Origin of the sequence: Cellulomonas sp. C5510, from assembly GCF_019797765.1 — a bacterium.
In the GTDB taxonomy this organism is placed as follows: domain Bacteria; phylum Actinomycetota; class Actinomycetes; order Actinomycetales; family Cellulomonadaceae; genus Cellulomonas.
In genome coordinates this window covers 3,887,941-3,945,611 of the sequence record NZ_CP081862.1, presented here as the reverse complement: position 1 = coordinate 3,945,611, position 57,671 = coordinate 3,887,941, and the positions used below count along the sequence as shown (strand labels likewise).

The following is a 57,671-nucleotide window of genomic DNA, read 5'->3' as shown; positions in this document are numbered from 1 at the left end:
CGGTCTGGGCCCGCGGTGGCTCGACGCCGCGATCGGCCGGGTGCTCGAGGTGCTGTTCGCGCTGCCGACGCTGGTGCTCGCGCTCCTGCTCGTCGCGGTGCTGGGCGCCGGCGTCGAGGCGTCGGTGCTCGCGGTCGGCGCCGCGACCGCCCCGGGGTACGCACGCATGCTCCGGGGCCGCGTGCGCGCCGTGACGGCGAGCGGCTACGTCGAGGCGGCCCGGCTCGAGGGGCACGGGCCGCTGCGGGTGCTGACGCGCCACGTGCTGCCCAACACGCTCTGGCCGCTGGTGTCGGTGGCCACGCTCGGGATCGGGCAGGCCGTGGTCTGGGTGTGCGCGCTGAGCTTCCTGGGTCTCGGCACGCTGCCGCCGTCGCCGGAGTGGGGGGCGATGCTCAACGCCGGGCGGGTCTACATCGGCACGGCGTGGTGGCTGACGGTGTTCCCGGGCCTCGCGATCACGGTGACGGCGGCGGCGCTGACGGCGCTGGGCCGGCGCCTCGGGACGGTGGGGGCGTGAGCGCGCCGGAGGTCCCGCGGGGCGCCGGCGCCGTGGTGCTCGACGTCGCCGGGCTGCGGGTCGGCTTCGGCGCGACCGACGTGCTGCACGGCGTCGACCTGCGGGTGGCGGCCGGCGAGTGCGTCGCCGTGGTCGGCGGCTCCGGCGCGGGCAAGTCCGTGCTGGCGCGCACCCTCGTCGGGCTGGCGGGGGAGGGCGGCCGGGCGCGCGTGCGGTCCGACCGCTTCGCGCTGCTCGGCCGGGAGGCCCCGGCGCCCGGGTCCCGTGCCTGGCGGGCCGTCCGGGGGCGGGACGTGGGCCTGGTGCTCCAGGACGCGCTGGGCTCGCTCGACCCTCTGCGGACGGTCGGGGCCGAGGTCGGGGAGGCGCTCGCGGTGCGCCGCCCCCGTCCACCGCGGGCGGAGCGGACCCGGCGCGTGCTGGCGGCGCTGGCGGAGGTCGGTCTGCCGCAGCCGGAGGTGCGTGTCCGGCAGCGCCCGCCGGAGCTCTCGGGCGGCATGCGGCAGCGCGCGCTGATCGCCTCCGCGCTGGTCGCCCGGCCGCCGCTGCTGGTCGCGGACGAGCCGACCACCGCCCTCGACGCGACGGTCGCGGCGCGGGTGCTCGCCCTGCTGGGGGAGCTGCGGGACCGCGGCACGGCGGTCGTCCTCGTGACGCACGACCTCGGGGCGGTCGCGCGGGTGGCCGACCGCGTCGTCGTGCTGCACGAGGGCCGCGTCGTCGAGTCCGGCCCCGTCGCGCGCGTGCTGGCGGAGCCGCGCGAGCCGTACACCCGGGAGCTGCTCGCCGCGGCGCGGCTGGGCGACGGACCGGGGTCGGTGCCGCCGCCCGGGCCGGTGCTGCTCCGCGGCCGGTCGCTGCGCCGGTCCTTCCCGCTGCCGGGCGGCGGGCGCCTGGATGCGGTGGCGGACGTCGACGTCGAGGTGCGGGCCGGGGAGGCCGTCGGGCTGGTGGGCGAGTCGGGCTCGGGCAAGACGACGCTCGCACGGCTGCTGCTCGCGGCCGACCGCCCCGACGGCGGGGAGGTGGTGCTCGACGGGCGGCCGTGGTCGGCGCTGCCCGAGCGGGAGCGCCGACCACGGCGCCCGGGCGTCCGGCTGGTCCCCCAGGACCCGCTGGGTGCGGTCGACCCGCGGCTCACGGTCCGGGCGGTGCTGCGGGACGCGCTCGCGACGGCCCCGGCCCCGCGCGACGACGACGACGCGGAGTGCGCGCGGCTGCTCGCCGCCGTGCGGCTGCCGGGGGACGTGCTCGACCGGCGGCCCCGCACGCTGTCGGGCGGGCAGCGGCAGCGGGTCGCGATCGCCCGGGCGCTGGCCTCGCGCCCGCGGGTGCTGCTGCTGGACGAGCCGGTCTCGGCGCTCGACGTCCAGGTCCAGGCGGCGGTCCTCGACCTGCTGGTGGATCTGCGGCGCGAGTCCGGCGTCGCGATGGTGCTGGTGTCGCACGACCTCGCGGTGGTGCGCCGGGTCTGCGACCGGGTGCTCGTGATGAGCGGGGGCCGGGTCGTGGAGGAGGGTGCCGTCGCCGACGTGTTCGACGCCCCGCGGCACCCGGTGACCCGCGACCTGCTGGCGGCCCGGGCGGTCTGACGCCGCCCGGGCCGGGTGCCGTCAGACCGTGACGACGATCTTGCCGCGGGTGTGCCCGGTCTCGAGCGCGCGGTACGCGTCGGCGGCGTGCTCCAGGTCGAACGTCTGCGAGATCTCGACCGTCACCACGCCGCGGGCCGCCAGGTCCGCGAGGTCGGCGAGGTCGGTCGTGTCCGGCCGCACCCACACGTACTGGCCGCCGAGCTCGTCGCGCGCCCGCGCGTCGGTGACGGACACGACCGTGCCGCCCGGGGCGAGCAGCTCCGGCGCCGTGTCGATGGCCGCGCCGCCCACGTAGTCGAGGACCACGTCGAAGCCCGCGGGAGCGAGCTCGAGGGCGGCGGCGACCAGGCCGTCGCCGTACGCGACCGGCTCGGCCCCGAGGCCGCGCAGGTAGTCGTGGTTGCCGGGCGAGGCGGTGCCGACCACGCGGGCGCCGGCGTGCACCGCGAGCTGCGTCGCGATCGACCCGACGCCACCGGCCGCGGCGTGCACCAGGACGGTCGATCCGGCCCCGAGCCCCGAGCGGCGCACCGTCTGCAGCGCGGTGAGGCCGGCCAGGGGCAGCGCCGCGGCCTGCTCGAACGAGAGCCCGGCCGGCTTCTTCGCCGCCGTGCGCACCGGGACGGAGACGTACTCGGCGAGCGTGCCGTCGGACACGACGTCCTTGCGCGCGTAGGCCAGCACCTCGTCGCCCGCGACCAGCTCCGGGGTGTCCAGCCCGGGCTTCACGACCACGCCCGCCACGTCCCACGCGGGGACGGCGGGCAGGTGCGTGTCGATCAGCCCCTGCAGGTACCCCTCGCGGATCTTGTAGTCGACGGGGTTCAGCCCCACGGCGACGACCTTGACCAGGACCGAGTCGGGGCCGACGTGCGGCTCCGGGCGGTCCACCACCCGCAGCACCTCGGCACCACCGAACGTCTCGTACGCGACAGCCTTCATACCCGGTGCGAACGACGGTCCGGCCGGGGGCATTCCATCCGCGGGGCCGTCATCGCGGCCGAGGTCAGGCCGGCCGGAGCCCCATCGGGACGATCGGGGTCTCGAACCACACCGTCTTGCCGGCGCCCGGGTGGAGGTCGATGCCCCACCTGCTCGCGAGCTGCGCGACGATCCGCATCCCGTTCCCTCCGGGGCGGTCGGCCCGCCGTGGGCGCACCAGCGGCAGCGTCGGGTCGGGGTCGGTCACCGCGACCCGGACGCAGCCGTCGCGGCACTCGGCGGTGACCGCGATCCGGCGGAGCGGGCGCGAGTGCACCACCGCGTTGGTGAGGATCTCGCTGGTGAGCAGCTCGACCGTGCGGGCGGCCTCCGGTGTCGCGTGGGCGAGGGCGGCCTCCCGGACCGCCCAGTGCCGACCGGTCGCGACGGAGCGGGGGGCGGGGTCCAGCAGCAGGCGGTGCGCGTCGGTCACCGTGCCCTCCTCCCGCTCCCGTGCCCCGTCCGCCCGGTCCTCCGGGCGTCGCGTGGGCTCCAGGGTGCGCCACGTCGCCCGGGCCCGCATCCGGGGTGCACGCGAGCCCGGGCGGGGGGGTCACCCGGCCGCGTCGCCTCGGGACGGCCGGTGGTCGGCGTCGTGGCCCTCGCCGCCGCCGGGCTCCTCGTCGGGGGCGCCCCCGACGGACGCCGCGGCTCCGGCCGCGGGCTCCTCCGGGGGAGGCACCACCCGGATCCGGGCGATGCGCCGGCCGTCGACCGCCGTGACCTCGAGGCGGTGGCCGTCCACCTCGACGGAGTCACCCACGGCGCCGAGCCGCCCGAGGCGCGCGACGACGAAGCCCGCGACCGTCTCGTACGGGCCGTCGGCCAGGACGACACCGGTCAGCTCGGTGAACTCCTCGATGGTGATGCCGGCGTCGTACGAGCCGGGGGACCCGCCCTCGCGGGCCTCGGGGCCGGAGGACCCGGGCATGTCGTACTCGTCGCGGATGTCCCCGACGAGCTCCTCGACGAGGTCCTCCAGCGTGACGATGCCGTCGGTCCCGCCGTACTCGTCGACGACCACGGCGATGTGCACGCCCTCACGCCGCATCCGGGACAGGGACGGCAGCAGCTTGTTGGTCCCCGGCAGCACGACGATCTCCCGCATCACGTCGCGCACCCGCACGTCCGGCCGCGCCGGGGTGTCGAGCAGCTCGCGGATGTGGAGGAACCCCAGGACGTCGTCGAAGTCCTCGCCCGTGACCGGGTAGCGGGACCACGGCTGGTCGCGGACGCGGTCGAGCGCCTCGGTCAGCAGCAGGTCGGCCTCGAGGAAGCGCACCTCGCCGCGGGGGCGCATCACCTCGGCGACGGACCGGTCGGTGGCCTCGAAGACGTCGCCGAGGATGCGCCGCTCGTCCTCCGGGAGCCCCTGGTGCGCGATGACCAGGTCCCGGAGCTCGGCCTCCGACATCTCCTCGCCGGCGGCGTGCGGGTCGCCGCCGAACAGCCGGACGAGCAGGTTCGTCGACGCCGACAGCAGCCAGATCGCCGGGCGCATGAGCGTGGCGAACCGGTCGAGCGGCGGGGCGACCAGCAGGGCGACCTTCGCCGAGCGCTGCAGGGCGATGCGCTTGGGCACCAGCTCGCCGAGCACCAGCGACAGGTACGCGATGACGAGCGTCAGCACGACGAGCGCGATCGAGCCCGCGAGGGCGTCGGAGAGCCCGAGCGCCTCGAGTGCCGGGGCGAAGGACGGGGCGATGGTCGACGCCCCGTACGCGGCCGAGAAGAACCCGGCGACGGTGACGCCGATCTGCACGGCGGCGAGGAACCGGTTCGGGTCGCGGGCCACGGACGCCACGCGCGCCCCGCGCGCGCTCTGGCGCTCGAGGCGGTTGATCTGGCTCTCGCGCAGGGAGACCAGTGCGATCTCCGTGCCGGCGAAGACGCCGCCGAGCAGGATGAAGAGCAGGACGAGGCCGATGCTGCCCCAGGTCGCGGAGTCCATCAGCGGCGAGCCCCCTCACCGGTCGTGCGCGGGCCGGTGGTGCGCGGGGTGCGGGCTCGCCGCACGGGACTGCAGGGCTGGTCGGGAGGTGACATGCACCCATTCCAGACAGCGCGGGTCCCGCCGTCAACCGGGGACGGCGCTGCGCGGCGTCGTGCACAGGATCGGCACAGCACCCCCGCGAACGCGGGTCCGGAACCGCCTGTCGGCGCTGGTCAGGCTGCCTAGGCTGGCGGTGCCCCACGGCGGGGCGGCGACGGAGGGACGAGCGTGGGACCGGTGCGGCGCAGGGGAGCGGTGGCAGGGGCGACGGGACGGGCGGACGTCCGGACGGGGCGCGGTGAGGTGCCGGGGCGCGGTGAGGTGCCGGGGCGGCGCACGTCCGGCGCGCGCCGCCGGTCGCGCACCGGCGCCGTCGTGGCCGTGGCGGGCCTGGTGGTGACGCTCGGGGCGTGCTCCGGCGGGTCGGACGACGGCCAGGACACCGCCGACGCCCTCGCCGCCGCGATCGCCTCCGGTGACTTCGCGGACGTGCCGCTGGACGGCGCGACCGCCGCGGAGGCCGGCGAGCAGCGCGCGACCGCGTACGAGGGGCTCGACCCGTGGGTGCCGGCCGTCACCGCGGGCGACGTCCGGCCGGCGGCCGACGACGAGGACGCGGCGACGGTCGAGCTCGCGTTCGCCTGGGACGTCGACAGCAGCGACGACGACTGGACGTACTCGACGCACGCGTCCCTGGTCCGCGTCGACGACGAGTGGCGCGCCCGGTGGAGCACGATGACGCTCGCGCCGGACCTCACCACGGCCGAGGTGCTGGCGGTGCACCGGGAGCAGGCGGAGCGGGCCGACGTGCTGGGTGTCGGCGACGCGGTGCTCGTGGAGGCCCGCCCGGTGTACCGGATCGGCATCGACAAGACGCGGGTGACCGCGCAGGAGGCCGACGGCGCGGCGCGCGGGCTGGCGGCGGCGCTGGGCATGGATGCGGAGGCGTACGCCGCGCAGGTGGCCGCCGCCGGGGAGAAGGCCTACGTCGAGGCCATCGTGGTCCGGGCGGACGACCCGGCGTACGACGTCGCGGCGCTCTCCGGGCTGCCCGGCGTCAACGCGATCAGCACGACCCTGCCGCTCGCCCCGACCCGCGCGTTCGCCCGGCCGGTGCTCGGCACCGTCGGCGACGCGACCGCCGAGGTCGTCGAGGAGTCCGACGGCGCGGTGCGGCCCGGCGACCTCGCCGGGCTCAGCGGGGTGCAGAAGCAGTTCGACGCGCAGCTGCGGGGCCTGCCCGGTCTCACGGTGGTCGCGACGTCGGGCGGCGCGCAGGAGCGGCAGCTGTTCCACGTGGAACCGCAGCCGGGGGAGCCCCTGCGCCTGACGCTGGACCCGGCCGTGCAGCAGGCGGCGGAGGACGTGGTCGCCCGCGTCACCGACAGCGCGTCCGCGGTGGTCGCGATCCGGCCCTCGACCGGCGAGCTGCTCGCGGCCGCGAGCGGGCCGGGCGGCGACGGGACCTCGACCGCGACGCTCGGCCTCTACGCGCCGGGGTCCACGTTCAAGGTGGTCAGCTCGCTGGCGCTGCTCCGGGCGGGGCTCACGCCCGACAGCACGGTGACGTGCCCGGCGACCGCGTCCGTGGGCGGCCGCGAGTTCCAGAACTACCCGGGCTACCCGGCGGACGCCCTCGGTGACATCCCGCTGCGCACCGCCGTCGCCGAGTCGTGCAACACGGCGTTCCTGACGGCCGCCGGCGCCGCCCCCCAGCAGGCGCTCGCGGACGCCGCGTCGACCCTGGGCCTGGTCGACGGGGCCGAGCTGGGCTTCGCGGCCGCGCTCGGCTCCGTCCCCGCGGACGACGCCGGCGTCACCGACCACGCCGCGTCGATGATCGGGCAGGCGCGGGTGCAGGCCACCCCGCTGGGGATGGCGACGGTCGCCGCGTCGGTGGTCGCGGGGCACCGGGTCACGCCGCGGCTGGTGCGGGAGGACGGCACGCCGGCGCCGGCCGCGGAGCCGGACCAGCCGCTGACGTCCGGCGAGGCGGACGCGCTGCGCGCCATGATGCGCGCGGTCGTCACGGAGGGCGGTGGGGACTTCCTGCAGGACGTGCCCGGGGCCGAGGTGATCGCGAAGTCGGGCACCGCGCAGTACGGCGCCGACGACGCGCTGCAGAACCACGCCTGGATGATCGCGGGCTACGGCGACCTCGCGGTGGCGGTGTTCGTGGAGACGGGGGACTACGGCTCCACCACCTCCGGTCCCCTGCTGGAGGACTTCCTCCGCGCCGTGCCGCAGAGCTGACGGCCCCGTCCTCCTGCCCGAGGGGGAATTGCCCGTTTTGACCCGAGTGGGTGAAATGTGGGACCTCACCCGGGAGTTCACCCGAGGGGCCTTCCCCCGTGCGGGCGGGCGTCCTACAGTCGACGACGTCAGCGACAAGGGCAAACCCTCCGCGAGGAGGGGACGCAAAGCCACGGGACCCCCGCAGGTCAGCCGGGCTGCCGAACGAAGGACTTCACCATGGACCAGCGCGGCTTCTACGAGCCGGCCGAGCGCGACCGCAGCGGTGCCGACCTCCTCGCGGACGGGACGCGCACCGCGTCCCGCCTCTCCGCCTGGACCCGTCTCGCCGCGACGCTCGCCGCCGCCGGGGACCGGGTCCCCGCCCAGCGGGAGTGCACCTCCGCCTCCTGAGCGGGACTACAGCTCGCCGACCCGCTGCAGGTAGCGCATCGACGCCCAGCCGACGGGGATGCGCAGCCAGTACGTCAGCACCCGGAACAGCACGGCCACGGACGTCGCCACACCCGGGTTGACCCCGACGACCGTCAGCGAGGCGGCGAGCGCGATCTCGGTCGTGCCGATGCCCCCCGGCGTGGGGGCGACCGACCCGGCGGTGTTGCCGGCGAGGAACACGATGGCGGCCTGGACCAGCGAGAGCTCCTGGCCGAACGCGCGCAGGCAGACCTCGAACGCCAGGACGTAGCCGAACGTCGTCAGGACGTTGCCGGCCAGCCCGAGGGCGAGGCGGGACGGCTGCCCGAGCACCTCGATCAGCCGCGGCCACGTCTGCCGGAGCGTCGGCAGCGTCTTGGCCGCGACCCACTGGCGGACCCTCGGCACGAGCAGGGTGCTGGCCACCAGGGCTGCCAGCACGCCGATCGCGATGATGACGGTCGGCGACACGGTGAACCGCTCGAGCTGGTTGGTGCCCGACGCGACCGACAGGCCGAGCAGCAGCAGCATCGTCACGAGGAACTGCGCGACCTGCACCAGCGCGACCGTCGCGGTCGCGAGCGACGCCGACGTCCCCCGCCGGGTCAGCAGCCGCAGGTTCAGCGCCGCCGGCCCGATGCCCGCGGGCGCCGCCAGCGCGACGAACGTCGCCGCCGACTGCGCGACGGACGCGCGCCAGAGCGACAGCTTGACGGGGGAGAACGCCACGAGGCTCAGCGCGGCCCCGAACAGCGTCGTCATGCCGAGCGCGAACGCCAGCACGCTGAGCCGCCAGTCGGTCGTCCGCAGCGCGTCGAGGATCGTCTGCAGGTTGATCGACGTCAGGACGATGATGACCGCGGCGGTGGTCAGCAGGATCGTGAGGACGGTGCGCGCGCCGAACCGGATGAGCTGCACGGGCTCGACGTCGGCCTCGGGGAGCCACGCGACCAGTGCCGACCGCAGCTCGGCCAGCACCTCCTTGTGGGCGCGCAGCTCCTCACGGGTCCGGCGCGGAAGGGCGACGGTCTGCAGCAGCGGACCGATCGCGGCGATGTCGGCCTCGGGCAGCACCGCCACCGCCGACCCCAGCGCACGCGCCGGACCGACCCGCAGCGCCAGGAGGGCGACCATCTGCGTGCGGTCCATGCGCTGCGCGAGCTCGGACGACGCGACGTCGCCCAGCTCCCAGCCGACCAGCCACACGCGGGGCCCGTCACCGCGGTCGTCGACGAGCACCACGTCGCTCGTCAGGGCGCGGTGCGCGAGACCCGCCTCGTGGGCGGTGCCGAGCTGCGCCCAGATCTCCTCCAGGACCTCGTCCGTGATGCGCTCGGGGTCGAGGTCCGCGAGCGGCGTCGCCTCGGACACGCGGTCCTGCACCAGGATCATCGACGACTCGGCCTCGGCGACCCCCCGGAGCTGCGGTGCCCGCACCCCGGCGGCCGTCGCGCTGTAGGACAGCAGCGCCGCGCGCTCCGCGGCCTGCCGCAGCGAGACCACGGAACGCCCGTCGATGCCGCGCAGCCGCAGCGAGCGCCACAGCCGGCTGAGGAAGCCCACGACCTGCCGGTCGCCGTCGAGCACCACGACGTCGAGCAGCCGTCCGTCGGTGGTCGTCATCTCGTACACGCGGTGGTCGGCGGACCGGACGAGCGCGCGCGCCGCCGGGGTCCCGGGCCGGAGCCCGTCGCCTGCGGTCGCGTCGTCCTCGGCGGTCACCCGGACGAGCTGCCGCGGCTGCCAGCCCGCCCGCCGGACGCCCGCGACCAGGCTCGCGCCGTACGCGCGCTCGGACCGGGCGCCGGACACGTACCGCACCGCGAGCCCGCTGGCCCGGCCGATGAGCAGGGCGACCGCGACGCCCGGCAGCGACACCCCCGCCGTGACGACCATGATCCCGACGGCGACCCACACGAGGTTCCACGACCACGCGACCGTGCGGCGCCGGGTGCGGGGGCCCGTGGCCGTCAGCAGGCCCGCGATCAGCGCGATGTAGCCCGGGACGGTCAGGGTCAGCTCGCCCCGCAGCCGCACCGACAGCCCGTTCACGAGCTGGTCCGAGCCGAGGTTCTCGATCAGCCACGCGCTCGCGGACGTCACCAGCACCGCGAGGATCGCCGCGACGGACGCCTCGATCATCTGCCGGCCGAGCCGGCGCGCCGCGAGCTCGGCGAGCACCGCGACCGGGACGACGAACGTCACCACGGTCTCCAGCAGCGCGACCGGCACGATGAGGATCTGCCGCAGCAGCGCGGAGAAGCCCTGCACGTCCTCGGCGACGCCGGACGTGGTGTTGTGGGCGTAGGTCGCGAGCACCATGACAGCGACCGCGCCCAGCACGCTGGCCACGACGCCGAGCAGGTCGCCCGGGTGGTGGACGCGCACCTCGGGGCTGTCGACCACGAGGGGTCGCTCGAGCCCGCGGCCCGGCGTGGCTGCGGGCGCAGGCCCGGCGGCGGGTCCGTCGGGCCGACCGGGCGCCGCCGGCGCGCTGGTCGAGGCGTCGGACATGCTCTGGAGTGTAGGCAGCGGCCACCCGCCGCACCGGGCACTCCGGGGGCTCGCGGTGCGATTCCGTCCTCGAGGATGAGTGCCGCGGGACCGCGTCTCCGTCGCGGGGATGACTCCCGGGGTCTAGCGTGACCGGCAGGCGCCTGGCGACCGCCGGCGCGCCGGGGACCCGAGCTCGGGAGGCGCACGTGGCGGACGACCTGGAGGGCAGGCTCGCGGCGGTGCTGCGGTCCGTGTGGTGGTTGCCCGTGCTGCGCGGTGTGCTGCTCGTGGTGCTCGGGCTGCTGCTGCTCGTCGAACCGCTGGGCACGCTGGTCGCGCTGATCTGGGTCTTCGGCGTGTTCGCGGTCGTGGACGGGGCCGTGGTGCTGCTCCAGGCGCTGCTCGCGCGGGGCCGGCCCGGGTTCGGCTGGCTCGTCGCCGAAGGGGTCGTCGGGATCGGCTTCGGCGCGCTCATCATGCTGTGGCCCGGTGCGACCGCCCTCGTGCTGTTCTACCTGCTCGCGCTCTGGCTGCTCGTGCTGGGCGTGACCGCGGTGGTCGTGGCCGTCTCCCAGTTCCGGGCGCGCGACCTGGCGTGGGCCGGGACGCTCGTGTTCGGTCTGATCGCGTTCCTGTTCGGCCTGCTGCTGGCGATCCGCCCGCAGGGGACCGCCGACGTGATCGTCACCGTCTACGGGCTGTTCGCGTTCGTCGCCGGCGTCGTCATGGTGGTCGCGGGACTGGCGACGCGGTCGTTCGGGCGGCAGCTCGCCGCCGCGGGCCGGGGCGGGTCCGCCGCGTCCGGGCCGTCGACGCCGGCCTGAGCGCGCCGGGCCAGCCCGGTCAGCGGATCCCGAGCGCCTCGCGCCACTCCGCGGGGATCAGGGCGTACCCGACGAACGCCACCACGTCGAGCACCGTGTGCGCCACGACGAGCGGGAACGTCCGTTGTCGCCGCCGGTAGTACTCCGCGAACACCAGGCCCATGACGACGTTGCCGACGAACGGCCCGATGCCCTGGTACAGGTGGTACGAGCCGCGCAGCAGGGCGCTCGCCACCAGGATCGCCGGCGTGCGCCAGCGCAGCTCGCGCAGGCGCTCCATGAGGTAGCCGACCACGACGACCTCCTCCAGCAGCGCGTTCTGCAGGGCCGCCAGGATCAGCACCGGGACCGTCCACCAGGCGGCGTTCAGGGCCGCCGCCTGCACCTCGACCGTGATCCCGATCGCCCGCCCCGCCACGTACAGCCCCAGGCCGGGCAGCCCGATCAGCGCCGCGAGGCCCACGCCGACCGCGACGTCCCGGCCGGGCCGCGCGCGGTCCAGGCCGATCCGCCGCACCGCGCTGCGGCCGTTCGCCGACAGCAGGTACAGCGCGAGCGCGACGGGGACCAGGGCGAACCCGATGGACAGCAGCTGGTAGACGAGGTCGAGGTACGGCCGCTCCGACCGGCTCGCGTTCAGCGTCGCCTGCTGCTGCGCCAGCGGCGTGTCGGCCGTGAGCCGCGCCACGATGTTCACCAGGGCGTACACCCCGGACTTGCCGAGCGACAGGCCCAGGACGATCCAGACCTCGGCCGTGAGGCGGCGGCGCCACGCGCGGTCGGACACCGGGGGCGTGCCGGGCACGGCCGGTGCGGGCAGCCGGGGCGACTGGTCGGAGGTCACCCGGGCAGGGTAGGGGGCGCGGCTGGACGTCCGCCGGGGGGACGCTGGGCGAGGTCGGTCCGGTTCCGGTCCGGGCCTCGCGGAGTGGCGGGCCAGCCCGGGCCGAGCGGGTTGTGCCGCCGCCGTCGAGGTCCGTAGGTTCGCGGTCGTGACAGCCGTGATCGAGGTCGACCACGTCACCCGCCGCTACGGCACGGTGACCGCGCTGGACGACGTGTCCCTGACCGTCGGCGAGGGGGAGCTCGTCGGGCTGCTCGGCCCGAACGGTGCCGGCAAGTCGACTCTCCTGTCGCTGCTGGGCGGGCTGCGCCGACCGGACTCCGGCACGGTGCGGCTGTTCGGCGGCGACCCGCGGGACCCCGCGTCGCGCACCGGCCTCGGGACCACGCCGCAGGAGACGGGCCTGCCGTCGACGCTGCGCGTGGGTGAGGTCGTGGACCTGGTGGCCGGGCACTACCCGGACCCGATGCCGCGGGACGAGGTGCTGGAGAGGTTCGACCTGACGGGCCTCGCGCGCCGGCAGACCGGTGGCCTGTCGGGCGGGCAGCGGCGGAGGCTCGCGGTCGCGCTCTCCCTCGTGGGGCGCCCGCGGGTGGTGCTGCTGGACGAGCCGACGACCGGCCTGGACGTCGAGGCGCGGCACGTGCTGTGGCAGGCGCTGCGCGACTACCAGGCGGGCGGCGCCACGGTGGTCGTGACCAGCCACTACCTGGAGGAGATCGAGGCGCTCGCGCGGCGGGTGGTCGTCATCGGGTCCGGGCGGGTGCTGGTGGACGACACGCTGCCGGCGGTGCTGGCGATGGCGGCGGCGCGCCGGGTGCTCATCGAGCTGCCGCCCGCCGACGAGGCGCGGGTCGCCGCGCTGCCGGGCGTGCTGGACGTCCGTCACGAGGGCCGGCGGACCGTGCTGCTCGCGTCCGACGCGGACGCCGTCGTGCGAGACCTCGTGCGCGCCGACGTGCCGTTCCGCGACCTGGAGGTGCGCGGTGCGTCCCTCGAGGAGGCGTTCCTCGCGCTCACCGCCGACGGGCCGGACCGCCCACGGACGACCCCGGAGGAGGCGCGATGACCCCGCCCGCCGCCACGACCCGCCCGTGGCTCCGGCTCGCCTGGCTGCACACCCGGTTCCAGGTGCTGGAGACAGTGCGCGTCCCGATCGCCCTGATCGGCAACCTGCTGTTCCCGGGGCTGGCTCTGCTGTTCTTCGTGGTGCCGCAGCGGGCTGTCGCGGACGACCCGCTCGCGTCGGTCGGCGCGGTGGCCCAGCTCGGGACGTTCGCGGTGATGTCCGCGTGCCTGTTCACGCTCGGCGCCGGCGTGGCCGAGGACCGGCAGCTCGCGTTCGACCCGTACGTGCGGACGCTGCCGGCCGGTGCCGGGCCGCGGCTCGCGGGCCGGATCGCGAACGCCGTCCTGTTCTGCCTGCTGGCGCAGGTGCCGGTGGTGCTCATCGCGGTGCTGCTGACGTCGGCGTCGACCTCGCCCGGGCGCGCGCTCGGCGGGCTCGCCATGGTGCCCGTCGTCGCGGTGCCGTTCACGCTGCTCGGGCTGGCGATCGGGTACGCGCTGTCGTCGAAGGCGGCGATCGCCGTCGTGCAGGCGGTGCTGTTCCCGCTCGCGTTCGCCGGCGGCCTCTTCATGCCGCCGGAGATCTTCCCGCGGTGGCTCGACCTGATCTCGCAGGGCCTGCCCTCGAGGGCCGCGCGCGACCTGGTGGTGCAGGTGACCACCGGCGCGGAGGGCTCGCCCGCGGCGCTGCCGGTGCTCCTGGCGTGGACCGCGGTGTTCGGGGTGCTCGCGGTGGGCGCCTACCGCCGCGACGAGGGCCGCCGGTTCCGCTGACCGACGCCGCGACCCCGCGCGAGGGTCCTGTCTGCACGTCCCGCGTGGACTGCGATCGGTTCGCGTTCCCGGGGGGTCAGAACGAGGTGCGCCCTCAGGCGCGGGCGAGCGCCGCGACGGCCTCCGCGACCACGTCCGGGTCCGTGACCGTGTGGCCCGCCGCGCCGCCGCCGCCCGGCCCGCCGTCCCCCGCGACGGGGCGGCTCGCGGACAGGTGCACGGCGTCGACCCCGGCGGCGACGAGCGCCCCGATGTCGGCCGGCCGCACCCCGCCGCCGGCCATGACCTGCACGGCGCCCCGGGCGTGGTCGACCATCGCGGCGAGCCGCCGGACGCCGTCGATGCTGCGGGCCGCGCCGCCGGACGTCAGCACGCGCGTCACGCCGGCCGCCGCGAGCGCGTCGAGCACCGGCACCGGGTCCGCGACGGCGTCGACCGCCCGGTGGAACGTCACCTCGCGGCCGGCGGCCGCCTCCACGAGCGCGGCCAGCGCCCCGGCGTCCACCCGGTCGTCGTGCGTGAGGACGCCGACGACGACGCCGTCCGCCCCCGCGGCCACCGCGGCCCGGACGTCCCGCACCTGCACGTCGACCTCGGCCGCGTCGTAGACGAAGGACCCGGGCCGGGGCCGGACCAGCACGTGGACGCCGGTCGCGTGCGCGCCCCGGGCGGCGCGGGCGTCCCGCTCGGCGACGACCGCGGCGAGCAGGCCCGCGCTGGGCGTCAGCCCGCCGGTCGCGGCGAGCGCGACGCAGAGCTCGGCGCGCGCGGCACCCGCCCCGGCGGCGACGCGGTAGCCGGCGAGGTCCTGCACGGCGATCTCGAGCGCGGTGCGGCGGGCGGTGGGCGCGGGGTCCGGGGCCATGCCGCGAACGGTAGCGGCCCCACGCCCCGGTCCGGGCCCGACCGGACCCGGACCGGGGCGGCGTGTCAGGCGAAGCGGCGCAGGCGGAGCGAGTTGCCCACGACCAGCACCGAGGAGAACGCCATCGCGGCGCCCGCGATCATCGGGTTCAGGAGACCGAGCGCCGCGAGCGGGATGGCCGCGACGTTGTAGGCGAACGCCCAGAACAGGTTCTGCTTGATGATGCGCAGCGTGCTCCGCGACAGCCGGACGGCCTGCGGGGCGGACCGCAGGTCACCGCGGACGAGCGTCACGTCGGCGGCCTCGATGGCCACGTCCGTGCCGGTGCCCATCGCGAGCCCGAGGTCGGCGGTGGCGAGGGCGGCCGCGTCGTTGACGCCGTCGCCGACCATCGCGACCCGGCGCCCCTCGGACTGGAGCCGCGCGACGACGTCGACCTTGTCGGCCGGCAGCACCTCGGCGACCACGTCGGTCTCCGCGATGCCGACCTCCCGGGCGACCGCCCGGGCCGCGCCCGCGTTGTCGCCGGTCAGCAGGACGGGCCGCAGGCCGAGGTCCCGCAGCTCGGCGACGGCCTGCCGCGAGGTGGCCTTGACCGGGTCCCGCAGCACCAGCACGCCGCGCGCGGCACCGTCCCAGGCGGCGACCACGGCGGTCGCGCCGTCGGCCTCCGCGGCGTCGAACCGGGACGCGAGGTCCTGGTCCAGGGTGACGCCCTGCGCGGCGAGCCAGCGCGGCCGCCCGACGAGCACCCGGCGGGACAGGCCCACGCCGGCGTGCGCCGCACGGACGACGCCGCTGACGCCGTGGCCGGCCTCGGCCCGGAACTCGTGCACCTGGTCCGACCCGATGCCGACGCCGTCGGCGCCCACGGCAGCCGGCGCGGCGCCGGTGTCGTCGTCCGTCCCGTCGGCGGTCCGCGTCGCGGCGGTCCCCGTGGCGGCGGCCTCCGCCACGGCCCGGGCGATCGGGTGCTCGGCGAGCGCCTCGACCGCGCCGGCGAGCCGGAGCACCTCCGCGCGGTCCTCGCCCGCGGCCGGGAGCACGTCGACCAGCGCCATGCGCCCCTCGGTCACGGTGCCGGTCTTGTCGAGCACCACCGTGTCGACCGTGCGGGTCTGCTCGAGCGTCTCGGGGCCCTTGATGAGGACGCCGAGCTGCGCGCCGCGACCGGTGCCGACCAGCAGGGCGGTCGGCGTCGCGAGGCCCAGGGCGCAGGGGCAGGCGATGATCAGCACGGCCACGGCCGCGGTGAAGGCGGCCTGCGCGGACGCCCCCGTCGCCAGCCACACGCCGAGCGTCACGACGGCGAGCACCAGCACGACCGGCACGAACACCGCCGAGATCCGGTCCGCCAGCCGCTGCACCGGTGCCTTGCCCGTCTGGGCGGCCGCGACCAGGCGGCCGATCTGCGCCAGGCGGGTCTCGTCCCCGACGCGCGTCGCGCGGACCACGAGGTGGCCGCCCGTGTTGATGGTCGCGCCGACCACCTCGTCGCCCGGGCCGACGTCGACGGGCACGGGCTCGCCGGTCAGCAGGCTGGTGTCGACGGCGCTGGTGCCGGAGACGACGACGCCGTCCGTGGCGAGCTTCTCCCCGGGGCGGACGGCGAACTCGTCGCCGGCCCGCAGCCGGTCGACGGGCACGCGCTGCTCCGTGCGCCGGCCGTCGGGGCCGGTGACCAGCAGTGCGACGTCCTTCGCGCCGAGGTCGAGCAGGGCCCGCAGGGCGTCGCCCGCGCGGCGGCGGGAGCGGTGCTCGGCGTACCGGCCGGCCAGCAGGAACGTGGTGACGACGGCCGCGACCTCGAAGTACAGCTCGGGCATGTGCGCGCCCGTGCCGTCGTCGGCGGCCGGCCAGAGGGTCGGCGTCATGGTCATGCCGAGCGTCCCGGCCCCGCCGAGCAGCAGCGCCCACAGCGACCACCCGGTCGCCGCGACGATGCCGATCGACACCAGCGTGTCCATCGTGGACGCGCCGTGGCGGGCCGCGCGCACGGCGGCGCGGTGGAACGGCCAGGCCGCCCAGGTCGCGACGGGCAGGGCGAGCGCCGCGACGAGCCACTGCCAGCCGCGGAACTGCCAGGCGGGGACCATCGAGAGCAGCAGCACGGGCACCGTCAGGACGGTCGCGACCCGCAGCCGGCGGCGCAGGTCCGTGCCGCGGGCGTCGGTCGGGGCGGAGGTGTCCTCGTCCGGGTCCATGTCGTGCCCCGGCGCCATGGTGTGCCCGGAGAGGGCGTGCTCGCGCGGGTCCATGCCGGCGTGGTCGGCCGGCGCAGCGTGGGCGTGCGCGGCGTCGTGCCCGGCGCTGTGCCCGGCGTCGTGCGAGGTGTCGTGCGCGGGGCGGTGCGACGTCACGCGCGCGTCGTACCCCGCGGCGCGGACCGCCGCGACGAGCGCGTCGGTGTCCGGCACCGTGCCGTCCTCGGCGGGCGCGAGCTCCACGTGCGCGGACTCGAGCGCGAGGTTGACGGTGGCGCGGGCGCCCGGGACGCGGTTGAGCCGCTTCTCGACGCGGGCGACGCAGGACGCGCAGGTCATGCCCTCGACCGCGAGGTCGACGGTGCCGGCGGGCGCGACGGGCAGGCCGGCGCTGACGCCGGCGGTGGGGCGGGTGCCGTCGGCTGTCACAGCAGCGACCCCCGCGGGGTGACGGCGTAGCCGGCCTCGTCGACGGCGGCGGCGACCGCGGCGTCGGACAGCGGGGCGTCGGAGGTCACGGTCACGGGCGACGAGCCGCCGGCGACGAGCTGCACCTGCACGTCCGTGACGCCCGGGATCGCGGTGAGCTCCTCGGTGACGTGCCGCACGCAGTTGCCGCAGGTCATGCCGTCGACGGAGAACGTGGTGGTCTGGCTCATGGGGGTGTTCCTCTCGGTGTGCGGGTGTCAGGACCGGACGAGCCGGGCGATCGCCTCGGAGGCCTCGCGGACCTTCTCGGCCCCGGCCTCGGGCGACTGGCGGGCGGCGTCCACGACGCAGTGGCCCAGGTGGTCCTCGACCAACCCGATGCTCACCGCCTGGAGCGCCTTGGTGACGGCGGCGACCTGGGTGAGGACGTCGATGCAGTACACGTCCTCGTCGACCATGCGGGCGATGCCGCGCACCTGGCCCTCGATGCGCTTGAGGCGCTTGAGGTAGTCGTCCTTGTCGCTGGTGTAGCCGTGCATCGCGCTGCTCCCTGTCGTCGCGGGGGGTCGCGTGCGGGCCCCTCCGTCAGCACCCAACCGTATACCCCCCTGGGGTATTCCCGCACCGCCCGGCGCGGGTCCCCCGGACGCAGCGAGCGCGCCCTCCCGGCGGGGGAGGACGCGCTCGCTCGGCGGTCGGCCGCTGCGGGTCAGGCCAGGGCGCGCCAGGCCTCGCGCCGTGCGGCCTGCTCGTCCGGGTCCGGCACCGGCAGGGACGCCAGCAGCCGCCGGGTGTACTCCTCGCGCGGGCTGCCCAGCACCTGCTCGCCGGTGCCCTCCTCGACCAGCCGGCCGCGGTGCAGCACCGCGATCCGGTCGGCGAGCAGGTCGACCACGGCGAGGTCGTGGCTGATGAACAGGCAGGCGAACCCGAGGCTCTCCTGCAGCTCCGCGAACAGCTCCAGCACCCGCGCCTGCACCGACACGTCCAGGGCGGACGTCGGCTCGTCGGCGATGAGCAGCTCCGGGTCCAGCGCGAGCGCCCGGGCGAGCGACGCGCGCTGCCGCTGCCCGCCGGACAGCTCGTGCGGGAACCGGTCGCCGTACGCGCGGGGCAGCTGCACGGACTCCAGCAGCTCGTCCACGCGCGGGCGCGCCGCGCGGGCGTCGTCCGCCCGGCCGTGCACCACCAGCGGCTCGGCCACGCACTCCGCGATGGTGAGCAGCGGGTTGAACGACGTCGCCGGGTCCTGGAACACGAACCCGATGCGCGGCCGGATCGGGCGCAGCGCGCGCTCCTTGACGCCGTTCATCTCGACGCCCAGCACCTGCAGCGACCCGCCGGTGACCCGCGTCAGCCCGGCGATGGCCCGGCCGATCGTGGTCTTGCCGGAGCCCGACTCGCCGACCAGGCCGACCACCTCGCCCGGGCGGATCGCCAGCGAGACGCCGTCGACGGCCCGGAACCCGGGCTGCCGGAGCCGGCCCGGGTAGGTGATCTCCAGGTCGCGCGCCTCGACCACCGGCGTCGCCGAGGCCCAGCCCTCGGGGCGCGCCTCGGCGCGGGCCCGGGCGTGCGCGCCGCCCTGCCCGATCCGCGGCACCGCGTCCAGCAGCGCCCGCGTGTACGGGTGCGCCGGTGCGGAGAAGAGCTGCCGCACGGGCGCCTGCTCGACGATCTCGCCCTGGTACATCACGGCGACCGTGTCGGCGAGGTCGGCGACGACACCCATGTTGTGCGTGATGAGCACGACGGCGGCGCCGAACTCGTCCCGGCAGCGCCGGATGAGGTCGAGGATCTCGGCCTGCACCGTCACGTCGAGGGCCGTGGTCGGCTCGTCGGCGATGATCACGCCGGGGTCGAGCACGAGCGCCTGCGCGATGACGATGCGCTGCTTCTGCCCGCCGGAGAACTGGTGCGGGTAGTGGTCGACCCGGTGCTCCGGGTCGGGGATGCCGACCTTGCGCAGGATCTCGACGGCCTTCGCCCGGGCGTCGGCCCGGCTGATCCGCCCGTGGGCGCGCAGACCCTCGATGATCTGCCAGCCCACCGGGTACACCGGGTTCAGGGCGGTCGACGGCTCCTGGAACACCATGGCGGCGTCCCGGCCGCGGACCTGCCGCAGCGCCGCGCCGCCCAGCGAGGTGACGTCCGAGCGGGTCGTGCCGTCCCGGGACGACAGGACGACGGCACCGCGGGCGGTGGCGGTCGACGGCAGCAGGCCCAGGATCGTCTTCGCGGTGACCGACTTGCCGCTGCCGGACTCGCCGACCACGGCCAGCACCTCGCCGGCGTGGACGGTCAGCGACACCCCGTCGACCGCGCGGACGTCGCCCGCGTCGGTCGCGAAGGACACGGACAGGTCGGTGATCTCGACGACCGGCGCGGCGTCGCCGCGGGGTGCGCCGGTCTGCGGTTCCGCGGTCATCGGGCGTCCTCCGTCCCGGGCTCGAGGCCCGTCACCCCGCCCGGTGCGGTCAGCGCGCCGCCGGGGACGACCGAGGTCGCCGCCACGTCGCCGCCGACGTCGGCCGCGGCGCGGCGGGTGCGCAGCCGCGGGTCGGCCAGGTCGTTGAGGGACTCGCCGACCAGGGTGATGCCCAGCACGGACAGCACGATCGCGACGCCCGGGAACACGGAGGTCCACCAGATGCCGGACGTGACGTCCGCGATCGCGCGGTTCAGGTCGTAGCCCCACTCCGCGGCCTGCGTCGGCTCGATGCCGAAGCCCAGGAACCCGAGCCCGGCGAGCGTGAGGATGGCCTCCGACGCGTTCAGCGTGATGATGAGCGGCAGCGTGCGGGTCGCGTTGCGCAGCACGTGCACGAACATGATCCGGCCGTTGCCCGCCCCGATGACGCGCGCGGACTCGACGAACGCCTCGGACTTGATGCGGATCGTCTCGGCGCGCACCACCCGCAGGTACTGGGGCGTGAAGACCACCATGATCGACAACGCCGCCGCCAGCACGCCGCCGATCATGTCGGCCTGGCCGCCGCTGATGACGATGGCCAGCACGATCGCGAGCAGCAGGGACGGGAACGCGTAGATCGCGTCCGCGACCACGACGAGCACCCGGTCGAGCCAGCCGCCGAAGTAGCCGGACACCAGGCCGAGCAGCACGCCGAGGAACAGCGAGGCCGCGATGGCGATGACGATGACGAGCACCGCGGTGCGCGAGCCCCAGATGACGCGGGAGAGCACGTCGTAGCCGCCGACGGTGGTGCCGAGCAGGTGCTCGGCGGACGGCGGCTGCTGCGCGCCGAACGGCCCGTCGGCGCCGCGGAGCTGCGCGAAGCCGTAGGGCGCCAGGAGCGGCGCGAGGAGAGCGGTGAGCAGCAGCAGCCCGGTCAGCACGAGGCCCGTGACGAGCATCCCGCGCTGCAGTCCGACGCTCTGGCGCAGCTGGTGGACGACGGGCAGCGAGCGCCAGGTGCGCCGGGCCCGCCCGCCCTCGGTGGTGGCGGTCGCCATGTCAGTACCTCACCCTCGGGTCGATCAGCGCGGCGATCACGTCGACCAGGAAGTTCGTCACGGCGACGATCACGGCGAGCATGACGACGATGCCCTGCACGGCCACGAAGTCGCGGGCCTGGAGGTACTCCGAGATCTGGAAGCCGAGGCCGCGCCACTCGAACGTCGTCTCCGTGAGCACCGCGCCCACCAGCAGCATCGCGATCTGCATGCCGATGACGGTGACGATCGGGATCAGCGCGGGGCGGTAGGCGTGCTTGCGCAGCAGCCGCGACTCCCGCACGCCGCGCGACCGCGCGGCGTCCACGTAGCCCGAGCCGAGCGTGCCGATGACGTTGGTGCGCACCAGGCGCAGGAACACCCCGGCGGTCAGCAGGCCGAGCGTGACCGCCGGCAGGATCGCGTGCTGCAGGACGTCGACGACGACGTCCGGGTTGCCGGTGCGGATCGCGTCGATCAGGTAGATGCCCGTCGGGTCGTCGAGGCGCCGCATCGCGATCTCCGAGCGGGTCGAGGCCCGCCCCGCGACGGGCAGCCAGTCGAGCTGCACGGAGAAGATCAGCTTGAGCAGCAGGCCGGCGAAGAACACCGGCGTGGCGTAGCAGGCGATCGCGAACACCCGCAGCAGCGCGTCCGGCACCCGGTCGCGGAAGTACGCGGCGGCCAGGCCCAGCGGGATGCCGACGACGAACGCGACGATCAGGGCGTAGAACGCGAGCTCGAGGGTCGCGGTGCCGAACGTCGTCAGCACCTCGGTGACCGGGCGCGTGTCGCTCAGCGTGGTGCCGAAGTCGCCGCGCAGCAGGTCGCCGAGGTACTCGACGTACTGCACGAGCACGGGCCGGTCGTAGCCGGCCTGGTGGATCCGCTCGGCGAGCTGGGCCGCCGGCAGCCGGCCGCCCTGCGCCGCGGTGATCGGGTCGCCGGTGGCCCGCATCAGCAGGAAGACGACGGTCACGAGGATGAAGACCGTCGGGATGATGAGCAGGAAGCGGACCAGGAGGTAGCGGCCGAGGCCGCCCCCGCCCGAGCGCCGCCGCGCCCGCTGGGTGGACGGCGTGTCGCCGTCGGCGGACGGCAGGCCGGTGGGCTGCTGCGGTCCGGTCACGGAGGTGGAGGTCATGTCTCTCGCTCTGATCGCCCGTGACGCCCGGCGCGGGCCGCTCGCGTGGAGCGACCCGCGCCGGGGGCCGGGTGGGGGCGGTGCGTCAGCCGATGGCCAGCGCGCCGTAGCGGAACTTGAAGGACGCGTCGAGGGTGTCCTCGGCGCCGGTCACGTCGGTGCCGACCACGGCCACCTGCGCGCCCTGGAGGTACGGGACCGTCGACAGGTCCTGGGCCACCGCGTCCTGGATCTGCTCGATGAGCGCGGTGCGCTCGCCGGCGTCGGCGGTGACGGCCTGCTGCAGGATCAGGTCGTTCACCTCCTGGTTGTCGTAGTGGTTGCCCAGGAAGTTGTCCGTGAGGAAGAACGGCGTCAGGTAGTTGTCCGCGTCGGAGTAGTCCGGGAACCAGCCGAGCTGGTAGGCCGGGTAGACGTCGGTCGTGCGGTCCTTGGCGTACTGCACCCACTCGGTGGTCTGCAGGTCGACCGAGAACAGCCCGGTGGCCTCGAGCTGGTCCTTGATCAGCGCGTACTCCTCGCCGGAGGACGGGCCGTAGTGGTCGTTGCTGTACTGCAGCGACAGCTGGACCGGGGTCTCGACGCCCGCGGCCTCGAGGCGCTCGGCCGCCTTGTCGGCGTCCGGGCCGCCGTCGCCGTCGCCGTACAGCGGCTTGAGCGACTCGGTGGCACCCGTGAGGCCCTCGGGGACGAACGAGTACAGCGGCGTGTAGGTGCCCTTGTAGACCTGGTCGGCGATCTCGTCGCGGTCGATCAGGTCGGCGACCGCCTGGCGGACGGCCAGCGCCTTGGCCTCGTCGGCCTCCGGCGTGGTGGCGCCGTACGGCTGGGTGTCGAAGTTGAAGACGATGTAGCGGATCTCGCCGCCCGGGCCGTCGACGACCTTGACGTTGTCGTCACCGCGCAGGTCCTCGACGTCGGTGGCCGACAGGCTGCGGAACGCGACGTCCACGTTGCCCTGCTGCACGTCGAGCTTCAGGTTCGAGGCGTCGGTGTAGTACTGGACCGTCACCTCCTCGTTCTTCGGCGCGCCGAGCAGGCCCTGGTAGTCCGGGTTGGCCTGGTACACCACCAGGTCGTTCTGGCTGAAGTCCGTGATCGTGTACGGGCCGGCGAACGCCTCGCCCGCGACGATGTCGTCGTCCGGCGTCAGTGCGTCGGCGGCGAACACGTCCTCGTCCACGATCGGGCCCGCGGGGCTCGACAGGATCTGCGGGAACACCTGGTCGTCCTCGGACTTCAGGTGGAAGACGACGGTGGTGTCGTCCGGCGCGTCGACGCTGTCGAGGTTGTACAGCAGCGAGCCGGGGCCGTTGCCGCCGTCCGCGCCGGACTCGAAGATCGCGAGCTGCCGGTCGAAGGTGAACTTCACGTCGGACGAGGTCAGCTCGTTGCCGTTCGCGAAGGTCAGGCCCTCCTTGAGGGTGACGGTGTACTCGGTCGGGGAGGTGAACTCGGCCGACTCGGCGATGTCCGGCTCGACGTCCGGGCTGCCGAACGGCGTGTTCATGAGGAACGGGTAGACCTGGTTCATCACCGCGAACGACCCGTTGTCGTACGAGCCGGCCGGGTCGATCGTCGTGATCTTGTCCGTCGTGCCGATGAGCAGCGCGCCGCCCGCGCTGTCGCCGCCGCCGTCGGTCTCGTCGTCGCCGCCCGAGCCGCCGCTGCACGCGGCGAGGACGAGTGCGGTGGCGACCAGACCGGCGCCGGCTGCCAGGCCGCGTCGGCGGCCGTGGGGAACCGCAGTCATGCGTGTACCTCTTCCCTGAGTGGAGCCCCTGCCCGCCGTCACGGCGGCGGTGTCTGTCTCGCGTGCCGAGCACATGTGCCCGCAACGTGGGACATAGGACTAGCACAGTGTGTGCGTTCACAGGACATCCGCGTGTAACGGGCGGATTGCGGTCCGGTCACGGTGCAGGTCAGCGCTCTGAACCCGTTCCGGGGCCGTCCGGCCTGCGACCCGCCCCGCCGCGCGTCCGCCCGCGCGCGCCCGCCTCGCCCCGTCCGCCCACGCCCGCCCCGACCAGCCGTCGAGATTGCAGCAGATGCGGGGTTCAGGCGCGCGAAGCCGGCATCTGCTGCAACCTCGACCAGGCGAGGCGCGGGTCGGGTGAGCGGGCGCGGGTCGGGTGAGCGCGGGCGGGTCGGGTGAGCGCGGGTCGGTCAGGCGGTGGGCGGGGTGGCCTGCGCGGCGGCGCGGGCCGCCGCGGGGAGCGCGGACACGACGCGGTCGAGCGCCGCGTCGTCGTGGGCGGCGGACACGAACCACGCCTCGAACGCCGACGGCGGCGCGTACACCCCGTCACGCAGCAGGCTGTGGAAGAACGCCGGGTAGCGCCACGCCTCGGAGGCGAGCACCTGCGCGTAGTCCCGCGCGCCCGCGTCCGTGCCGAGCACCGTGGAGAACAGGTTGCTCGCGTGCTGCACCGCGTGCGCGACCCCCGCGGCCTGGAACGCCTCGTCGACGGCCTCGCGCAGCACGGCGGCGGCCCGGTCCACGCGGGCGTACACGGCGTCGTCCGCCAGCCGCAGCGTGGCCAGGCCCGCCGCGGTGGCGACGGGGTTCCCGGACAGCGTGCCCGCCTGGTAGACGGGTCCGGTCGGCGCCAGCGCGTCCATGACGGCCGCCGGGCCCCCGAGCGCCGCGACGGGCATGCCGCCGCCGACGACCTTGCCGAACGTCAGCAGGTCCGGGCTCCAGCCCTCGCGCTGCGCCTCCAGGCCCCACCAGCCGGCCGGGCCGACGCGGAAGCCGGTCAGCACCTCGTCCTGGATGAGCAGGGCGCCGTGCGCGTGGGCGATCCGGGCGAGCGCGGCGTTGAAGCCGGGCTCCGGCGGGACGACGCCCATGTTCGCGGGCGCCGCCTCGGTGATGATCGCCGCGATGGTCGGGCCGTGCTCCGCGAACGCCGCCTCGACGGCCGGCAGGTCGTGGTACGGCAGCACGATCGTCTCGGCGGCGACGGACGCGGGCACCCCGGCCGAGCCGGGCAGGGCCAGCGTGGCGACGCCCGACCCCGCTGCCGCCAGCAGGCCGTCCGAGTGGCCGTGGTAGCAGCCGGCGAACTTCACGACGCGGTCCCGGCCGGTCACCCCGCGGGCGAGCCGGATCGCGGTCATCGTCGCCTCGGTGCCGGTGGACACCAGCCGCAGCCGCTCGACGACGGGCACGCGCGCCCGCACGGCCTCCGCGAGCTCGACCTCCGCGAGGGTGGGCGCGCCGAACGACAGCCCGCGCCCGGCCGCCTCCCGCACGGCCTCGACGACCTCCGGGTGCGCGTGGCCGAGGATCGCCGGCCCCCACGACCCGACGAGGTCGACGTACTCACGGCCGTCCACGTCGGTGACGTAGGCGCCGCGCGCCGAGGCCACGAACCGGGGCGCCCCGCCGACCGAGCCGAACGCCCGCACCGGCGAGCTCACCCCGCCCGGGATGACGCCCTGCGCCCGCTCGAACAGCTCCTCCGACGAGGTCATCGCCACTCCTCCCGGAGCCAGTGGGCCAGCTCCACGGCCCAGTACGTCAGGACCTGGTCCGCGCCGGCGCGGCGGATGCCCAGCACCGACTCGGTGATCGCCCGCCGGCGGTCCAGCCAGCCCTGCGCGGCGGCCGCCTCGACCATCGCGTACTCGCCGGACACCTGGTACGCCGCCACGGGCACCGTGCTCGCGGCGGCCACGTCGGCGAGCACGTCGAGGTACGCCCCGGCGGGCTTCACCATGACGACGTCGGCGCCCTCCGCGATGTCGAGCGCCACCTCGTGCAGCGCCTCGCGGCGGTTGCCGGGGTCCATCTGGTAGGTCCGGCGGTCGCCGTCGAGCGTCGACTCCACGGCGTCCCGGAACGGCCCGTACAGCACGCTCGCGTACTTCGCGGCGTAGGCCAGCACGGCGACGTCGGTCCGCCCGGCGGAGTCGAGGACGTCCCGGATCACGCCGACCTGGCCGTCCATCATGCCGCTGGGCGCGACCATGTGGGCGCCCGCGTCCGCCTGCGCGAGGGCCATCTCGGCGTACCGCACCAGCGTGGCGTCGTTGTCGACCACGCCGTCGGCCGTCAGCACGCCGCAGTGCCCGTGGTCGGTGAACTCGTCGAGGCACAGGTCGGCCTGGATCACCAGGGCGTCCCCCACCTCGGCGCGGACGTCCGCGAGCGCCACGTTGAGGATGCCGTCGGGGTCGGTGGCGCCCGACCCGACGGCATCACGGGCCAGCGGCACGCCGAACAGGTTCACACCGCCGACGCCCGCGGCCGCGGCCTCGACCACCGCGCGGCGCAGGGAGTCGCGCGTGTGCTGGACGACGCCCGGCATCGACGCGATCGGCTGCGGCTCGGCGAGGCCCTCCTTGACGAAGAGCGGCAGGACCAGCTCGGCGGGGTGCAGGCGGGTCTGGGAGACCGAGCGGCGCATCGCCGCCGTCGCGCGCAGGCGACGGGGCCTGACGCGGCCGGGCCGCGATGCCGCGACGGCGGCCTCGGCGGCACCCGCCGGGACGGTGCCGGTCGTCGTGCCGGTGGTGCCGGACGTGCCGGCGGCGCCGGACGTGCCGGCGGCGCCGGTGCTGCCGGGCGTGCTGCCGCCGTGGTCGTCGAGGCTCGTCATGCGTGCCCTCCGTCGGGGTCGGCCGCCCGGGGTGCGGCGGCGGTGCGGGGCTCCGGGGACGGACCCGCCGGGTGGACGGGGCCCGTCGGCGGGGCGGGGATCGGGGGTGGGGTGGGCGACGTGGCCGCGGCGGGCGGAGCGGCCCGCGCGACCACCGCGGCCGCCAGCGCCGCGACGAGGTCGCCCGGCGTCTGGTGCTCGGCCACGGCGGCGACGCTCAGGCCGGCGCGGCGCGCCTCGGCCGCGGTCGAGTCGCCGATGCAGCAGACGATCGTCCCGGGGGGCGGCGCGCCCAGCATGGTCAGCAGGTTGCGCGCGGTGCTGCCGGACGTCAGCAGGACGGCGTCCACCTCGCCGGCGGCCCAGGCGTCGCGCACCTCGGGCTCCGGGGCGGGCCCGGGCACGGTGCGGTACGTCGTCACGACGTCGACGGGCCAGCCGCGCGCGGCGAGGCCGTCGGCGAGCGTCGGGGCGGCGAGGTCGCCGAGCGGCAGCAGCACACGCTGCGGTTCGCCGCCCGCGGGCGGCCACGCGGCGAGCAGGGCGACGGCGGACGATCGGCCGGTCGGCACGAGGTCCACCCGGACGCCCGCCTCCCGCAGCGCCCGCGCGGTCGACCCTCCGACCGCCGCGACCCGGGCGCCGGCGAGCAGCCCGGCGAGCGTGTGGCCGGTCTCGTCGGCGCGGTCCACCAGCACGGGCACCGCCGCGGCGCTGGTCACGGCCACCCAGCCGTAGTAGCCGACCTCCAGCGCCAGCAGGGCGTCGTCGAGCTCGGTGGGGTCGTGCGGCGGCACCGTCTGGATCAGGGGGACGACGACGGGCTCCGCGCCCGCCGCGCGCAGTGCGATGACCAGCGGGTCCGGTCCGGCGGTCTCCCGGGGGACCAGCACCCGCAGGCCGTCGAGGCCGGTCACGCGGCCAGCCCCGCGAGCGCGGCGGCGCCCGCCTCGAGCAGCTCCTCCGCGAGCCGGGTGCCGAGAGCCGCGGCGGCGAGAGCCGTCCCCGCCGGGTCGTCGGCGGGCGCAGCCGGGAGCGGGGCGGAGCCGGCACGGCGCAGGGACGCGGTGCCGTCCGGGCGGAGCACCACCGCCTCCAGGCGCAGGACGTCGTCCCGCCCGAGCTCGGCGTGCGCCCCGACGGGGGCCGCGCAGCCCGCCTCCAGGCGGTTGAGGAGCGCCCGCTCGGCCAGCACGGCGAGGTGGGTGGGTCGGTGGTCGAGCGCGGACAGCGCCCGGCCGAGCGGCCCGTCGCCCGCCGCGTCGGACGCCCGCACCTCGACGGCGAGCGCGCCCTGCGCCGGCGCGGGCGTCATGACGTCGAGCGGCAGCGCGTCCGTCACGGCGTCCAGGCGTCCCAGCCGCGCGAGGCCGGCGCGGGCGAGCACCACGGCGTCGAGGTCGTCCTCGATGCGACGCAGCCGGGTGTCGACGTTCCCGCGGATGTCCACGACCACCAGGTCGGGGCGGGCGGCCCGCAGCTGGGCGGCGCGACGCGGTGACCCCGTGCCGACCGCGGCGCCCTCCGGCAGCGTGGCGAGGGTGCGGCCGTCGCGGGCGCACAGCGCGTCGCGCGGGTCCTCGCGCACGGGGACCGCCGCGACGACCAGGCCCGGCGCGGGTGCGGTGGGGAGGTCCTTGAACGAGTGCACGGCGACGTCGCACCGGCCGTCGAGCAGCGCGTCGCGGAGGGCCGTCACGAAGACCCCGGTGCCCCCGAGCGTCGCGAGCGAGCCGGTCAGCCGGTCGCCGTCGGTCCGGACCCGCACCAGCTCGTGGTCGCCCGCGCCGAGAGCCGTGAGGGCGTCCGCCACGTGGCCGGTCTGGGTGAGCGCGAGCGCGCTCGCGCGGGTGCCGACACGGACAGCGGGGGACATGCCCCCAGTCTCGGTCACCTCCGGAGGGGTTGTCGAAACCGGTCGCGGGCGGTCCGCCGGGTCCGTCACGCCGTCGGCGCCGCAGCCAGCGCGGACGCCGCCGCGCGGGCGTCCGGGACCACGGAGGCGAGCCCGTTCCCGGACACCCAGGCGCCCACGACGGCGAGCCCGGGCACCGCGGCGACCGCCTCGCGGACCTCGCTGACGGTGCTCCGGTGGGCTGCCGTCGGCACCGGCAGGCCCTGTCGCCAGCCGACGCGGGCCGAGGCCCGCACCTGCTCCGCCCGCAGCGGCACCCCGAGCACGGCGGTGGCGTCGCGCAGGGCCAGCGCCGTCAGGCCGGGCAGGTCCGCGGGGAGCGGGTCGGTGCCGGCGACGTCCCCCGCCCTGCCGTACGACAGCCGCACCACGTGCCGCCCGGGGCCGGCGGCACGGGCCAGCCAGCCCCACTTGGCGGTCGCGTGCGTGAGGGCCTTCGCACGCACGCCCGGGACGGCGCGGGCCACCAGGACGCCGGTGCCCCGCGGTGCGGCGTCCAGCTCCGGGGCGTCCAGCACGAGCGTGACCAGCACGATGTCGGCACCGGGGTCGGTGTGCAGCCCGGCGAGCCGGGGGGCGACGCCCGCGAGCAGCTCCGTGGCGCGGGGGGTCGCGACCACCAGCCGGGGTGCGGTGACCTGGTGCTCGCCGCCGGGGCCGGACACGGTGACGCGGAACCCCCCGGCCTCGCGCGTCACGGCGACCGCCCGCACCCCGGTGCGGACCTCCCCGCCGCGCGCGGTGACGTCCGCCACCAGGGCGTCGACCAGCACGTGCAGGCCGCCGCGGAAGCCGGCGACCGCCGACCCCGCCGGCGCCAGAGCCCGCAGCGCCGCGACGCCACCCGCCAGGGAGCCCGCGCGGCGCACGGCGTCGGACAGGCCGGGCGCGACGGCGTCCACCGCGGTGTCGTCCGGCTCCGCGGCGTGCACGCCGGCGACCACGGGCCGCACCAGCCGGTCGAGCACCCGGCGGCCCATCCGCGTCCGGACCAGGCCGCCGAGCGTCGGGCCCGTGCCGTCGCCCGGCCGCAGTCCGGCCGACGCGGGCAGCACGCGGTCGAGCGACGCCCGCAGCGCGCCGACGGTCCCCAGGGTCCGGCGGACGTCCGCCGCCCAGGGGTCGGCCGGGATGCCGAGCAGGCCGGTGCGCGGCAGCGGCCCCGCTCCGTGCGGCAGCCGCACCCACGCGCCGTGCGGCTCGGGGGCGACGACCCGGTCCGTGAGCCCGAGCTCGTCGGCCAGCGCGGCCACGGCGCCGCCGCGCGTCGCGAACGACTCCGCACCGGCGTCCAGCCGCAGCCCGTCGACCTCGTGCCGGCCCACGACACCGCCCGGCGAGGTCCACGCCTCCAGCACGAGCGGCCTCAGCCCGGCGATCGCGAGCTCCCGGGCGGCGACCAGCCCCGCGACGCCACCGCCGACCACCACGGCATCGGGTGCCGTCCCCTGCGTGTCCCGGCCCGCGGGTCGGGTGTCCTCGTCGCTCGTGGCTGCTCCTCGGCTCGTCGTCGCGCGTCGGTCGGGCACCACTGTGCCGGTCGGGGGCCCGCCGCGCGTGGGACCCCCGGCCGCTCTCACAGGGAGTGGACGAGCTCCACGACGCGGGTCAGCACGTCGGGGTCCGTCTCGGGCGGGACGCCGTGGCCGAGGTTGACCACGTGCCCCGGCGCGACGGCGCCCCGGGCGACGACGTCGCGCACGTGCGCCTCCAGCACCGGCCACGGTGCGGCCAGCAGGGCGGGGTCGATGTTGCCCTGCACCGGCACGCGGCCGTCGAGCCGCCGCACGGCCTCGTCGAGCGGGATGCGGTGGTCGACGCCGACGACGTCCGCGCCCACGTCGCGCATGGCGGCCAGCAGCTCGCCCGTGCCGGTGCCGAAGTGCACGCGCGGCACGCCGAGGTCGGCGACGTGGGACAGCGCCCGGGTGGACGCCGGGGCGACGTGCGTCGTGTAGTCGGCCAGGGAGAGCGACCCCGCCCACGAGTCGAACAGCTGGGCCGCGCTGGTGCCGGCGAGCACCTGCGCCCGCAGGAACGTCCCCGTCACGTCGGCGGCCCACTCGGTCAGCGCCCGCCACGTCGCCGGGTCGGCGTGCATGAGCGTGCGCGCCGCGAGGTGGTCGCGGGACGGCCGGCCCTCGACGAGGTAGGCGGCCAGCGTGAACGGCGCGCCGGCGAACCCGATGAGCGGTGTGGCACCCAGCGCGGCGGTGGTCAGCCGGACGGCCTCGGTCACCGGGGCCAGGACCTCGGGGGTCAGCGCCGCGGCCGGCGAGCCGTCCCGCAACCGCGCGACGTCGTCGGCGGTCCGGACCGGGGCGCCGAGCACCGGTCCGACACCCGGGTGGATGTCCACGTCCACGCCGGCGAGCCGCAGCGGCACCACGATGTCCGAGAAGAAGATCGCCGCGTCGACGCCGTGGCGCCGCACCGGCTGCAGCGTGATCTCGGACGCCAGCTCCGGCACCAGGCACGCGTCGAGCATCGCGGTGCCCGCGCGGGCGGCGCGGTACTCGGGCAGGGACCGGCCGGCCTGGCGCATGAACCAGACGGGCCGGCGCGCGGGCGTCCGGCCGCGGTACGCGGCCAGCAGCGGGGCGTCGGCGGTGCGGCCGTCCACCAGCGGGTGGCCGGCGGGTAGGCCGGTCCCGTCGGGCAGCGAGGCGAGCGGCGCCGCGGGGGCAGGGGCGGGGCGTGACGAAGTCGACATCACCCGTGATTGTGCCCCGTCTTCCCTGGAGTGATTCAATCGTGCGCGTGGTGATGCTGTCGTTGGTGGCCAGTCATCACGACCTCGACCTGTCCGTGCTGGAGCGGTTGTCCGCCGACACGCACGCTGTCGGACGGGAGATCGTGACCGGCTGCGACCCCGTCGCGGGGGCGGTCGTGCTGGCGACCTGCAACCGCTTCGAGCTGTACCTGGACGTCGCCGACGCGGCGGACGCCGACGCAGCCCGTGCCGCCGTCGCCGCCGCCGTGGCCGCCCGCTCCGGGTACCCCGCCCCCCGCGTCGCCGCGTCGCTGGCGCCCGCGACCGGCCGGCGGGTGGTCGAGCACCTGTTCGCCGTCGCCTCCGGCCTGGAGTCGATGGTCGTCGGGGAACGGGAGATCGCCGGCCAGGTGCGCCGCGCGCTGACGGCGGCCCGCCGGGACGGCACCACGACCTCCGGCCTGGAGGCGCTGTTCCAGGCGGCCTCCCGGGCGTCCCGCGCGGTCGAGGGCCGGACCGGTCTCGGCGGCGCCGGTCGCTCCGTCGTGGGCGTCGCGCTCGACCTCGTCGCCGACGGCCTGCCCGACTGGCACGACGTGCGCTGCCTGCTGATCGGCACCGGCTCGTACGCGGGCGCGAGCCTCGCCGCCCTCAAGGCGCGCGGCTGCGGCGACGTGCTGGTCTACTCCGCGAGCGGGCGCGCCGGGCAGTTCGCCGCGCAGCGCGGGGTGACCGCCGCGACCTCCGACCTCGCGGCGAGCCTGGCGGGTGTCGACCTGGTGGTGGCGTGCAGCGGCGCCTCCGGCGCGGTCCTCGACGTCGACGCGCTGATCCGGTCGCGCTCCGCCGAGGCGTCGGTGGGTGCGCGGCCGCTGGCCGTCGTCGACCTGGCCCTCCAGCACGACGTCGACCCGGCCGTCGGCGATCTGCCCGGGGTGCGCCTCGTCAGCCTCACGACGGTCGCCGCGCACGCCCCGGACGGGCACTCCGCGACGGTGGCGGAGGCACACGCCCTCGTCGCCGAGCAGGCCGAGGCGTTCGAGCGCACCCGGCGCACCCGGGAGTGGAACCCTCCGGTCGTCGCCGAGCGCCGCCGCGTGCTGGAGGAGCTCGCCGCCGCCGTCGAGGGCCTGGACGAGCGGCCCGCCCGCGCGCTGCGGCGTCGGGTGCGGTCCGCGCTGCACGGACCGACGGTCCGGGCACGGGCCGCCGCCGCGGACGGGGACGCCGCGCAGTACGCCGCGGCGCTCGCGGACCTCGCGGCCGTCACGGTGCCCGCCGGCGACCTGGCGCCCGCCCCGGCCTGAGCGGCCGGCCCGGCCTGAGCGGCCGGCCCCGCCGGTCAGTCGTCCAGGTACCCGACCAGGTCGGCCGCGAGCCCGGTGTAGCCGCCGGGGGTGAGGGCGGTCAGCCGCGCGGCCACGTCCTCGGGCAGGCCGAGCCCGGCGATGAACTCCCGCATGTCGTCCGCGGTGAGCCGCCGGCCGCGCGTCAGCTCCTTGAGCCGCTCGTACGGGTTCTCCATCCCGGTGACCCCGGAGACGGCCGCGGCGCGCATCGCCGACTGCACCGGCTCGCCCAGCACCTCCCAGTTCTGGTCGAGCTCGCGCTCCAGCAGCTCGCGGTCCACGGACAGGGCCCCCAGGCCGCGGCGCACGTTGTCGACCGCCAGCAGCGAGTGCCCGAACGCCGGGCCGATGTTGCGCTGCGTGGTGGAGTCCGTGAGGTCGCGCTGCAGCCGGCTCGTGACGAGCGTCGAGGCCAGGGTGTCGAGCAGCGCGCACGACAGCTCGAGGTTGGCCTCGGCGTTCTCGAAGCGGATCGGGTTCACCTTGTGGGGCATCGTCGAGGACCCGGTGGCGCCGGCGACCGGGATCTGCACGAAGACGCCCCGCGAGATGTACGTCCACACGTCCGTGGCGAGGTTGTGCAGCACCCGGTTGAAGCGCGCGACGTCGGCGTAGAGCTCCGCCTGCCAGTCGTGCGACTCGATCTGCGTGGTCAGCGGGTTCCACGTCAGCCCGAGGTGCTCGACGAACGTGCGGCTGACCTCCGGCCAGTCGGCCCCCGGGACCGCGACGACGTGTGCCCCGTAGGTGCCGGTCGCGCCGTTGAGCTTGCCGAGGAACTCCGCGCCGGCGACCCGACGGAGCTGGCGGCGGAGCCGGTGGGCCAGGACGGCGAGCTCCTTGCCGAGCGTCGTCGGCGTGGCGGGCTGCCCGTGCGTCAGCGCCAGCATCGGGACGTCGGCCAGGTCCCGCGCCATCGTCGCGAGGTCGTCGACCAGGCCCGTGGCGGCCGGCAGCCAGACGTCCTGCACCGCCCCGCGCACCATGAGCGCGTACGACAGGTTGTTGACGTCCTCGCTGGTGCAGCAGAAGTGGACCAGCTCCGAGACGGAGGGCAGCACGGTGCCGGGGCCCAGGACGTCGGGTGCCGCGGCGATGCGCTCCTTGAGCAGGTACTCGACGGCCTTCACGTCGTGCACCGTGGTCCGCTCGATTTCGGCGAGCCGCGCGACGTCCGTGGCGCCGAACCCGGTCACCACGCCGCGCAGGTACGCCTGCTCCTCCGCCGACAGCTCGGGGGCGCCCGGCACGACCCGGTGGGACGTGAGGTGGATCAGCCACTCGACCTCGACGTGCACGCGCTCCCGGTTCAGCGCCGCCTCCGACAGGTGGTCCACCAGAGGGGCGACCGTGCGCCGGTACCGTCCGTCCAGCGGGCCGAGGGCCAGCGGGGGGTCGATCTCCGCGAGCGGCACGCGCGTGGCGTGCGCGGTCGGCGCGGCGGCGGGCGCGGCGGACGGGGTGCGGTCGGGCGCGGGCATGGGCCGCATCCTCCCACGGACGCCCCGCCCGGGACCGGTCGTGCGGTCGCCCCGGGGGCGGCCGGGTGCGCCCGAACCCTCAGTCCGCCCCGGGCCGCGCCGATCGGGAGACGACTGAGGGGGTGGGCGCGCGGAGCAGACGCGCGCCGGAGGTGTGCGAGCAGGGGGACGACGGATGGGTGCATCGTGGGGTCGGCGCCGCCGTGCCGCCGAGGACGCGGAGCGGGGCGGGGCGGACGTCCGGCGCGAGCTGCAGGCGCTGGACGACGTGGTCCGGGCGCTCGGCGCCCTGCGGCCCGCCGGCGTCGGCGCGGTCGACGGGCCGGCGGACGGCGGACTCGCGGACGTGCTGGAGGCCGTCCGCGCGGGGCTGGGCTTCGACTACGCCTCCGCCTGGCGCGTCGACCCCGAGCACCGCGACCTGGCGTTCGTGGCCCAGCGCGGCGAGCTGTCGGCGGAGCTGACGCGCATGACGCCGGACTACCGGATGCCGCAGGGCGTCGGGCTCTGCGGTGTGGCGTGGCAGCGGGACGGCGTGCTGCCGGTGGCCGACCTGCGGGAGCACGCCACCAACTGCGTGCGCGGCGAGGCGTTCCTGCGCGCCGGCGCCCGCGGTGCGATGTCGCTGCCGCTGTGGCGGGACGGCGCCGTGGTCGCGGTGCTCGACTTCCTGTCCCGCGACGTCCGCGACGACGGCCCGGAGCAGGTGCTCGTGCTCGACGTGCTCGCGCGCACCGTGTCCCAGGTCCTGGAGGCGCGGCGCGGCGCGGAGGCGATCGCCGAGGTCGCCCGCGACCAGCAGGCCGTCACGACGTCCGTCACCCGGGTCGGCGCGTGCACCGACGAGGAGGACGCGCTGCGGACCGCGCTCGACACGGTGCGCGAGGAGTTCGGCTGGGAGTACGGCTCGTACTGGGCCGTCGACCCGGAGGCGCGGGTGCTGCGGTTCCAGGTCGAGTCCGGCACCGCGGGCGAGGAGTTCCGCGAGGTCACCCTCGCGGCGAGCTTCGCCGAGGGTGTCGGGCTGGCCGGGCGGGCGTGGCGCGCACGCGACCTGGTGTTCGTGCGGGACCTCGGGGAGCTCACCGACTGCGTCCGGGCGCCCGCCGCCCAGCGCGCGGGGGTCCGCTCGGGCGTCTGCCTGCCGGTGGTCGTCGGCGACGAGGTGCTCGGCACGATGGACTTCTTCACCAGCGAGAGCATCGAGCTGTCCGACAGCCGTCGCGGCTCGCTGCGCAACGTCGCCCGCCTGGTCTCCCAGCGCCTCGACATCCTGCGGGCCGCCGCCCGCGACCGCGCCGCGTCCGAGGCGCTGCTCGGCAGCGTCGCCCGGCTCTCCGAGAGCGCGTCCGAGGCGGTGCGGGTCGCGGAGGAGGCGGTTGCGCAGACGGCGGCCATGGCGGAGGAGGTCCGCACGCTCGAGGCGTCGTCGTCCGCGGTCGGGGACGTCATCCGCGTCATCTCCTCGATCGCCGACCAGACCAACCTGCTCGCCCTCAACGCCACGATCGAGGCCGCCCGGGCCGGGCAGGCGGGCCGGGGTTTCGCCGTCGTCGCCACCGAGGTGAAGGACCTCGCCGGCGGCACGTCCGCGGCGACGTCCCGCGTGGAGCAGCAGGTCGCCGACATCCAGGCCAACACCGCGACGGTGTCCCGCGGCATCGACTCCGTCAGCACGACGATCCGGCGCATGGACGAGGTCCAGGCCCGGATCGGCGAGGTGCTGGACGAGCAGCGGGAGATGGCCAGGTCCTTCCGGGCCTCGTAGCGCGTCTGCGCGCGACCACCGGCCGGTGACGGGCCCGCACCCGTCACCGGCCGGTGGCGTCAGGGGGCGGTCAGCGCAGGACCACCCGGGGGAGCCGGCGCAGCAGCACGCCGAGGGCCAGGAGGCCCACCGCGAGCAGCACCGGGATGCCGGCCGGGGCGCCGGTCGACGCGAGCGCCGCCGGCACCATGGCGCTGCGGGCTCCGGTGGTCGCGGCCTCCACCGCCGTGACCACGCCGCCTGCGGCCAGCACCTCGGACGACACGAGGGACACCGGGGCGACGGCCTCGGGCTCCGTGGTGCCGGGGTCGGTGGTGCCCGGGTCGGTGGTGCCGGGGTCGGTGGTGCCGGGGTCGGTGGTTCCCGGCTGCGTCGCGTCGGTGACGGTCGCGTCGCCGATCAGGCCGAGCGCGAGGTCGCCGACGGTCACCGGCACGGAGACCGGCAGGGCGACCCCCAGGTCGGCCAGCAGCCCGTCGGAGTCACCGCCGCCGACAGCGGCGTCCGGTGCGTCGGAGCTCCCGGCGGTGCCGGTGCCGCCGACGACGGTGGCGTCGCCGACGAGGCCGAGCGCGAGGTCCCCGACGGTGACGGGGATCGAGACCGGTGCGGCCACGCCGGTGCCCGCCAGGGCGCCGTCGCTGTCGCCGGAGCCGACCTCGGCGCTGGGGGCGTCGGTGCCGGTGCCCCCGGTGCCGGACCCGCCGGTCACCGCGGAGTCGCCGAGCAGCCCGAGGGAGACGTCCCCGATGGTGACGGGGATCGAGACGGGCGCGGCCACGCCGGCACCGGAGGCGATGCCGTCGGAGTCGCCGCTGTCGACGGTGGCCTCCGGGGCATCGGTGGTGCCGGTGCCCGGGGTGCCGGCGGTGTCGGTCACCGCCGCGTCGCCGAGCAGGCCGAGCGCGACGTCGTCGACCGTGACGGGCACGTGGACCGGGGCGGCCACGGCGGCGCCGGACGCGGCGCCCTCGCTGTCGCCCTGCTCGACCGTCGCGGTCGGGGCGGCGGGCTCGGCGGTGGTCGCCGCGGGTGCCGCGGCCTGCTCGACCGAGGCGTCGCCGAGGACGCCGACCGCCACGGCGGAGACGTCGACCGGCACCTGGACGGGTGCCGCGACGTCCGCCCCGGAGGCCAGGCCGTCGGAGTCGCCGCCCGTCGTGGTGGCGGTGGTCGCCGGTGCGGGCGTGGTGGTCGCCGCGGGTGCGGCTGCCTGGTCCACGGTGGCGTCGCCGAGGACGCCGGCCGCGAGGCCGCTCACGTCCACGGAGACGTCGACGGGGGCGTCCACCCCCAGGCCGGCCAGGAGGCCGTCGTCGTCGGCCGCGTGGGCCGCGGCGGCCCCGGCGACGACGAGGCCGCCGGTGAGGAGCGCTGTCTGGAGCGCTCGTCGAACGGATGCGTGCATGGTCCTGCTCCTTGCGGTGAGTCGGTGTGCGCCGTGCGGCGCGGGGCCTCGGTGCGCGGGCGACGAGACGTCGTCGGCGCCGGGCCGGACTCAGGCAGGGGAGACGGGGACCTCGCGGAGGCGGAGGGGGAGCGTGACGTGGCCGCGGGCCACGGCGAGAAGACGGGAGGCGGTCGGCGCGACGACGCCGCCGACGAGGACGGCCGCCGTGTCCGACCCGGCGGAGCCGCGGACCTGGCTGCCCGACAGGCCCGTGCCGGCCGGGGCCGGTGCGCCCGGGAGCGGTGCGCTCGGCACGCCGTCACGGCCGCCGAGCGGCGCGACGAGGTCCGCGGGGGCGACACCGGCGTCGTCGTCGCCCGCGGTCGCGCCGCCGACCCCGACCGAGCCGGCTCCGGTCCGCGAGGTCGCGGCCGCGGGTCCGGAGGTGCCGGTGACCGTGGCCCCCGCCGTCGCGTCGAGGACCCCGGCCGCGCCCCGGCTGTGCGGCGACGGCGCCCCGGGGGGCGCGGGCAGGCCGGGCTCGACGGGCGGGCCGGGGACGGGCGCGGTGGGCAGCAGGCCACCGGTGACGGGGTCGAGCAGCTCGACGACCGGGTCGACGACGGACCCGACGGGGGTGCCGTCGACGGCGCCCAGCACCGGGTCGAGCACGCCCGCGAGCGGGCCGGTGACCGGCAGCAGCGCGGGGGCGATCCCGTCGAGCACGGGCGTGGCGGCCGGCGCGAGCGCGCCGAGCAGCGGGCCGGCGAGCCCCTGGGTCGCCGGCCGGACCACGCGCTCGACCAGCGGGTCGACCACGGGCGCCAGCGGCTCGGTCGCGGTGGCCAGCGGCGCGACGACCTGGTCCGCGAGCGCCTCGGTCACGGGTGCGAGGGTCTCGGCCACCGGCGTCACGACGTGCTCCCCGACGGGCGTGGTCACGGTGGCGAGGGCTCCGCCCGGGCCGGAGGCCGGTGCCTCGGGCGCGGTGGTCGCGGGCGGCGCGGCGGCCGGCGGCGCGGCGGGTGCGGGCGCCGGTGCAGCGGGTGCCGGAGCCGGGGCGGGTGGGGCCGGCGCGGGAGCCGGCGCCGCCGGCGTCACGGCCTCGACGACCGGTGCCAGCACCTGCTCCGCGACGGGCTCCACGACCGCGCCGACCAGGCCGCCGACGCCGCCGAGCAGCGACCCGACGGGTCCGGTGGGCGGGGCCTCCTCGGCGGAGGCGGCGGGCGCGAGGGCGATCATCGCCGAGCCGGCGAGCGTCAGCCCGCCCGCGGCGAACAGCCCGCGGCGGAGCCACCGGGACGCGACGGAGCGCACCTGCGGTGCACTGCGCTGTCGCGTCGACATGGCGACTCCCCCCTGAAGCCTCCGGCGTGGGCCGCACCGTCATCGGTGTGGCCCGGACCACATCGACGCTAGGCACGCCCGTGGGGCGCGGCAACAGGAGGTTGCTCCGGTCGGGTGACGGCGAGGGCGTGGCCTGCGTCGACGCGGCTGCCCTCGGCGGTCGGGGTCAGTCCCGGCGGCTGCGCGGGATCGCGACGCTCAGCGCGAACGACACGACCGACACGATCAGCGCCCCGACGAACGCGTCGCCGAAGTCGTCGATCCGCAGACCCCAGGACGTCTGCTCGGTGATCCACGCGGTGAGCATGAGCATCAGCGCGTTGACCACGAGCGTGAACAGCCCGAGCGTGAGGATGTACAGGGGGATCGACAGCACGTGGACGATCGGCTTGACGATCGCGTTGACGATGCCGAAGACCAGCGCGACCGCGAGGAGCACGCCGATCTCACCGCCGGTGGTGTCCGCCCCGACGATCGAGATGCCCGGCAGCAGCACCTCGGCGAGCCACAGGGCGACGCCGCTGATCAGGACGCGCAGGAGGAAGCTCATGGGTCGATCGTGCCATCCCCTGCGCGGGTGCGGCAGGGGATCCGGCTCGCCAGCGTCCCGCCCAGTGACCCGCCCGGCCGGGCGGCGGGCGTGCGGTGGCATCCTGGCGGCGTGAAGCGCGTCCCCCTGCGTCCCGCCCTCGCCACGCTGCCCCCGTACGTCCCGGGTGCGCGGGTGCCGGTCGGTGCGGCGGCCTACAAGCTCTCCTCCAACGAGAACCCGTACCCGCCGCTGCCGTCGGTGGTGGCGGCGATCGCGGACGGCGCGGTGGACGTCAACCGCTACCCGGACATGTACGCCACGGAGCTGACCGAGGCCCTGGCGGGCCACCTGGGCGTCGGCGCGGACCAGGTCGTCGCGGGGTGCGGGTCGGTCGCGGTGCTCGGGCACGTCCTGGCGGCGTTCTGCGACGCGGGCGACGAGGTCGTGCACCCGTGGCGGTCGTTCGAGGCCTACCCGATCATGGTCACGCTGGCGGGCGCGACCGGCGTGCCGGTCCCCGTGGCGGCGGACGGGCGGCTGGACCTGCCGGCGATGGCCGCGGCCGTCACGGACCGCACCCGGGTGGTCCTGGTCTGCACGCCCAACAACCCCACGGGCCCGGCGGTGCACGCCGACGAGCTGGACGCGTTCCTCGCGGCCGTCCCACGGGACGTCCTGGTGGTGCTGGACGAGGCGTACGCCGAGTTCGTCCGCGACCCCGCCGCGCCGGACGGGCTGGCGGTGCTGGCGGCCCGCCCGAACGTGGTGCTGCTGCGCACGTTCTCCAAGGCCTACGGGCTCGCCGGCTTGCGGGTCGGGTACGCGGTGGCCGACTCGCGGCTCGCCGCAGGCATCCGCGCCGCGTCGACGCCGTTCGGGGTCTCCCACCTGGCGCAGCTCGCCGCGGTGGCGTCGCTGCGCGCATCCGCGGAGCTGCTCGACCGCGTGGACCGCATCGTGCGGGAGCGCACCCGGATGCTCGCGGGTCTGCGCGCCCACGGCTGGGACCTCCCGGACAGCCAGGCGAACTTCGTCTGGCTCGGCGTGGGGGACGACGCGGCGCGCTTCGCCGCCGAGGCGACGCGCGCCGGCGTGCTCGTGCGGCCGTTCGCGGGCGACGGCGTCCGGATCAGCGTCGGGGAGCCGGAGGCGACGGACGTGGTGCTCGAGGTCGCGGCCGAGTTCCGCCACTGACCTCCCGTTGCGGCCCGCCACGGCTCGCCTATGCTGCGACCAGCTCGACGAAGGGGGCCCGGTGACGGACAGCACGACCGCCGACGGTGCGACCCCGTCGGGCTGGCCCGGCGCCGCACCCGACCCGGCCGACCCGGCGATCGGCGGTCCGATCGCCGTGCTGCTCGTCGAGGACGACGACGGCGACGCGCTGCTGGTCGAGGAGCACCTGGCGGACGCCGGGCTCGACGTCCGGCTCGCGCGCGCCCGCACGCTGGACGAGGCCACGGCCCTGCTCGACGTCGACTGCGTGCTCCTGGACCTCGGCCTGCCGGACGCCGTGGGGCTCGGGGCCCTCGAGCGGCTGCTCGCGGCCGGCGCCCCGGCGGTGGTCGTGCTCACCGGACGGTCCGACACCGGGACGGGCCTGCGGGCGGTGGCTGCGGGGGCGCAGGACTACCTGGTCAAGGGTGAGGTCGACGGCGAGCTGCTCAGCCGGTCCGTGCGGTACGCCGTCCAGCGCCGGCGCCTGCAGGCGGTCGACCGCGCGCTGTACCGCAGCATGGTGCGCGCGGAGGAGACCGTGCGGTTCGAGAGCGCGCTGCTGCCGCGCCCGGCCGTGCGGGACGACGCGCTCGAGGTGCTGGTCGGGTACCGGGCCGGACGGGACGGCGTGCTCGGCGGCGACTTCTACGACGTCGTGGAGCGCCCGGACGGCACCGTCCTGGCGGTCGTCGGGGACGTGTGCGGCCACGGGCCGGACGAGGCGGCGCTCGGCGCCGTGCTGCGCACCGCCTGGCGGACGCTGGTGCTGGCGGACGTCCCGACGGGCGAGCTGCTGCCGCTGCTGGAGCGGGTGCTCCTCTCGGAGCGGACCCGCGCCGAGGTGTTCACGACGATGTCGATGGTCGAGGTCGCCCCGGACCGCGGCTCGGTGGACCTGTACCTGGCGGGGCACCCGGTGCCCATCCTCGTCGGGGACGGAGGGTCGCGTCCGTCCGACCTGCTGCCGACGGACCTGCGGGGGCGGGCGCTGGGCATCCCCGTCGACGGCACGTGGTCGCCCCGGCGGCTCGACCTCGGGGAGTCCTGGCGCCTCATGATGTACACCGACGGCGTCCTGGAGGCCACGGTCGACGGCACCCACGAGCGCATCGGCAAGCAGGGCCTGCTGGACGTGGTGGACGGCGCGGTCAGGACGGCCCCGCCCCACCAGGTCGTGCACGAGGTGCTGCACGAGGTCCGCAGCCGGCACGGCGGGGAGCTGGTGGACGACACCGCGGTCGTGGTCCTCGGCTGGTCGGGGGCACCCGCGTGAGCGCCTCGCAGGCGGCGGTGCGCACGACCGTCACGCTGCGGCGCAGGCTCGGCCGTGCGCTGGTCGCCGGGGCCGTGGTGCTCGGCCTGGTGACGGTGGGGGCCGCGGTCGCGCTGTGGCGGATGCTGGACAGCCAGGACCTGGTGACCGACGGCTACTTCGTCGCCATCACCGAGGCGGAGTCGGCCTACACCCGCCTCGTCGACGCCGAGACGGCGGTGCGCGGCTACGCGCTGACCGGGTTCGACGGCACGCTGGAGCCCTACGAGAGGGCGTCCGGTGCCACCTCGGCGCTGCGCTCGGACTCGCGCGACGCGGCGGTGCGGGAGGCGGCGGACGCCGCGGTGGCCGCCGCCGAGCGCTGGGACGCGGAGTTCGCCGCCCCGACCATCGCCGCCGTCGCGGCGGACGGGCCGTCGGCGGTGACGCCGGAGGAGGTCGAGCAGGGCCGCGTGCTCTTCGACGGCACGCGCGTCGCCGTCGAGGCGTACCTGGACGTGCTGCGCGTGGGCCGTGACGAGGCCGCCTCCGACCTGGCCGCCTGGACGCGCATCGTCATCGGTTCGCTGTTCGCGCTCGTCGTCGCCGGAGCCGTCGCGGGGGTCGCGCTGTGGGGCACGCTGCGCCGGTGGGTCACCGCCCCGCTCGACGCGCTCGCGTCCGACGCACGGGTGGTGAGCGGCGGCGACCTGCACCACGAGGTGCGGACCACCGGGCCCGGCGAGATCGCGGAGCTCGCGGAGGCCGTCGAGCGGATGCGGCTGCACCTGGTGGCGCAGGTGCAGGAGGTCGAGGCGTCCCGCGCGGAGATCAGCGAGGCGCACGACCGCCTCAGCGAGCAGGCGGAGGAGCTGCGACGGTCGAACCGGGACCTCGAGCAGTTCGCGTACGTCGCGTCGCACGACCTGCAGGAGCCGCTGCGCAAGATCTCCTCGTTCACGCAGCTGCTGCAGAAGCGCTACGGCGGGCAGCTCGACGACCGCGCGGACCAGTACATCGCGTTCGCTGTCGACGGTGCGAAGCGGATGCAGCAGCTGATCCAGGACCTGCTGGGGTTCTCCCGGGTCGGCCGGCTCGGCGGCGAGCTGGCGGACGTGCCGCTCGACGGCGCGCTCGCGGACGCGCTGGACAACCTCGCGGAGCTGGTGGCGGACACCGGCGCCGTGGTGGAGCACGCGGACCTGCCCGTGGTGCGCGGGGAGCGGCCGCTGCTCGTCCAGCTCCTGCAGAACCTCGTCGGCAACGCGATCAAGTTCCGCGACCCGGAGCGCCCGCCGGTGGTCCGGATCACCGCCGAGCGGGTGGGAGACTTCTGGGAGGTCGAGTGCCGGGACAACGGGATCGGCATCGACCCGCAGTACGCGGACCGCGTCTTCGTGATCTTCCAGCGGCTGCACCCGAAGGACCTGTACGAGGGGACGGGCATCGGCCTGGCCCTGTGCAAGAAGATCGTCGAGTACCACGGCGGTCGCATCTGGCTCGGTGAGCCCGACGGTCCCGGCACCAGCGTCCGCTGGACGCTGCCGGCCGTCGAGGCGTCCGCACCGGAGCCCACCGACGGAACGGAGTGAGCGTGGCACGCACCGGCAAGGTCATCGACGTCCTGCTCGTCGAGGACGACCCGGGCGACGTCCTCATGACGCGCGAGGCGTTCGAGGACAACAAGGTCGCCAACCGGCTCGCCGTGGTGTCCGACGGCGCGAGCGCGCTGGCGTACCTGCGCAAGGAGGGCGAGCACGCCGACGCCCGCACGCCCGACCTGGTGCTGCTGGACCTCAACCTCCCCCGCGTGGACGGGCGCGAGGTGCTCGAGGCGATGAAGAACGACGCGGAGCTGCGCAGCATCCCGGTGGTCGTCCTGACCACCTCGGAGGCCGAGGAGGACGTCGTGCGGTCCTACGCGCTGCACGCCAACGCGTACGTCACCAAGCCGGTGGACTTCGACCGCTTCATCGAGGTCGTCCGCCAGATCGACGAGTTCTTCGTCGAGGTCGTGCGCCTCCCGCAGCGCTGACCCGCCGGCACCCGACCCCTCGCCCGCGCGCCCGCGGGCGAGCATGCTGGGCGTCATGGACACCACGGACTGGCAGGACAACGACGTCGTCGCGTGGCTGACCGGTGGCGTCGGGCTCGTCGTCGCGGTGGCCGTCTGGCTGATCGTCCTGATCGCCTACATCCGGATCATCCAGAAGGCCGGCTACTCGGGCTGGTGGATCCTCATCGGCCTCGTGCCGGTCGTGAACGTGGTGATGTTCCTCGTCTTCGCGTACTCCCGGTGGCCGGTGCAGCGCGAGGTCGACGAGCTGCGCGCCCGGGTCGGGGGCGGCGGCTACCCGCGCTGACGGCGGGGCGGGGGTTGTCGGGACCCCACAACGGGGGACCGCCCGTCTTGACGCGCCCCGGGCCCTCGGACCTACGGTTGCGTAGCCTACGCTGGCGTAGGTTACGACAGGCCCCCGGTCCTCCGAGGGCGCCCCCCAGGCGAAGGAGTACCGCGTGAGCCCCAGCGGTCCGCTCACCGACGACGGCCTGGTCCAGCTGCTCACGCCCGCGGGCGAGCGCGTGGACCACCCCGACTACGCACCCCGGGTCGCCCACCTGGACGCCGACGCGCTGCGCGGCCTGTACCGCGACATGGTGCTGGTCCGGCGGTTCGACACCGAGGCCACCGCGCTGCAGCGGCAGGGCGAGCTCGGCCTGTGGGCGCAGAGCCTCGGGCAGGAGGCCGCGCAGGTCGGCTCCGGCCGGGCGCTCGCCCGGCAGGACTACGTGTTCCCGTCCTACCGCGAGCACGGCGTCGCGCACACCCGCGGCCTCGACCTCACGCAGATCCTGCCGCTGTTCCGCGGCGTCGACCACGGCGGCTGGGACTCCGACGCGCTCGGCTTCCACCTGTACACCCTGGTGATCGGCTCGCACACGCTGCACGCGACGGGCTACGCCATGGGCGTGCAGCGCGACGGCGCTGTCGGCACCGGCGACCCCGAGCGGGACACGGCCGTCGTCACGTACTTCGGCGACGGGGCGACCTCGCAGGGCGACGTCAACGAGGCCCTGGTGTTCGCCGCCGTGAACAACGCGCCGCTCGTGCTGTTCTGCCAGAACAACCAGTGGGCGATCTCCGAGCCGACCACGCGCCAGGCGCGCGTCCCGCTCGCCGCGCGCGGCCCGGGCTTCGGTGTGCCGAGCGTGCGCGTCGACGGCAACGACGTCCTCGCCTGCTACGCCGTCACGGCGGAGGCCGCCGAGCGCGCGCGGTCCGGCGGCGGTCCCACGCTGATCGAGGCGTTCACGTACCGCATGGGCGCGCACACCACCTCCGACGACCCGTCGCGCTACCGGTCGGCGGCGGAGGAGGACTACTGGCGGCAGCGCGACCCGATCGACCGGCTCGACGCGCACCTCACGACGACCGGGGAGCTGTCCGACGCGTTCCGCGCCGAGGTGGCGGCCGAGGCCGACGCGCTCGGCGAGCGGGTCCGCACCACGGCCCGCGCGCTCGGCCGGCCGGAGACGAGCACCATGTTCGAGCACGTGTACGCGACGCCGCACGCGGTGGTCGACGCGGAGCGTGCCTGGTTCGAGGACTACGAGGCGTCGTTCACGGGGGGTGACCGGTGAGCCAGCGGATGACGTTCGCGAAGGCGATCAACACGGGCCTGCGCAAGGCGCTCGAGCGCGACCCGAAGGTCATGCTCATGGGCGAGGACATCGGCACCCTGGGCGGCGTGTTCCGGGTGACCGACGGGCTCGCGAAGGACTTCGGCACGGACCGCGTCGTCGACACCCCGCTCGCGGAGTCCGGCATCGTCGGCACCGCGATCGGCCTCGCGCTGCGCGGGTACCGGCCGGTCTGCGAGATCCAGTTCGACGGGTTCATCTTCCCGGCGTTCGACCAGATCACCACGCAGCTGTCGAAGATGCACTACCGGTCGCGCGGGCGGCTCACGCTGCCCGTCGTGATCCGGGTGCCGTACGGCGGCGGGATCGGCGCGGTCGAGCACCACTCCGAGTCGCCCGAGGTGCTGTTCGCGCACACCGCCGGGCTGCGGGTCGTCAGCCCGTCGGACCCGCAGGACGCGTACACGATGATCCAGCAGGCGATCGCCTCGCCGGACCCGGTGCTGTTCTTCGAGCCGAAGGGCCGGTACTGGGAGAAGGGCGACGTCGACACGGACGCCGACGCCGTCGCGGCGCCCTCGACCCTCGACGGCGCGCGCGTGCTGCGACCCGGCACCGACGTCACGCTCGTCGCCCACGGCCCGACCGTCGCCACCGCGCTCAAGGTCGCGGACGCGGCCGCCGCCGAGGGGCGGTCGGTCGAGGTCGTCGACCTGCGCGCGATCTCCCCGCTGGACGTGGGCACCGTCGTGGAGTCGGTGCGCCGCACCGGCCGCTGCGTGGTCGTGCACGAGGCCCCCGTGCTGTACGGCACCGGGGCGGAGGTCGCGGCCCGGGTCACGGAGGAGTGCTTCTACCACCTCGAGGCGCCGGTGCTCCGCGTCGGCGGGTTCCACACCCCCTACCCCGTCGCCAAGCTGGAGCACGAGTACCTGCCCGGACTCGACCGCGTCCTCGACGCCGTCGACCGCGTGCTCGCGCACTGACCCCGCCCGACGTCCCACCCCCACCCAGGGAGCAGCACCCGTGCCGTCCTACCAGCAGTTCCGCCTCCCCGACGCGGGCGAGGGCCTGACCGAGGCCGAGATCGCCGCCTGGCACGTCGCCGTCGGGGACACCGTCGCGATCAACCAGACCATCGTCGAGATCGAGACCGCGAAGTCGCTGGTCGACCTCCCGTCCCCGTACGCGGGCGTGGTCACGCGGCTGCTGGTCGCGGAGGGCGAGACGGTCGAGGTCGGCACCCCGATCATCGAGATCGACACCGACCCGACCGGGTCGGCGCCCGAGGGCGGCGCGCCCGGCGCCACCGGCGTGGGGCCGGAGGTCGCGGTGCAGGACCCGACGTCGGACGCGCAGCCGGTCGAGGCGGCTGCGGCGGCTGCGGGGGACGCCCCGGCGCCGGACGCCGAGGAGGCCGGCGGCGCCGTGCTCGTCGGCTACGGCACGGCCGCCGCGCCGACGCGGCGCCGGGCGCGGTTCACCTCAGCCGAGGGCGACCCGTCCGCCGGTGCGGCGGCGCCCGCCCCCGCGGACGCCGACGTGCGGCCCTCGACCGCCGGCCCCGGCGCGTCCCGGTCGGCCGACCCGGTGCCCGTGCCGGCCGCCGCGCCCGGTGCGGCCCCCGGCGACGCCGCGCTGCGCCCCGGCGCCCGCGCCCTCGCCAAGCCGCCGGTCCGCAAGCTCGCCCGTGACCTCGGCGTCGACCTCGAGTCCGTCCAGCCCACGGGTCCGGGAGGCATCGTCACCCGTGAGGACGTGCTCGCGCACCAGGCCGCCGCCGAGGCCCGGCAGCTCGCCACCTACCCCGGTGACGACCAGCCGTGGCTCGCGTCCGGCACCGTCTCCCCGGACGGCCGGCAGACCCGCGTCCCCGTGAAGTCCGTGCGCAAGCGCACTGCGGAGGCGATGGTCGCCTCCGCGTTCACGGCGCCGCACGTCACGGTGTTCCACACCGTCGACGTCACCCGCACGATGCGCCTCGTCGCCCGCCTGCGGGAGGACCGCGAGTTCCGCGACGTCCGCGTCACGCCGCTGCTCATCGCCGCCAAGGCCCTGCTGCTCGCCGTCCGTCGCCACCCGGACGTCAACGCGTCCTGGGACGAGGCAGCGCAGGAGATCGTCTACAAGCACTACGTGAACCTCGGCATCGCCGCCGCGACCCCGCGCGGGCTCGTCGTGCCGAACATCAAGGACGCGCACCGGCTCGGCCTGCGTGACCTCGCGCTCGGGCTCGCGGACCTCACCGCGACCGCCCGTGCGGGGAAGACCACCCCACGCGACATGTCCGACGGCACCATCACCATCACGAACGTCGGCGTGTTCGGGATCGACACCGGCACCCCGATCCTCAACCCCGGCGAGGCCGCGATCCTGGCGTTCGGCGCCATCCGGGAGCAGCCGTGGGTGCACAAGGGCAAGGTCAAGATCCGCCACGTCACGCAGCTCGCGCTGTCCGTCGACCACCGGCTGGTGGACGGGGAGCTCGGGTCGCGGGTGCTGGCCGACGTCGCCGCGGTGCTGGCGGACCCGGCGCAGGCGCTGGTCTGGGGCTGACGCCGGCTTCGGAGCCGGCGCCGGCCCGGGTGCCGGGTCGGCGCCGGGCCGGCGTCCCCGCCTGCGGGGGCCCGGTTCCTCAGCCGTCCAGGCGGGCCGCGACGTCCGCCGGGAAGCCGCCCGTGGCGACCGGGCCCCAGCGCGTCGGCGTGACGCGGATCAGCGACTTGCCCTGCACGCGCATCGCGGCGCGGTACTCGTCCCAGTCCGGGTGCTCACCGGCGATGCAGCGGTAGTAGTCGACGAGCGCGTCCTCGGCCTCCGGCATGTGCAGCACCTCGGCGTCGCCGTCGAGCTGCACCCACGGGCCGTCCCACTCGTCCGACAGCACCACGACCGAGACGCGGGGGTCGCGCTCGGCGTTGACCGTCTTCGCCCGGCCCGGGTAGGTCGACACGACGACGCGCCCGGCCTCGTCGACGCCGCCGCTCACCGGGGACACCTGCGGGCGGCCGTCGCGGCGGGCGGTCACGAGCAGCAGGTGGTGTCGCGGGCGGACGAACTCGAGGAGCTCGGGCAGGTCGACGGTGCGGGTCGTCGCGATGGATCGGGCCATGCGTCCGACCCTAGGCGGTCGGTGCGGTCGTCGCCGGGCCGTCGTGCTGCGGGAGCCGCACCGGGTGCGCCGGTGCGGGCGCCGCCGCGCGGGTGCGGCGTCGTCAGCTCCGCACGGCCTCCGCGAGCAGGTCCGCGGTGAGCGGGGCGAGCGGCAGCCGAGCGGCGTCCTCGGGCGTGACCCAGACGGCCTCCTCGATCTCCGCGGTCGGCACGGCGTCGGTGACCCCGTCGACCACGAAGACGTGCGCGACCAGGTGGTGGCCGGGCTCGTTCGCGGCAGCGGTCTCGCGCCGTCCGACCTCCCGGAGCTGCGCGCGGTCCACGACGACGGCCAGCTCCTCGCCGAGCTCGCGCACCAGGGCGCCGGCCGGGTCCTCGCCGGGGTCGATCTTCCCGCCTGCCTGCATGAACCGGGTGGTGCCGCGCTTGCGGACCAGCAGCCACCGGCCGTGCGCGTCGGTGATGACGGCGGCGGCGACGCGGATCACGGGCGGGTGCGCGGGGGAGGGCTCGGAGGAGGAGTCGACGAGGGGCACGGTCGGTCATCCTGCCCCCGCGGTGCGGTCCGGCGCCACGCTGGTCCACGCGTCGCCCGCCAGCACCAGGTGGTCGAGCAGCCGGATGCCGCAGTGCGCCGCGCCCGCCGCGACGGCCGCCGTCGCCGCCCGGTCCGTCGCGTGCGGCGCCGGGTCCCCGGGCGCGTGCCGGTGCACGAGCGCGAGCGTGACGCCCCCGCGGCGCAGCGTCTCCGCGAGGACGTCGCGGGCGTCGAACGGTTCCGCGTGCACGTCCGCACCCGGCACCACCACGGCGCCCAGCACCCGCGAGGCACGGTCGCCCGCGACGACGACCAGGCGCCCGTCGGGCGGACCGGCCAGCAGCGGCGCCGCGACCCGCACCACGTCCGCGGGCGTGCGGGCCGTCTCCCGACGGTCCGCGGAGCTGCCGAACCGCCGGGCGAGCGCCAGCGCCGCCACCACGCGGGTCGCCTTGGCGGGGCCGACCCCGGGCAGGGCGAGCAGGTCCGTGGACGCGGACCGCGCGAGGCCGGCGAGCCCACCGTGCGCCGCGAGCAGGTCGCGCGCCGTCTGCAGCGCGCTCGACCCGCGCCGACCCGACCCGAGCAGCAGCGCCACCAGCTCGACGTCGGACAGCGCGTCCGCCCCCAGGCGCAGCATGCGCTCCCGCGGGCGCTGGTCGGGCTCGAGGTCGGCGAGCATCAGGGGCGTCACGTCCTCCACGCTAGGGGCGGGGCACCGGCCCACCGCCGTTGTCCACAGGCCCGGCTGCGCAGGTGCCCGGACGGGGACGTCGTCCCCAGGGCGGCGGCGCGGCGGCGCGCGGCGGGTGATGATGGGGGCGTGACTCCCACCGCTCCCGCGGCTGCCCTGCGCCGCACCACCCTGCCCCGCGCCGCCGGCCCGGTCCTGGCTGCGCTGCTGCTCGCGCTCGTCGCGCTGCTGGCGACCGCCCCGCGGGCCGCCGCGCACAACTCCCTGCTCGGGACGGACCCGGAGGACGGCGCCACGGTCGCCGCTCCGCCGGCGCGGGTCACGCTGACGTTCGACCAGCCCGCGCAGGCGATCGGCACCGAGGTGGTGGTGCTCGGTCCGGACGGCGGCACCGTGAGCACCGGGACACCGGAGCTCGTCGACAGCACGGTCGCCCAGGCGCTCGTGGACGACCTGCCGGCGGGCGTCTACACCGTGCAGTGGCGCGTCACGTCGGCGGACGGGCACCCGCTGTCCGGGGAGCTGACGTTCACGGCGTCCGCGCCCACCCCGCCGCAGGCCGCCGAGCCGGAGGCTCCCTCGTCGGCGCCGCCCGCCGAGCCGGAGCCCACCAGCACGACCGCGGGCGGCCCCGGGGCGACGGCGGCCACGCTGTCGCCGCAGCAGGAGGTCGTGGAGGACGAGGACGCCGGCCTCGAGGCCGGCGTGGTGGCGGTCGTGGTGGTGGCGGTGCTCGCCGCCGGGGCCGTCGCGGTGTTCGTCGTGCGCGAGCGGCGTCGCTCCGCCGCGGGCCGGGCGGCGTCCGGCGGGGACGGCGGCGGCGAGGACGAGGGGCACGACGGCGACGCCGACCGGGACGGCCGGGCGGAGCGCTGATGGCCGGTGCCACGACCGCCCGCCCACCGCGGGCGGCGCCTCCCGGACCGGTCCCCGACGGGACCGGCACCACCGCGCGCGTCCTGCGGCTGACGGCGCTGGGCGTCGCGGCGGTGGCCGCCGTCGTCGCGGGGCTCGCGTTCACCGGCGCCGCCGTGCCGACCGCGCTGCGCGACCCCGGCGCGCTGGTGCGCTGGGGCCTGCCGGTCGCGTCGACGGTCTCGGAGCTCGCCGCGTCCGCGACACTCGGCGGCCTGGTGCTGCTCGCGACCGTCCTCGTGCGCCGACCGGACGGGTCCGTGGTGCGCGCGGCCTCCGGCGTCACGGCGGCCGCTGCCGCGGTGTGGACGCTGGCCGCGGTCGTGGAGCTCGTCCTCACCTACGCGAACGTCGCCGGGCTGCGGCTCGACGACCCGGCCTTCGGCGGGGAGCTGGGGCAGTTCGTCACGCAGTTCGAGCTCGGACGGGTGCTGCTGTTCGTCGCCGTCGTCGCGGCGGTGGTCACGGCGCTCGCCCTCATGACGACGTCCCCGCTCGGTGCCGCGGGGATCTCCGTACTCGTCCTGACCGCCCTGTGGCAGGCCGCGCAGACGGGCCACGCGGCCGGGGCGGCGAGCCACGACCTGGCGACCTCGTCGATGTTCCTGCACCTGGTCGGCGCCGCGCTGTGGATCGGCACCCTCGTGGCGCTCTCGCCGCTCGCCCACCGGCTGGGCGCCGACCTGGCACCCGCGGTGGCGCGGTTCTCGGTCGTCGCCGGCTGGTCGCTCACCGCGGTCGCGGTGTCCGGCGTCGTCAACTCGGTGGTCCGCCTCGGCACCTGGTCCGACCTGGGGACCCGCTACGGGCTGCTCCTCCTCGTCAAGGTCGCCCTGTTCGGCGTGCTCGGCCTGATCGGCCTCGCGCACCGCCGCCGCGTGGTGTCCCGCCTGGCCGGCGACCAGCGCGCGCCCGCAGCGTGGCTGTTCTGGCGGCTGGTGCTCGTGGAGCTCGCCGTGATGGGGGCGGTCTCGGGCGTCGCCGTCGCGCTGGGAGCCTCCCCGCCGCCCGTGCCGGACGACCCGATCACGGACCCGACGCCCGCGGAGATCGTCACCGGGCACGCGCTGCCGCCCGAACCGGACACGCTCGCGTGGGTCACGCAGTGGCGCTGGGACGTGCTGCTCGCGTCGGCGGCCGTCGCGGGGCTCGTGGTCTACCTGCGCTGGGTGCTGCGCCTGCGCCGCCGCGGGGACGCCTGGCCGTGGGCCCGCACCGCGTCCTGGGTGGCGGGTATGGTGCTGTTCTTCTGGACGACGTCCGGCGGACCGGCCATGTACGGGCACGTGCTCTTCAGCGCGCACATGGTCGAGCACATGATCCTCGCGATGGTCGTGCCGGTGCTGCTCGCCCTGTCGGCACCCGTGACGCTCGCCCTGCGCGCCCTGCCGGCGCGGTCCTCCGCCGCCCGGCGCGGCGAGCCCGACGCCTCGCGCGGTCCCCGGGAGTGGCTGCTCGCCCTCGTGCACAGCCGGTGGGGCCGGTTCTTCGCCAACCCCGTCGTCGCCGCCGTGAACTTCGCCGGCTCGATGGTGGTCTTCTACTACACCGACGTCTTCCGGTGGGCGCTGACCTCCGAGCTCGGCCACTACGCGATGGTCGTGCACTTCTCGCTCGCCGGGTACCTGTTCGTGAACGCCCTGGTCGGCATCGACCCCGGTCCGACCCGACCCGCCTACCCGCAGCGGCTGCTGCTGCTGTTCGCGACCATGGCGTTCCACGCGTTCTTCGGCGTCGCGCTGACCACGGGCGACGTGCTGCTGGTGCCCGACTGGTTCGGTCTGATGGGCCGCGAGTGGGGGCCGTCCGCCATCGTCGACCAGCAGCGCGGCGGCGGTGTCGCGTGGGGGATCGGCGAGCTCCCGACCCTCGCGCTCGCGGTCGGCGTCGCGATCGCCTGGGCGCGGGACGACGAGCGGACGGCGCGCCGTCGGGACCGCCGCGTCGAGCGCGACGGCGACACCGAGATGGACGAGTACAACGCCATGCTCGCCCGCCTGGCGGCCCGGGACGGCGGCGTCGGCGGCGGGAAATCCGAGGGCGATCGCGCGGACGCGTGATAGGACGGCGGGGTGACCGACGCCTCTGACACCACGCCCGTCCCCGGCACCTCCGACTCCCCGTCCGCGGCCGCCCCGCCGACCCCGTTCCACGACCTCGACGCCTACGTCGCCCTGCCGCGGCTGTCCGGGCTGACGCTGTCGCCGGACGGCACCCGCCTCGTCACGGCGGTCGCCACGCTCGACGCGAAGCGCACCCGCTACGTCACCGCCCTGTGGGAGGTCGACCCCGCCGGCGAGCGCCCCTCGCGCCGCCTCACCCGTTCGGCGAAGGGCGAGTCGTCCGCCCGGTTCGCGTCGACGGGCGACCTGCTCTTCACCTCGGCCCGCCCGGACGCCGACGCGGAGGCCCCGGACGACGAGGCCCCCGCCGCGCTCTGGCTGCTGCCCGCCGACGGTGCCGAGGCGCGGGTGGTCGCCGCCCGCAAGGCCGGGATCGACGGCGTGGTGGTCGCCGAGGACGCCCCGGTGGTGGTCGTGCCGTCGGACGTGCTGCCGCGGGCGACCGACGAGGCCTCGGACGCGCGCCTCATCGGGCTGCGCAAGGACGCGAAGGTGTCCGCCGTGCTGCACAGCTCCTACCCGGTGCGCTACTGGGACCACGACCTCGGGCCGGCCGTGCCGCACCTGTTCGCCGCGGACCTGTCCGCCGTCGCCGCGCCCGCCGCCGCGCCCGCCGCCGCCGGTGAGCCCGCGACGCGCCTGGAGCTCCGCGACGTCACGCCCGACCCCGGCACCGGCCTGCGGCACCAGGACGCCGTGCTGTCGCCGGACGGTCGGACGCTCGTGACGACGTGGACGCGGCCGGCCGCGCGCGGCGTCGAGCGGCACCGGCTGGTCGCCGTGGACGTCGCGACGGGCAGCCGCCGCGTGCTGGTCGACGACCCGGGCGCCGACGTGTACGGCCCCGTGATCTCGCCGGACTCGCGCCGCGTCGCCTACGTGCGCGAGACGATCACCACGCCGACGACCGCGCCGCGCGAGGAGCTGTGGGTCGTCGGGCTCGACGCGGAGGGACCGGCGCCGCAGCGGGTCGCCCCCGGCTGGGACCGCTGGCCCGGCCAGGTCGTGTGGACCCGCGACGGCTCCGGCCTGATCGTGGTCGCCGACGACGGCGGGCGCAGCCCCGTGTTCCACGTCGACCTCGGCACCGGCGCGGTCACCCGGGTGACGGCGGACGACGCCGCGTTCACGGACCTGCTCGTCAGCCCGGACGGTGCCGCGCTGTACGCGCTGCGCAGCTCGTACGCCGCCCCGCCGCACCCGGTCCGGGTCGACCTCGCCGCGGCGCTCGCCTCGGGTGCACCGGTCGAGGCCGTCGCCCTGCCCGCCCCGGCGCCGCTGCCCGCCCTGCCCGGCACCCTCACCGAGGTCACGACGACGGCCGAGGACGGCGCGACGGTGCGGGCGTGGCTCGTGCTGCCGGAGGGCGCGTCCGCCGCCTCGCCGGCACCGCTCGCGCTGTGGATCCACGGCGGCCCGCTCGGCTCCTGGAACGCCTGGTCGTGGCGCTGGAACCCGTGGATCCTCGCCGCCCGCGGCTACGCGGTGCTGCTGCCCGACCCGGCGCTGTCCACCGGTTACGGGCAGGACTTCGTGCAGCGCGGCTGGGGTGCGTGGGGGGCTGCGCCGTTCACGGACCTCATGGCGGTCACCGACGCGGCCGTCGCACGCGCCGACGTCGACGAGACCCGCACGGCCGCGATGGGCGGGTCGTTCGGCGGCTACATGGCGAACTGGGTCGCCGGGCACACCGACCGGTTCCGGGCGATCGTCACCCACGCGAGCCTGTGGGCCCTGGACCAGTTCGGGCCCACGACGGACAGCTCGTACTACTGGGAGCGCGAGATGACCGCCGAGATGGCGCTCGCGAACTCGCCGCACCTGTCGGTCGAGAAGATCGTCACCCCGATGCTGGTGGTGCACGGCGACAAGGACTACCGGGTCCCGATCGGCGAGGGGCTGCGCCTCTGGTACGAGCTGCTGTCCCGCTCGGCGCTCGCGGCGGACGACGAGGGACGCACGCCGCACCGGTTCCTCTACTTCCCGGACGAGAACCACTGGGTGCTGACGCCGCAGCACGCCAAGGTCTGGTACCAGGTGGTGGAGGCGTTCCTGGCCGAGCACGTCCTGGGCCTGTCCGGGGAGGACGTGCCGCCGCTGCCGGAGGTGCTCGGCTAGGCCCGAACGCCCAGCGAGGACACGGTCTGAACCTCACGGTTGCGCAACCCAGCGGTTGCGCAACCGTGAGGTTCATCCCGTCTGGGGCCTCCGTGCGCCGTTCTCGACGCGCGCGCCGGCCCGACCCGCACCACACTCGGTTCCCAGACCCGGGGCACCCCCGCGCCCGGGCCGGTGGAAGGAGTGGCGACCATGGGCATCGGCAGCGGCATCGCGCTGATCGTCATCGGGGCGATCCTCACGTTCGGCGTGAGCGACAACATCTCCGGCGTGGACCTGACGGTCATCGGCTACATCTGCATGGGCGCGGGCGTGCTCGCGCTGATCCTCGCGCTGGTCCTCACGAACCAGCGCGCCAACACCTCGCACCGCGAGGTCGTGGAGCGCTACGAGGACCGCACGCCGCCCCCCGCGGCGTGACGGCCTGACCCGGCGGGCGGTGCGGCGCGCGTCTGCACCGCCCGTTGCCGGACGGCGCGTCGCGTGCCGCCGGTCGGCGTCCGGTCGACGACGACCACCAGCCGGACACGGCGGGACGACCGCCGGGCCCGGTCGTGTTCACTACTCCTGTGACCACCAGCCCCACCCGTCTCCCGAAGGTCCGCGCGTCCGAGCTCGTCGGCCGCGGCTGGCTCAACACCGGCGGCCGGGACGTCTCGCTCGCCGACCTGCGCGGCAAGATCGTCCTGCTGGACTTCTGGACGTTCTGCTGCATCAACTGCCTGCACGTCCTGGACGAGCTGCGCGAGCTCGAGGAGCAGTACCGGGACGTCCTGGTGATCGTCGGCGTGCACTCCCCGAAGTTCGTGCACGAGGCCGACCCGGTCGCCCTGGCCGCCGCCGTCGAGCGGTACGAGGTGCACCACCCCGTCCTGGACGACCCCGAGCTCGTCACGTGGTCCGCCTACACGGCGCGGGCGTGGCCCACGCTGGTCGTGGTCGACCCGGAGGGCTACGTCGTCGCGCAGATGGCCGGAGAGGGCCACCGGGCGAACGTGGAGCGGCTGGTGGCCGACCTCGTCGCGGAGCACGACGCGAAGGGCACGCTGCACCGGGGGTCCGGCCCGTACGTGCCGCCGGAGCCGACGGCCGGGACGCTGCGGTTCCCGGCGAAGGCGGTCGAGCTGCCCGGGGGCTCGCTGCTGGTCGCGGACGCCGGGCACCACGGCCTGGCGGAGCTGGCCGCCGACGGCGAGACGCTGCTGCGCCGCATCGGGTCCGGCGAGCGCGGGCTGGCCGACGGCGGCCCCGACGAGGCCCGGTTCAGCGAGCCCAACGGCCTGGCGCTGCTGCCCGGCGACGTGGCGGCGGAGGCCGGGTACGACGTGCTGGTGGCCGACACCGTCAACCACGCCCTGCGCGGCGTGCGGCTGGCGGACGGCCACGTGACGACGGTCGCGGGGACGGGGGAGCAGTACCTCGTCGGGCAGCCGACCGTGCCGTCGCCGCTGCCCGGGCGTCCGGACCTGTGGCGCACCGACGGGGCGCCGCGCGCGGGGACGTCGGTGCCGCTGTCCTCGCCGTGGGACGTCGTGTGGTCGCCGCAGACCGGCACCGCGCTCGTCGCCATGGCCGGCGACCACCAGCTCTGGGCGTTCGACCCGCGCACCGGCGCGGTCGAGCCCGTCGCGGGCACGATGAACGAGGGTCTGGTCGACGGCGACCCGCGGGAGGCGTGGTTCGCGCAGACGTCCGGCGTGGCGCTCGGCGCCGGCGGGCGCCTGTGGCTGGCCGACGCGGAGGTCTCGGCGCTGCGGTGGATCGACCCGGGTGAGGTCCCCGGCTCGCCGGGCGCCGGCCCCGCGGACGCCTGGACCGCTGCCACCGTCGGGACCGCGGTCGGGGCGGGGCTGTTCGACTTCGGCCACCGCGACGGTGCCGCGGACCAGGCGCTGCTGCAGCACCCGCTCGGCGTGGCGGCCCTGCCGGACGGCTCGGTCGTCGTCGCCGACACCTACAACGGCGCGGTACGGCGCTGGGCGCCGGGATCCGGCGGCGGTGCGGGCGAGGTGTCGACGCTCGCGACCGGCCTGGCGGAGCCCAGCGGCGTGGTCGTGCAGGTCGACCCGGAGGCGGGCGGCGTCACGCTGGTCGTCGTGGAGTCGGCCGCGCACCGGCTGACCCGTCTCGCCCTCCCGGCGACGCTCGCGGGGGAGGTGCTCGACGCGGGCGCGCACCGCACCCAGCGGCCGGTCACCGAGATCGCGCCGGGCGACCTCGCCCTCGACGTGGTGTTCACCCCCGCAGCGGGCCAGAAGTACGACGACCGCTACGGCCCGTCGACGCTGCTGCGCGTCTCCTCGACCCCGGCGGAGCTGCTGCTCGACGGCGCGGGGGACGACGTGCCGCTGACCCGGACGCTGCGGATCAACCCCGACGTCGCGGACGGCGTGCTGCACGTGACCGCCCGCGCGGCGTCCTGCGACGACGACCCGGCGGTCGAGTTCCCGGCGTGCCACCTGAACTCGCAGGACTGGGGCGTGCCCGTCCGTGTCGTCGCCGGTGCGCCGGCCGCGCTGACGCTGCCGCTGCACGGCTGACGCGACGGCAGCGGCGCCTCAGGACGCGCCGAGCACCGCCAGGGACACGAGCGTCTGCAGGGTCGTGCCGACCGTGCGGTCCGTGGACGACAGCGTGGACTCCAGCTGGACGGTCCACGGGGCGCTCGCGAGCTCGACCTGCCGCATGCCGCTGACGTGCAGCGAGGCCGTGCCGCCGCGCGCCACCACCACCGGACCGTCACCCGACGGGCCGGCGTCCCGGGACACCGACCACCCGGAGCCGCCCATCGCCTCGGTCAGCGCGGCCGCGAGCGCGCAGAGGCGGGACAGCGGCGCAGGCCCGGTCGCGGCGAGGGCGGTCACACCCGCAGCGACCGCCCGCCCGAGGACGGCGCCCGGGTCGTCCGCACGGTACTGGCGGGCGCGGGCCGCGGCGTGGCTCCGCTTCGCGTGGTACTGCGCGGCGTCCGCGCGCCGGAACAGGGAGCGCGGCGTCGGGGCGGCGCCCAGCGAGCCGCGGGCCGACGAGGCGATGCCGTAGGACAGCGAGGACCCGTGCGGCAACGTGGCGTCGCCGACGGTCGCGTCCATCAC

Annotated in this window: 49 protein-coding genes and 1 riboswitch (2 of these 50 only partly in view); of the genes, 22 read left to right on the top strand and 27 right to left on the bottom strand. The window is 76.4% G+C overall.

What is annotated here, in order from left to right:
- A protein-coding gene (locus K5O09_RS18000; protein WP_370635493.1) for an ABC transporter permease crosses the window boundary here: on the top strand, window positions 1–520 show its 3' portion. It extends 356 nt beyond the left edge of the window; only the last 520 of its 876 coding nucleotides appear in the window; its start codon lies off the left edge, out of view; the stop codon is at window positions 518–520.
- Window positions 517–2,112 carry an ABC transporter ATP-binding protein gene (nikE, locus tag K5O09_RS17995; RefSeq protein WP_255595860.1) on the top strand — a complete coding sequence of 532 codons (1,596 nt, stop codon included), beginning with the start codon at window positions 517–519 and terminating at the stop codon, window positions 2,110–2,112. Before K5O09_RS18000 ends, nikE begins: the two co-directional genes overlap by 4 nt.
- A gap of 21 nt (window positions 2,113–2,133) precedes the next feature.
- Here the strand turns inward: nikE and K5O09_RS17990 are convergent, their stop codons facing one another.
- The 3 genes from K5O09_RS17990 to K5O09_RS17980 form a co-directional block, all read right to left on the bottom strand.
- Window positions 2,134–3,057: an NADP-dependent oxidoreductase gene (locus K5O09_RS17990; protein ID WP_222170809.1), complete on the bottom strand. Its 924-nt coding sequence runs from the start codon at window positions 3,055–3,057 to the stop codon at window positions 2,134–2,136.
- Window positions 3,058–3,121: 64 nt separating this feature from the next.
- Window positions 3,122–3,529 carry an ATP-binding protein gene (locus K5O09_RS17985; RefSeq protein WP_222170808.1) on the bottom strand — a complete coding sequence of 136 codons (408 nt, stop codon included), beginning with the start codon at window positions 3,527–3,529 and terminating at the stop codon, window positions 3,122–3,124.
- Window positions 3,530–3,649: 120 nt separating this feature from the next.
- Window positions 3,650–5,047, bottom strand: coding sequence for a hemolysin family protein (locus K5O09_RS17980; protein WP_222170807.1), 1,398 nt, complete (start codon window positions 5,045–5,047; stop codon window positions 3,650–3,652).
- Between the two features lie 297 nt (window positions 5,048–5,344).
- Here K5O09_RS17980 and K5O09_RS17975 point away from each other — a divergent pair, with 297 nt between their 5' ends.
- Window positions 5,345–7,342, top strand: coding sequence for a penicillin-binding transpeptidase domain-containing protein (locus K5O09_RS17975; protein ID WP_255595858.1), 1,998 nt, complete (start codon window positions 5,345–5,347; stop codon window positions 7,340–7,342).
- A 129-nt stretch (window positions 7,343–7,471) separates the two neighbouring features.
- A riboswitch (cyclic di-GMP riboswitch) is annotated at window positions 7,472–7,547 on the top strand.
- A gap of 14 nt (window positions 7,548–7,561) precedes the next feature.
- On the top strand, window positions 7,562–7,735 hold the full coding sequence (locus tag K5O09_RS17970; protein WP_222170806.1) for a hypothetical protein: 174 nt from the start codon (window positions 7,562–7,564) through the stop codon (window positions 7,733–7,735).
- 6 nt (window positions 7,736–7,741) lie between these two features.
- Here K5O09_RS17970 and K5O09_RS17965 read toward each other — a convergent pair whose 3' ends face one another.
- Window positions 7,742–10,270, bottom strand: coding sequence for a lysylphosphatidylglycerol synthase transmembrane domain-containing protein (locus K5O09_RS17965; protein ID WP_222170805.1), 2,529 nt, complete (start codon window positions 10,268–10,270; stop codon window positions 7,742–7,744).
- A 188-nt stretch (window positions 10,271–10,458) separates the two neighbouring features.
- On the opposite strand from K5O09_RS17965, the gene K5O09_RS17960 reads away from it, so the two are divergent.
- A complete protein-coding gene (locus K5O09_RS17960; protein WP_255595857.1) occupies window positions 10,459–11,076 on the top strand; it encodes an HdeD family acid-resistance protein in 618 nt (205 codons plus the stop codon).
- Window positions 11,077–11,095: 19 nt separating this feature from the next.
- On the opposite strand, the gene K5O09_RS17955 is transcribed toward K5O09_RS17960, so the two are convergent.
- On the bottom strand, window positions 11,096–11,920 hold the full coding sequence (locus K5O09_RS17955) for a CPBP family intramembrane glutamic endopeptidase (RefSeq protein ID WP_222170804.1): 825 nt from the start codon (window positions 11,918–11,920) through the stop codon (window positions 11,096–11,098).
- A 148-nt stretch (window positions 11,921–12,068) separates the two neighbouring features.
- Between K5O09_RS17955 and K5O09_RS17950 the strand changes: the two genes are divergently transcribed.
- Window positions 12,069–12,989, top strand: coding sequence for an ABC transporter ATP-binding protein (locus K5O09_RS17950; protein WP_222170803.1), 921 nt, complete (start codon window positions 12,069–12,071; stop codon window positions 12,987–12,989).
- A complete protein-coding gene (locus K5O09_RS17945; protein WP_222170802.1) occupies window positions 12,986–13,762 on the top strand; it encodes an ABC transporter permease in 777 nt (258 codons plus the stop codon). Before K5O09_RS17950 ends, K5O09_RS17945 begins: the two co-directional genes overlap by 4 nt.
- A gap of 94 nt (window positions 13,763–13,856) precedes the next feature.
- Here K5O09_RS17945 and K5O09_RS17940 read toward each other — a convergent pair whose 3' ends face one another.
- The 14 genes from K5O09_RS17940 to hemE all read right to left on the bottom strand — a co-directional run bounded on the left by K5O09_RS17940 (window position 13,857) and on the right by hemE (window position 31,092).
- Window positions 13,857–14,627, bottom strand: coding sequence for a copper homeostasis protein CutC (locus K5O09_RS17940; protein WP_222170801.1), 771 nt, complete (start codon window positions 14,625–14,627; stop codon window positions 13,857–13,859).
- Window positions 14,628–14,692: 65 nt separating this feature from the next.
- On the bottom strand, window positions 14,693–17,170 hold the full coding sequence (locus K5O09_RS17935; RefSeq protein WP_222172898.1) for a cation-translocating P-type ATPase: 2,478 nt from the start codon (window positions 17,168–17,170) through the stop codon (window positions 14,693–14,695).
- Window positions 17,171–17,256: 86 nt separating this feature from the next.
- Window positions 17,257–17,490 (bottom strand): heavy-metal-associated domain-containing protein, encoded by a 234-nt coding sequence (locus K5O09_RS17930; RefSeq protein ID WP_222170800.1) that lies wholly within the window; start codon window positions 17,488–17,490, stop codon window positions 17,257–17,259.
- A gap of 27 nt (window positions 17,491–17,517) precedes the next feature.
- Window positions 17,518–17,799, bottom strand: a complete 282-nt coding sequence (locus K5O09_RS17925; protein ID WP_122150577.1) for a metal-sensitive transcriptional regulator — start codon at window positions 17,797–17,799, stop codon at window positions 17,518–17,520.
- A gap of 170 nt (window positions 17,800–17,969) precedes the next feature.
- Complete coding sequence (locus K5O09_RS17920; protein ID WP_222170799.1) at window positions 17,970–19,688, bottom strand: ABC transporter ATP-binding protein; 1,719 nt, start codon at window positions 19,686–19,688, stop codon at window positions 17,970–17,972.
- The gene (locus tag K5O09_RS17915) at window positions 19,685–20,734 is read right to left on the bottom strand and encodes an ABC transporter permease (RefSeq protein ID WP_222170798.1); all 1,050 of its coding nucleotides are present in this window, start codon (window positions 20,732–20,734) and stop codon (window positions 19,685–19,687) included. The genes K5O09_RS17920 and K5O09_RS17915 overlap by 4 nt, the downstream gene beginning before the upstream one ends.
- Before the next feature lies 1 nt (window position 20,735).
- Complete coding sequence (locus K5O09_RS17910; protein ID WP_222170797.1) at window positions 20,736–21,857, bottom strand: ABC transporter permease; 1,122 nt, start codon at window positions 21,855–21,857, stop codon at window positions 20,736–20,738.
- Window positions 21,858–21,942: 85 nt separating this feature from the next.
- On the bottom strand, window positions 21,943–23,610 hold the full coding sequence (locus tag K5O09_RS17905; RefSeq protein ID WP_222170796.1) for an ABC transporter substrate-binding protein: 1,668 nt from the start codon (window positions 23,608–23,610) through the stop codon (window positions 21,943–21,945).
- Between the two features lie 413 nt (window positions 23,611–24,023).
- The gene (gene hemL, locus K5O09_RS17900; RefSeq protein WP_222170795.1) at window positions 24,024–25,337 is read right to left on the bottom strand and encodes a glutamate-1-semialdehyde 2,1-aminomutase; all 1,314 of its coding nucleotides are present in this window, start codon (window positions 25,335–25,337) and stop codon (window positions 24,024–24,026) included.
- On the bottom strand, window positions 25,334–26,464 hold the full coding sequence (hemB, locus tag K5O09_RS17895) for a porphobilinogen synthase (RefSeq protein ID WP_222170794.1): 1,131 nt from the start codon (window positions 26,462–26,464) through the stop codon (window positions 25,334–25,336). Before hemB ends, hemL begins: the two co-directional genes overlap by 4 nt.
- A complete protein-coding gene (locus K5O09_RS17890) occupies window positions 26,461–27,381 on the bottom strand; it encodes a uroporphyrinogen-III synthase (protein WP_222170793.1) in 921 nt (306 codons plus the stop codon). The genes hemB and K5O09_RS17890 overlap by 4 nt, the downstream gene beginning before the upstream one ends.
- A complete protein-coding gene (gene hemC / locus K5O09_RS17885) occupies window positions 27,378–28,340 on the bottom strand; it encodes a hydroxymethylbilane synthase (protein WP_222170792.1) in 963 nt (320 codons plus the stop codon). Before hemC ends, K5O09_RS17890 begins: the two co-directional genes overlap by 4 nt.
- Before the next feature lie 65 nt (window positions 28,341–28,405).
- Window positions 28,406–29,908, bottom strand: coding sequence for an NAD(P)/FAD-dependent oxidoreductase (locus K5O09_RS17880; protein WP_370635492.1), 1,503 nt, complete (start codon window positions 29,906–29,908; stop codon window positions 28,406–28,408).
- 47 nt (window positions 29,909–29,955) lie between these two features.
- On the bottom strand, window positions 29,956–31,092 hold the full coding sequence (hemE, locus tag K5O09_RS17875; RefSeq protein ID WP_222170791.1) for a uroporphyrinogen decarboxylase: 1,137 nt from the start codon (window positions 31,090–31,092) through the stop codon (window positions 29,956–29,958).
- Between the two features lie 53 nt (window positions 31,093–31,145).
- Here hemE and K5O09_RS17870 point away from each other — a divergent pair, with 53 nt between their 5' ends.
- Window positions 31,146–32,399 (top strand): glutamyl-tRNA reductase, encoded by a 1,254-nt coding sequence (locus K5O09_RS17870; protein ID WP_222172896.1) that lies wholly within the window; start codon window positions 31,146–31,148, stop codon window positions 32,397–32,399.
- 35 nt (window positions 32,400–32,434) lie between these two features.
- Here the strand turns inward: K5O09_RS17870 and purB are convergent, their stop codons facing one another.
- The gene (gene purB, locus K5O09_RS17865; protein ID WP_222170790.1) at window positions 32,435–33,922 is read right to left on the bottom strand and encodes an adenylosuccinate lyase; all 1,488 of its coding nucleotides are present in this window, start codon (window positions 33,920–33,922) and stop codon (window positions 32,435–32,437) included.
- Window positions 33,923–34,097: 175 nt separating this feature from the next.
- Between purB and K5O09_RS17860 the strand changes: the two genes are divergently transcribed.
- Window positions 34,098–35,690: a methyl-accepting chemotaxis protein gene (locus K5O09_RS17860; protein WP_222170789.1), complete on the top strand. Its 1,593-nt coding sequence runs from the start codon at window positions 34,098–34,100 to the stop codon at window positions 35,688–35,690.
- A 70-nt stretch (window positions 35,691–35,760) separates the two neighbouring features.
- Here the strand turns inward: K5O09_RS17860 and K5O09_RS19470 are convergent, their stop codons facing one another.
- From K5O09_RS19470 to K5O09_RS17845, 3 genes are all read right to left on the bottom strand, one after another.
- A complete protein-coding gene (locus K5O09_RS19470; protein WP_222170788.1) occupies window positions 35,761–37,098 on the bottom strand; it encodes a chaplin family protein in 1,338 nt (445 codons plus the stop codon).
- A 90-nt stretch (window positions 37,099–37,188) separates the two neighbouring features.
- Window positions 37,189–38,430 (bottom strand): hypothetical protein, encoded by a 1,242-nt coding sequence (locus tag K5O09_RS17850; protein WP_222172912.1) that lies wholly within the window; start codon window positions 38,428–38,430, stop codon window positions 37,189–37,191.
- A 166-nt stretch (window positions 38,431–38,596) separates the two neighbouring features.
- On the bottom strand, window positions 38,597–38,980 hold the full coding sequence (locus K5O09_RS17845; RefSeq protein WP_222170787.1) for a phage holin family protein: 384 nt from the start codon (window positions 38,978–38,980) through the stop codon (window positions 38,597–38,599).
- Window positions 38,981–39,091: 111 nt separating this feature from the next.
- On the opposite strand from K5O09_RS17845, the gene hisC reads away from it, so the two are divergent.
- From hisC to K5O09_RS17805, 8 genes are all read left to right on the top strand, one after another.
- Window positions 39,092–40,156 carry a histidinol-phosphate transaminase gene (gene hisC / locus K5O09_RS17840; protein WP_222170786.1) on the top strand — a complete coding sequence of 355 codons (1,065 nt, stop codon included), beginning with the start codon at window positions 39,092–39,094 and terminating at the stop codon, window positions 40,154–40,156.
- Window positions 40,157–40,217: 61 nt separating this feature from the next.
- Entirely contained in the window at window positions 40,218–41,453 is a 1,236-nt protein-coding gene (locus tag K5O09_RS17835) for a PP2C family protein-serine/threonine phosphatase (RefSeq protein WP_370635491.1), read from the top strand.
- On the top strand, window positions 41,450–43,024 hold the full coding sequence (locus tag K5O09_RS17830; RefSeq protein WP_222170785.1) for an ATP-binding protein: 1,575 nt from the start codon (window positions 41,450–41,452) through the stop codon (window positions 43,022–43,024). The genes K5O09_RS17835 and K5O09_RS17830 overlap by 4 nt, the downstream gene beginning before the upstream one ends.
- Window positions 43,025–43,026: 2 nt before the next feature.
- Window positions 43,027–43,467: a response regulator gene (locus K5O09_RS17825; RefSeq protein ID WP_222170784.1), complete on the top strand. Its 441-nt coding sequence runs from the start codon at window positions 43,027–43,029 to the stop codon at window positions 43,465–43,467.
- A 55-nt stretch (window positions 43,468–43,522) separates the two neighbouring features.
- A complete protein-coding gene (locus K5O09_RS17820) occupies window positions 43,523–43,795 on the top strand; it encodes a DUF805 domain-containing protein (protein WP_222170783.1) in 273 nt (90 codons plus the stop codon).
- Window positions 43,796–43,949: 154 nt separating this feature from the next.
- On the top strand, window positions 43,950–45,074 hold the full coding sequence (pdhA, locus tag K5O09_RS17815; RefSeq protein WP_222170782.1) for a pyruvate dehydrogenase (acetyl-transferring) E1 component subunit alpha: 1,125 nt from the start codon (window positions 43,950–43,952) through the stop codon (window positions 45,072–45,074).
- Between the two features lie 8 nt (window positions 45,075–45,082).
- Entirely contained in the window at window positions 45,083–46,060 is a 978-nt protein-coding gene (locus K5O09_RS17810; RefSeq protein WP_222172894.1) for an alpha-ketoacid dehydrogenase subunit beta, read from the top strand.
- 40 nt (window positions 46,061–46,100) lie between these two features.
- Complete coding sequence (locus K5O09_RS17805; RefSeq protein WP_222170781.1) at window positions 46,101–47,630, top strand: dihydrolipoamide acetyltransferase family protein; 1,530 nt, start codon at window positions 46,101–46,103, stop codon at window positions 47,628–47,630.
- Window positions 47,631–47,709: 79 nt separating this feature from the next.
- On the opposite strand, the gene K5O09_RS17800 is transcribed toward K5O09_RS17805, so the two are convergent.
- The 3 genes from K5O09_RS17800 to K5O09_RS17790 form a co-directional block, all read right to left on the bottom strand.
- Window positions 47,710–48,186 carry a PPOX class F420-dependent oxidoreductase gene (locus K5O09_RS17800; protein WP_222170780.1) on the bottom strand — a complete coding sequence of 159 codons (477 nt, stop codon included), beginning with the start codon at window positions 48,184–48,186 and terminating at the stop codon, window positions 47,710–47,712.
- Window positions 48,187–48,289: 103 nt separating this feature from the next.
- A complete protein-coding gene (locus K5O09_RS17795) occupies window positions 48,290–48,724 on the bottom strand; it encodes an NUDIX domain-containing protein (RefSeq protein ID WP_222170779.1) in 435 nt (144 codons plus the stop codon).
- A 6-nt stretch (window positions 48,725–48,730) separates the two neighbouring features.
- Window positions 48,731–49,420 carry a RadC family protein gene (locus K5O09_RS17790; RefSeq protein ID WP_222170778.1) on the bottom strand — a complete coding sequence of 230 codons (690 nt, stop codon included), beginning with the start codon at window positions 49,418–49,420 and terminating at the stop codon, window positions 48,731–48,733.
- Window positions 49,421–49,549: 129 nt separating this feature from the next.
- On the opposite strand from K5O09_RS17790, the gene K5O09_RS17785 reads away from it, so the two are divergent.
- From K5O09_RS17785 to K5O09_RS17765, 5 genes are all read left to right on the top strand, one after another.
- Window positions 49,550–50,296: a copper resistance CopC family protein gene (locus tag K5O09_RS17785; protein ID WP_222170777.1), complete on the top strand. Its 747-nt coding sequence runs from the start codon at window positions 49,550–49,552 to the stop codon at window positions 50,294–50,296.
- Window positions 50,296–52,395 (top strand): cytochrome c oxidase assembly protein, encoded by a 2,100-nt coding sequence (locus K5O09_RS17780; protein ID WP_222170776.1) that lies wholly within the window; start codon window positions 50,296–50,298, stop codon window positions 52,393–52,395. The genes K5O09_RS17785 and K5O09_RS17780 overlap by 1 nt, the downstream gene beginning before the upstream one ends.
- A gap of 12 nt (window positions 52,396–52,407) precedes the next feature.
- Window positions 52,408–54,576 (top strand): prolyl oligopeptidase family serine peptidase, encoded by a 2,169-nt coding sequence (locus K5O09_RS17775; RefSeq protein WP_222170775.1) that lies wholly within the window; start codon window positions 52,408–52,410, stop codon window positions 54,574–54,576.
- A 192-nt stretch (window positions 54,577–54,768) separates the two neighbouring features.
- Window positions 54,769–54,996, top strand: coding sequence for a DUF6458 family protein (locus K5O09_RS17770; protein WP_222170774.1), 228 nt, complete (start codon window positions 54,769–54,771; stop codon window positions 54,994–54,996).
- 149 nt (window positions 54,997–55,145) lie between these two features.
- Complete coding sequence (locus tag K5O09_RS17765; RefSeq protein ID WP_222170773.1) at window positions 55,146–57,116, top strand: NHL domain-containing thioredoxin family protein; 1,971 nt, start codon at window positions 55,146–55,148, stop codon at window positions 57,114–57,116.
- 18 nt (window positions 57,117–57,134) lie between these two features.
- Here K5O09_RS17765 and K5O09_RS17760 read toward each other — a convergent pair whose 3' ends face one another.
- On the bottom strand, window positions 57,135–57,671 hold the 3' portion of the coding sequence (locus K5O09_RS17760) for a diguanylate cyclase (RefSeq protein WP_255595856.1). Its footprint extends 798 nt past the window's final position; the window shows 537 of its 1,335 coding nt (coding positions 799–1,335); its start codon lies off the right edge, out of view; the stop codon is at window positions 57,135–57,137.

Coding starts and splice junctions, on each gene's coding strand:
- K5O09_RS17990 (WP_222170809.1), bottom strand. CDS start 3,057: ATGAAGGCTGTCGCGTACGAGACGTTCGGTGGTGCCGAGGTGCTGCGG.
- K5O09_RS17980 (WP_222170807.1), bottom strand. CDS start 5,047: ATGGACTCCGCGACCTGGGGCAGCATCGGCCTCGTCCTGCTCTTCATC.
- K5O09_RS17970 (WP_222170806.1), top strand. CDS start 7,562: ATGGACCAGCGCGGCTTCTACGAGCCGGCCGAGCGCGACCGCAGCGGT.
- K5O09_RS17965 (WP_222170805.1), bottom strand. CDS start 10,270: ATGTCCGACGCCTCGACCAGCGCGCCGGCGGCGCCCGGTCGGCCCGAC.
- K5O09_RS17945 (WP_222170802.1), top strand. CDS start 12,986: ATGACCCCGCCCGCCGCCACGACCCGCCCGTGGCTCCGGCTCGCCTGG.
- K5O09_RS17940 (WP_222170801.1), bottom strand. CDS start 14,627: ATGGCCCCGGACCCCGCGCCCACCGCCCGCCGCACCGCGCTCGAGATC.
- K5O09_RS17935 (WP_222172898.1), bottom strand. CDS start 17,170: ATGACCTGCGCGTCCTGCGTCGCCCGCGTCGAGAAGCGGCTCAACCGC.
- K5O09_RS17930 (WP_222170800.1), bottom strand. CDS start 17,490: ATGAGCCAGACCACCACGTTCTCCGTCGACGGCATGACCTGCGGCAAC.
- K5O09_RS17925 (WP_122150577.1), bottom strand. CDS start 17,799: ATGCACGGCTACACCAGCGACAAGGACGACTACCTCAAGCGCCTCAAG.
- K5O09_RS17920 (WP_222170799.1), bottom strand. CDS start 19,688: ATGACCGCGGAACCGCAGACCGGCGCACCCCGCGGCGACGCCGCGCCG.
- K5O09_RS17915 (WP_222170798.1), bottom strand. CDS start 20,734: ATGGCGACCGCCACCACCGAGGGCGGGCGGGCCCGGCGCACCTGGCGC.
- K5O09_RS17910 (WP_222170797.1), bottom strand. CDS start 21,857: ATGACCTCCACCTCCGTGACCGGACCGCAGCAGCCCACCGGCCTGCCG.
- K5O09_RS17905 (WP_222170796.1), bottom strand. CDS start 23,610: ATGACTGCGGTTCCCCACGGCCGCCGACGCGGCCTGGCAGCCGGCGCC.
- hemL (WP_222170795.1), bottom strand. CDS start 25,337: ATGACCTCGTCGGAGGAGCTGTTCGAGCGGGCGCAGGGCGTCATCCCG.
- hemB (WP_222170794.1), bottom strand. CDS start 26,464: ATGACGAGCCTCGACGACCACGGCGGCAGCACGCCCGGCAGCACCGGC.
- hemC (WP_222170792.1), bottom strand. CDS start 28,340: ATGTCCCCCGCTGTCCGTGTCGGCACCCGCGCGAGCGCGCTCGCGCTC.
- hemE (WP_222170791.1), bottom strand. CDS start 31,092: ATGTCGACTTCGTCACGCCCCGCCCCTGCCCCCGCGGCGCCGCTCGCC.
- K5O09_RS17870 (WP_222172896.1), top strand. CDS start 31,146: ATGCTGTCGTTGGTGGCCAGTCATCACGACCTCGACCTGTCCGTGCTG.
- purB (WP_222170790.1), bottom strand. CDS start 33,922: ATGCCCGCGCCCGACCGCACCCCGTCCGCCGCGCCCGCCGCCGCGCCG.
- K5O09_RS17860 (WP_222170789.1), top strand. CDS start 34,098: ATGGGTGCATCGTGGGGTCGGCGCCGCCGTGCCGCCGAGGACGCGGAG.
- K5O09_RS19470 (WP_222170788.1), bottom strand. CDS start 37,098: ATGCACGCATCCGTTCGACGAGCGCTCCAGACAGCGCTCCTCACCGGC.
- K5O09_RS17850 (WP_222172912.1), bottom strand. CDS start 38,430: ATGTCGACGCGACAGCGCAGTGCACCGCAGGTGCGCTCCGTCGCGTCC.
- K5O09_RS17845 (WP_222170787.1), bottom strand. CDS start 38,980: ATGAGCTTCCTCCTGCGCGTCCTGATCAGCGGCGTCGCCCTGTGGCTC.
- K5O09_RS17820 (WP_222170783.1), top strand. CDS start 43,523: ATGGACACCACGGACTGGCAGGACAACGACGTCGTCGCGTGGCTGACC.
- K5O09_RS17810 (WP_222172894.1), top strand. CDS start 45,083: ATGACGTTCGCGAAGGCGATCAACACGGGCCTGCGCAAGGCGCTCGAG.
- K5O09_RS17800 (WP_222170780.1), bottom strand. CDS start 48,186: ATGGCCCGATCCATCGCGACGACCCGCACCGTCGACCTGCCCGAGCTC.
- K5O09_RS17780 (WP_222170776.1), top strand. CDS start 50,296: ATGGCCGGTGCCACGACCGCCCGCCCACCGCGGGCGGCGCCTCCCGGA.
- K5O09_RS17770 (WP_222170774.1), top strand. CDS start 54,769: ATGGGCATCGGCAGCGGCATCGCGCTGATCGTCATCGGGGCGATCCTC.